The organism is Lacticaseibacillus huelsenbergensis (genome assembly GCF_029726355.1).
GTDB lineage: Bacteria > Bacillota > Bacilli > Lactobacillales > Lactobacillaceae > Lacticaseibacillus > Lacticaseibacillus casei.
The window spans coordinates 1,845,487-1,903,157 of the sequence record NZ_CP120687.1; the positions used below are offsets into that span (position 1 = coordinate 1,845,487).

Annotated in this window: 46 protein-coding genes and 1 pseudogene (1 of these 47 running past the window's edge); 23 read left to right on the forward strand and 24 right to left on the reverse strand. The window is 48.7% G+C overall.

What is annotated here, in order from left to right:
- From LHUE1_RS08425 to metE, 6 genes are all read right to left on the reverse strand, one after another.
- Nucleotides 1-741: the 5' portion of a hypothetical protein gene (locus tag LHUE1_RS08425; RefSeq protein ID WP_049170882.1), read on the reverse strand. It extends 987 nt beyond the left edge of the window; the window shows 741 of its 1,728 coding nt (coding positions 1-741); its start codon is at nt 739-741; its stop codon lies beyond the left edge, outside the window.
- Nucleotides 728-1,522, reverse strand: a complete 795-nt coding sequence (locus LHUE1_RS08430) for an ABC transporter ATP-binding protein (protein WP_277848333.1) — start codon at nt 1,520-1,522, stop codon at nt 728-730. Before LHUE1_RS08430 ends, LHUE1_RS08425 begins: the two co-directional genes overlap by 14 nt.
- A gap of 211 nt (nt 1,523-1,733) precedes the next feature.
- Nucleotides 1,734-2,282 carry an ECF transporter S component gene (locus LHUE1_RS08435; protein ID WP_049170887.1) on the reverse strand — a complete coding sequence of 183 codons (549 nt, stop codon included), beginning with the start codon at nt 2,280-2,282 and terminating at the stop codon, nt 1,734-1,736.
- Between the two features lie 195 nt (nt 2,283-2,477).
- Complete coding sequence (locus LHUE1_RS08440) at nt 2,478-3,302, reverse strand: PfkB family carbohydrate kinase (RefSeq protein ID WP_049170890.1); 825 nt, start codon at nt 3,300-3,302, stop codon at nt 2,478-2,480.
- Between the two features lie 166 nt (nt 3,303-3,468).
- Complete coding sequence (metF, locus tag LHUE1_RS08445; RefSeq protein WP_010491119.1) at nt 3,469-4,341, reverse strand: methylenetetrahydrofolate reductase [NAD(P)H]; 873 nt, start codon at nt 4,339-4,341, stop codon at nt 3,469-3,471.
- Nucleotides 4,319-6,604: a 5-methyltetrahydropteroyltriglutamate--homocysteine S-methyltransferase gene (metE, locus tag LHUE1_RS08450; RefSeq protein WP_049170895.1), complete on the reverse strand. Its 2,286-nt coding sequence runs from the start codon at nt 6,602-6,604 to the stop codon at nt 4,319-4,321. The genes metF and metE overlap by 23 nt, the downstream gene beginning before the upstream one ends.
- A 691-nt stretch (nt 6,605-7,295) precedes the next feature.
- On the opposite strand from metE, the gene LHUE1_RS08455 reads away from it, so the two are divergent.
- The 9 genes from LHUE1_RS08455 to rsgA all read left to right on the forward strand — a co-directional run bounded on the left by LHUE1_RS08455 (nt 7,296) and on the right by rsgA (nt 21,780).
- Complete coding sequence (locus LHUE1_RS08455) at nt 7,296-9,014, forward strand: ABC transporter ATP-binding protein (RefSeq protein WP_049170898.1); 1,719 nt, start codon at nt 7,296-7,298, stop codon at nt 9,012-9,014.
- Nucleotides 9,015-9,017: 3 nt separating this feature from the next.
- On the forward strand, nt 9,018-10,799 hold the full coding sequence (locus LHUE1_RS08460; protein ID WP_277848332.1) for an ABC transporter ATP-binding protein: 1,782 nt from the start codon (nt 9,018-9,020) through the stop codon (nt 10,797-10,799).
- Between the two features lie 160 nt (nt 10,800-10,959).
- On the forward strand, nt 10,960-12,189 hold the full coding sequence (locus tag LHUE1_RS08465) for an L-lactate MFS transporter (protein WP_049170905.1): 1,230 nt from the start codon (nt 10,960-10,962) through the stop codon (nt 12,187-12,189).
- Between the two features lie 285 nt (nt 12,190-12,474).
- Nucleotides 12,475-13,191, forward strand: coding sequence for a trehalose operon repressor (gene treR / locus LHUE1_RS08470; protein ID WP_049170908.1), 717 nt, complete (start codon nt 12,475-12,477; stop codon nt 13,189-13,191).
- A gap of 50 nt (nt 13,192-13,241) precedes the next feature.
- A complete protein-coding gene (treC, locus tag LHUE1_RS08475) occupies nt 13,242-14,894 on the forward strand; it encodes an alpha,alpha-phosphotrehalase (protein ID WP_049170911.1) in 1,653 nt (550 codons plus the stop codon).
- A 13-nt stretch (nt 14,895-14,907) separates the two neighbouring features.
- The gene (locus tag LHUE1_RS08480) at nt 14,908-16,920 is read left to right on the forward strand and encodes a glucose PTS transporter subunit IIA (RefSeq protein ID WP_277848331.1); all 2,013 of its coding nucleotides are present in this window, start codon (nt 14,908-14,910) and stop codon (nt 16,918-16,920) included.
- Between the two features lie 269 nt (nt 16,921-17,189).
- Complete coding sequence (sstT, locus tag LHUE1_RS08485) at nt 17,190-18,482, forward strand: serine/threonine transporter SstT (RefSeq protein ID WP_049170913.1); 1,293 nt, start codon at nt 17,190-17,192, stop codon at nt 18,480-18,482.
- A gap of 323 nt (nt 18,483-18,805) precedes the next feature.
- Nucleotides 18,806-20,284 (forward strand): APC family permease, encoded by a 1,479-nt coding sequence (locus LHUE1_RS08490; protein WP_025012772.1) that lies wholly within the window; start codon nt 18,806-18,808, stop codon nt 20,282-20,284.
- 443 nt (nt 20,285-20,727) lie between these two features.
- Entirely contained in the window at nt 20,728-21,780 is a 1,053-nt protein-coding gene (gene rsgA / locus LHUE1_RS08495) for a ribosome small subunit-dependent GTPase A (RefSeq protein WP_049170916.1), read from the forward strand.
- 179 nt (nt 21,781-21,959) lie between these two features.
- On the opposite strand, the gene LHUE1_RS08500 is transcribed toward rsgA, so the two are convergent.
- Nucleotides 21,960-22,898, reverse strand: coding sequence for an L-lactate dehydrogenase (locus LHUE1_RS08500; protein ID WP_049170919.1), 939 nt, complete (start codon nt 22,896-22,898; stop codon nt 21,960-21,962).
- A gap of 385 nt (nt 22,899-23,283) precedes the next feature.
- Between LHUE1_RS08500 and gdhA the strand changes: the two genes are divergently transcribed.
- A complete protein-coding gene (gene gdhA / locus LHUE1_RS08505) occupies nt 23,284-24,627 on the forward strand; it encodes an NADP-specific glutamate dehydrogenase (RefSeq protein WP_277848330.1) in 1,344 nt (447 codons plus the stop codon).
- A 219-nt stretch (nt 24,628-24,846) separates the two neighbouring features.
- Here the strand turns inward: gdhA and LHUE1_RS08510 are convergent, their stop codons facing one another.
- The 3 genes from LHUE1_RS08510 to lacA all read right to left on the reverse strand — a co-directional run bounded on the left by LHUE1_RS08510 (nt 24,847) and on the right by lacA (nt 26,425).
- Nucleotides 24,847-25,146 carry a helix-turn-helix domain-containing protein gene (locus LHUE1_RS08510; protein ID WP_049170925.1) on the reverse strand — a complete coding sequence of 100 codons (300 nt, stop codon included), beginning with the start codon at nt 25,144-25,146 and terminating at the stop codon, nt 24,847-24,849.
- Nucleotides 25,147-25,451: 305 nt separating this feature from the next.
- Nucleotides 25,452-25,970 (reverse strand): galactose-6-phosphate isomerase subunit LacB, encoded by a 519-nt coding sequence (gene lacB, locus LHUE1_RS08515; protein ID WP_049170929.1) that lies wholly within the window; start codon nt 25,968-25,970, stop codon nt 25,452-25,454.
- Nucleotides 25,971-25,996: 26 nt separating this feature from the next.
- Entirely contained in the window at nt 25,997-26,425 is a 429-nt protein-coding gene (gene lacA, locus LHUE1_RS08520; RefSeq protein WP_049170931.1) for a galactose-6-phosphate isomerase subunit LacA, read from the reverse strand.
- Nucleotides 26,426-27,035: 610 nt separating this feature from the next.
- Here lacA and LHUE1_RS08525 point away from each other — a divergent pair.
- Complete coding sequence (locus LHUE1_RS08525) at nt 27,036-27,236, forward strand: cold-shock protein (protein WP_003563620.1); 201 nt, start codon at nt 27,036-27,038, stop codon at nt 27,234-27,236.
- 253 nt (nt 27,237-27,489) lie between these two features.
- Here the strand turns inward: LHUE1_RS08525 and LHUE1_RS08530 are convergent, their stop codons facing one another.
- The 6 genes from LHUE1_RS08530 to LHUE1_RS08555 form a co-directional block, all read right to left on the reverse strand.
- Nucleotides 27,490-27,921 (reverse strand): hypothetical protein, encoded by a 432-nt coding sequence (locus LHUE1_RS08530; protein WP_049170934.1) that lies wholly within the window; start codon nt 27,919-27,921, stop codon nt 27,490-27,492.
- Between the two features lie 166 nt (nt 27,922-28,087).
- The gene (locus LHUE1_RS08535; protein ID WP_025012766.1) at nt 28,088-28,528 is read right to left on the reverse strand and encodes an OsmC family protein; all 441 of its coding nucleotides are present in this window, start codon (nt 28,526-28,528) and stop codon (nt 28,088-28,090) included.
- 108 nt (nt 28,529-28,636) lie between these two features.
- Nucleotides 28,637-30,124, reverse strand: coding sequence for a ribosomal protection-like ABC-F family protein (abc-f, locus tag LHUE1_RS08540; protein WP_049170937.1), 1,488 nt, complete (start codon nt 30,122-30,124; stop codon nt 28,637-28,639).
- A 442-nt stretch (nt 30,125-30,566) separates the two neighbouring features.
- Entirely contained in the window at nt 30,567-31,190 is a 624-nt protein-coding gene (locus LHUE1_RS08545; protein ID WP_049170939.1) for an SDR family oxidoreductase, read from the reverse strand.
- Between the two features lie 118 nt (nt 31,191-31,308).
- Nucleotides 31,309-32,154, reverse strand: a complete 846-nt coding sequence (locus LHUE1_RS08550) for an aldo/keto reductase (RefSeq protein ID WP_049170941.1) — start codon at nt 32,152-32,154, stop codon at nt 31,309-31,311.
- Nucleotides 32,155-32,305: 151 nt separating this feature from the next.
- Nucleotides 32,306-33,697: an amino acid permease gene (locus LHUE1_RS08555; RefSeq protein WP_049170944.1), complete on the reverse strand. Its 1,392-nt coding sequence runs from the start codon at nt 33,695-33,697 to the stop codon at nt 32,306-32,308.
- 222 nt (nt 33,698-33,919) lie between these two features.
- Between LHUE1_RS08555 and LHUE1_RS08560 the strand changes: the two genes are divergently transcribed.
- A complete protein-coding gene (locus LHUE1_RS08560; protein WP_390882696.1) occupies nt 33,920-36,124 on the forward strand; it encodes a DUF3800 domain-containing protein in 2,205 nt (734 codons plus the stop codon).
- A gap of 337 nt (nt 36,125-36,461) precedes the next feature.
- Here the strand turns inward: LHUE1_RS08560 and LHUE1_RS08565 are convergent, their stop codons facing one another.
- The 5 genes from LHUE1_RS08565 to LHUE1_RS08585 form a co-directional block, all read right to left on the reverse strand.
- The gene (locus LHUE1_RS08565) at nt 36,462-37,709 is read right to left on the reverse strand and encodes an IS110 family RNA-guided transposase (RefSeq protein WP_049170424.1); all 1,248 of its coding nucleotides are present in this window, start codon (nt 37,707-37,709) and stop codon (nt 36,462-36,464) included.
- Nucleotides 37,710-38,146: 437 nt separating this feature from the next.
- Complete coding sequence (locus LHUE1_RS08570) at nt 38,147-40,129, reverse strand: cation:proton antiporter (RefSeq protein WP_049169046.1); 1,983 nt, start codon at nt 40,127-40,129, stop codon at nt 38,147-38,149.
- Nucleotides 40,130-40,260: 131 nt separating this feature from the next.
- On the reverse strand, nt 40,261-41,046 hold the full coding sequence (locus tag LHUE1_RS08575; protein ID WP_049169045.1) for an alpha/beta fold hydrolase: 786 nt from the start codon (nt 41,044-41,046) through the stop codon (nt 40,261-40,263).
- A gap of 86 nt (nt 41,047-41,132) precedes the next feature.
- Entirely contained in the window at nt 41,133-41,774 is a 642-nt protein-coding gene (locus LHUE1_RS08580) for a carbonic anhydrase family protein (protein WP_049169044.1), read from the reverse strand.
- 120 nt (nt 41,775-41,894) lie between these two features.
- Nucleotides 41,895-42,221 carry a heavy metal-binding domain-containing protein gene (locus LHUE1_RS08585; protein ID WP_277848322.1) on the reverse strand — a complete coding sequence of 109 codons (327 nt, stop codon included), beginning with the start codon at nt 42,219-42,221 and terminating at the stop codon, nt 41,895-41,897.
- A gap of 443 nt (nt 42,222-42,664) precedes the next feature.
- On the opposite strand from LHUE1_RS08585, the gene LHUE1_RS08590 reads away from it, so the two are divergent.
- A complete protein-coding gene (locus LHUE1_RS08590; protein ID WP_049169043.1) occupies nt 42,665-42,997 on the forward strand; it encodes a hypothetical protein in 333 nt (110 codons plus the stop codon).
- A gap of 135 nt (nt 42,998-43,132) precedes the next feature.
- Here the strand turns inward: LHUE1_RS08590 and LHUE1_RS08595 are convergent, their stop codons facing one another.
- Together LHUE1_RS08595 and LHUE1_RS08600 are read right to left on the reverse strand one after the other, a co-directional pair.
- On the reverse strand, nt 43,133-44,044 hold the full coding sequence (locus tag LHUE1_RS08595; protein ID WP_049169042.1) for a quinone oxidoreductase family protein: 912 nt from the start codon (nt 44,042-44,044) through the stop codon (nt 43,133-43,135).
- Nucleotides 44,045-44,317: 273 nt separating this feature from the next.
- Nucleotides 44,318-45,634, reverse strand: coding sequence for an ammonium transporter (locus tag LHUE1_RS08600; protein WP_049171507.1), 1,317 nt, complete (start codon nt 45,632-45,634; stop codon nt 44,318-44,320).
- Between the two features lie 371 nt (nt 45,635-46,005).
- Between LHUE1_RS08600 and LHUE1_RS14370 the strand changes: the two are divergent.
- A pseudogene (locus LHUE1_RS14370) lies at nt 46,006-46,215 on the forward strand (hypothetical protein).
- On the opposite strand, the gene LHUE1_RS08605 reads toward LHUE1_RS14370, so the two are convergent.
- Nucleotides 46,212-47,153, reverse strand: coding sequence for a Dyp-type peroxidase (locus tag LHUE1_RS08605; RefSeq protein WP_049171012.1), 942 nt, complete (start codon nt 47,151-47,153; stop codon nt 46,212-46,214). The pseudogene LHUE1_RS14370 and the gene LHUE1_RS08605 overlap by 4 nt on opposite strands.
- 251 nt (nt 47,154-47,404) lie before the next feature.
- Between LHUE1_RS08605 and LHUE1_RS08610 the strand changes: the two genes are divergently transcribed.
- From LHUE1_RS08610 to LHUE1_RS08650, 9 genes are all read left to right on the forward strand, one after another.
- The gene (locus LHUE1_RS08610; RefSeq protein WP_032958545.1) at nt 47,405-48,070 is read left to right on the forward strand and encodes an MgtC/SapB family protein; all 666 of its coding nucleotides are present in this window, start codon (nt 47,405-47,407) and stop codon (nt 48,068-48,070) included.
- 100 nt (nt 48,071-48,170) lie between these two features.
- Nucleotides 48,171-49,814, forward strand: a complete 1,644-nt coding sequence (locus LHUE1_RS08615) for an ABC-F family ATP-binding cassette domain-containing protein (protein ID WP_049171015.1) — start codon at nt 48,171-48,173, stop codon at nt 49,812-49,814.
- Between the two features lie 399 nt (nt 49,815-50,213).
- A complete protein-coding gene (locus LHUE1_RS08620; RefSeq protein ID WP_049171018.1) occupies nt 50,214-51,890 on the forward strand; it encodes a MutS-related protein in 1,677 nt (558 codons plus the stop codon).
- The gene (locus LHUE1_RS08625; protein WP_010493443.1) at nt 51,887-52,468 is read left to right on the forward strand and encodes a uracil-DNA glycosylase family protein; all 582 of its coding nucleotides are present in this window, start codon (nt 51,887-51,889) and stop codon (nt 52,466-52,468) included. Before LHUE1_RS08620 ends, LHUE1_RS08625 begins: the two co-directional genes overlap by 4 nt.
- A gap of 424 nt (nt 52,469-52,892) precedes the next feature.
- On the forward strand, nt 52,893-54,326 hold the full coding sequence (locus tag LHUE1_RS08630) for a 6-phospho-beta-glucosidase (protein WP_049171020.1): 1,434 nt from the start codon (nt 52,893-52,895) through the stop codon (nt 54,324-54,326).
- Between the two features lie 58 nt (nt 54,327-54,384).
- Nucleotides 54,385-54,699 carry a PTS cellobiose transporter subunit IIB gene (locus LHUE1_RS08635; protein WP_010493446.1) on the forward strand — a complete coding sequence of 105 codons (315 nt, stop codon included), beginning with the start codon at nt 54,385-54,387 and terminating at the stop codon, nt 54,697-54,699.
- Nucleotides 54,700-54,782: 83 nt separating this feature from the next.
- Entirely contained in the window at nt 54,783-56,771 is a 1,989-nt protein-coding gene (locus LHUE1_RS08640; RefSeq protein ID WP_049171021.1) for a BglG family transcription antiterminator, read from the forward strand.
- 6 nt (nt 56,772-56,777) lie between these two features.
- Nucleotides 56,778-57,137, forward strand: a complete 360-nt coding sequence (locus LHUE1_RS08645) for a PTS cellobiose transporter subunit IIA (RefSeq protein WP_049171062.1) — start codon at nt 56,778-56,780, stop codon at nt 57,135-57,137.
- Nucleotides 57,112-57,639: a hypothetical protein gene (locus tag LHUE1_RS08650; protein ID WP_080978127.1), complete on the forward strand. Its 528-nt coding sequence runs from the start codon at nt 57,112-57,114 to the stop codon at nt 57,637-57,639. The genes LHUE1_RS08645 and LHUE1_RS08650 overlap by 26 nt, the downstream gene beginning before the upstream one ends.
- Nucleotides 57,640-57,671 lie beyond the last annotated feature (32 nt).

Here is a 57,671-nt window from a genome sequence, read left to right on the forward strand (position 1 = left end):
CGAGCGCGGCAGTATATTAGGTAATTGGCTGCCAACATAGATCCCGATCATTAGCAAAATCTGTACCAGGTTTAACATGTTTCGCAAACGCTCGCCATCAAAGAATCGCAAAACTAGCAGGTAAACAAACAATGCCATCATCAGACTCAACACGCCGCTAAACACCAGCGCAATTAAGCCGCCAAGCGCTACCACTGGCCCATAATGCAAGCCGCTGATGATGATTCCCGGGCCACCCACGGCGAGCAGCGTCATCCCCAGATAGTAGCAAATGTTTAGAAGACGGGCAAAACTAAGCGTACGGTCATTGACGCCGCGTGCAGCAAAGACCGTGCGATCACGCGGATCCAGGATCAGGCTGGAGTAAGTGGTTAAAATGACTAGGAAACTGTTTAGAAGCTGGATCGTCATGAACATGGTAAAAGTTGTCAGGATGGAGGTAGGGATAAGCAGCACCAAACCTAAAATGGCGCCAACCAAAGCATTCCACAAGAAAGCATTTTTGAGGCGTGTTTCCTTCCGGCGTCTGTTGCTCCTAAACATGCTGCCTAAGCCGTTTGTTTCACGGGCGGCTAGCAAGCCTTTACTAGCAAGAATCAGCCGTAGTTGGTCAAACTGAATGCCGCGTTTTTCCAACGTCGGGCGGAGACGCGTCAACCATCCGAACGCTTTTGGTAACGGCAGAGCGGCTGAATCAGTTGTTTCAGAAACATCAGGAGTTGGTTTTTTAAGCATCTTCATGCGAGTCACCGCCTGTCACGATATCCACGAAGCTTTGGGCTTTTTGACCATGTTCCGCAAAACCGGTCAGATCATTGAAGAGCTGTTGCAAATTGGTGTCGGCTTCCTTGGCAATGGCTTTGAACGGCCCATCTGCCACCACTGTCCCGGCGTTTAAAACGATGATCCGGTCCGACAGTTTTTGGACAACATCAAGAATGTGACTGGAATAGAAGATCGTTTTGCCTTGATCGCGCAAGTCCTGAAGCACTTCTTCAATGACCAGCACAGTGTTAGCGTCAAGCCCGTTCAATGGTTCATCCCAGAATAAAATGTCCGGATTGTGCAGCAAACTGGCAATAATCAGAATCAGTTGCCGCATCCCTTTTGAATAGGATGAAATTCGCCGATCAAAAGCATCGCGCAAGTTAACCAGTTCCGCCAGCGCGAAGGCCTTTTGCTCGGCATCGGTGGCGCTCAAGCCGTAAAGCTGGCCAATGAGGCTCAGATATTCCCGAGCTGTTAACGCATCGAAAACATCGGCACTTTCCGGCACATAGCCGATTCGCCGTTTGTAACTGGGATCTTTAGGGCTAATCGGTTGGCCAAATAATTCGAGTGTGCCGTCATCTGGCTCAAGTAGGCCGAGCATCATCTTAACCGTTGTACTTTTGCCAGCACCGTTGGGACCGATGTAACCAACAATGCTGCCAGGGGTGATCGAGAAGTTAAGATCTTTCAATACTTCTTTGGGTCCGAAACTTTTTCGAATGTGACTGAGGGTCACGATGGGTTCTGTCATAAAAATGGCCTCCTCTTGACCGAGTTATCAACATACTGCGTTGGGCCGATTATGACAGAAAATATTATTGTTGTATAGGGAAATGCTTGTTGTATAACGCCGCTAAAAAAGCCCATAAAAAAACACCAAGCGTTCTGCTTAGTGTTAAACTAGTCTGCTGTTCGCCGGACTAGTCCAAAAGAAATTGCAATAAAAAAACGAAAGAAATTGTTCAGCTCGTGAACCGCTTGAAGAGCGGACGAAGGATAAAATACAATATCGGCACGATAAAGGCAGTTGCAATTGAGTTGATGACAGTTGCCGGAAGACTCAAAAAGGCGCCGACAATCGCGGTTTTAAAGATTGTCCCGACCATGAGTGCTTCAACGATGCCAGTGAGATAAGAGGTAACGATTTTCGTTAACCCGGCAACGATGCCAATGATAATGATGTTACGCGGCTGATCATCATGTTTAAACGCCTTGACAAGCGCACTGACAACGATTGCCATCACGATCGCTTCCAAGACTGTCAGCCAAGAGGTGGCGGCATAGCCATTTAGCAAGTCGAATCCACCCAAGCCAATCGCTGCTGCTAAGCCGCCTAGCCGTCCGCCTAAAAAGAGAATTGCCAGCACCATCAAGGGATTGCCAAAGTGAATAAACGGCCGACCAACCATCGCCGGAATCGGAATGCGCAATAGTGAAATCCCAATGTAAATAATTGCGGCGAATAAGCCGGTGAAAATGATGTTTTTCAAAGTGTTATGTGATGTTTGCATGTTTTAACCTCCAAAAATGAGCGTGAGCCCGCGCGGTCAGAAGCCGGAGTGTAAGTGGGCTTGGGCGGGATGGCCCGGGCTTAGGCCATTGCGACCAAGGTCCTTACATGCAGGCTTCTGCGCGGGGGAACGCGTTAAGATGAGCGTGAGTCCGCGCGGTCAGAAGCCGGCAGCACGCTAGCGTATTTGTATGATCTAAGGCAGTTGCTTACTCAATGCCGGAATCACCCCAGCGAGATTTAACCCGTATTTCGGATCAGCATCAGCAGCCAACGTGGCTTTAATTGCCAAGCGCGCGGCTACCATGGCAGTTGCCGCTGCTTGCCGCAAGCGCTGGCCTTTCAGCAAGCCAGTTGCCAAGGCCGCAGCGAAAAGATCGCCAGTGCCAAAATAATGCCCGGGTTCTTTTGGCTGGGCCAGTGCCAGCGTTTCTCCAGACGCATCTATCCCGACAACGGCAATCTGCTTATGGAACGGGACACCAGTGATTAAAACCGCATTGTGGAACTGGGCATGCAGCCGCTTGGCCAACGCCATCACGGCTGACGGTTCCGTCAGTGCCACCAATGGTTCGTCTAAAAGCAGTTGTGCTTCGGTGACGTTCGGCGTCAAGACCGTTGCGCGGTAGGCTAACTGCTGCAACGTTTCGACGTAGGCGGCATCAAAACCTTTATAAAGCTTGCCGTCATCTGCCATAACCGGATCGATCAGGACCAGCGGCGCGGAAAATTTTGGCAGCCAGCGTTGCCATTGAAGCGCGGCATTTTGGCCAAGATAGCCGAGATAAATGCCGTCGGGTTGCAGTTGCAGTCGTTGCCAATGGGTCAGAATTCCTGACATCTCGGAACTCAGGTCAAGATAAGTATTAGCGCCCAGACCGCCAGTGTGACTTGACAGTAAGGCGGTCGGCAACACATACGGCGTCAACCCCAGACCGGCCGCTAACGGCAAAGCCACGCCCATGGAAACCTGGCCGACACCGCACAAATCCTGACTAATGATCAGACTTTTCGTGTTCAAAGTATGAATCCTTTCTAAAAGTATAGGTGCTTAACAAAGAGCATGCGCAATTTTTAACGAACTGTCAATGAGCTTTTTTATATATTGGCACAAACTGCCTTCTGTGCAAACTAAAATGGCCCTGGCACCGCGCCGGGACCATTCATATTGAAGGTATCAAAATCAGTTAAGCATTCCGAATTGTCTTTGTCGCTGTGGCAATTCGTTTAACAACCGTGGGATTGTCCATGGTATAAATGTGGATGCCATCGACACCATGCACTAATAAATCAATAATTTGATCAATGGCATAAGCAATCCCCGCATCGCGCATGGCTTCTTTGTTGCCGGAAAAATGCTGCATCATGGCGACAAATTTTGGCGGTAAATTGACGCCAGCCATTGTCGCCATGCGTTCGATTTGATGCTCGTTGATCACTGGCATGATCCCGGCTTCGATGGGCACATGAATCCCCGCAAGCTCGGTCCGTTCGCGGAAGCGGTAGAAAACCTGATTGTCAAAGAAAAGTTGGCTAATCAACTGACTGGCTCCGGCATCGACTTTTTCCTTAAGGTGGCGGATGTCGCTGACCACATCTGGTGATTCGGGATGTTTTTCCGGGTAACAGGCTGCCACGACGTTGAAATCGCCGCGTTGGTGAATGTGCTCGATTAAATCGCAGGCATAAGGGAAGTCGTTGCTGACGCGGCCGCTTTTGGGAATATCACCGCGCAAGGCGAGAATGTTATCAATGCCGGCTTCTTGAAAACCGCGCAATTCTGCATCGACCTGCGCGCGGGTGAGCTGGGCAGCCGGTAAGTGGGCGACCGGTTCCAGATCAAACTCGTCTTTGATCAGCTTGGCAACCTCCAGCGTGCCCATGTGTGGCTTATTGCCATTCGCGCCGAATGTGACGGAGACAAAATCGGGATCGGCTTCTTTTACTGCATCAAGGGTGTTGAGAATTGGTGTCAGCGCAACGTTGCTGGCATTTTTGCGCGGGGGAAAGACTTCAAATGAAATGACTTGATGATCTTTAAAGCACTGGTTGATTTTCATGAGTGAGTTCCTTACGTACTTGTTTAGCCGCTGCAACCATGTTGATCAAGCTGGCCTTGGTTTCCGGGACGTCGCGCGTTTTAAGTCCGCAATCAGGGTTGATCCAAACATGATCAGCCGGCAACCGTTTCAGAATTTCGTGGATGATGTGAACGATTTCGTCTTTGGAAGGGATGCGCGGCGAGTGAATATCATAAACGCCGGGGCCAACATGGGTTTGGAAATGAGTGGCTTTGAGAATGTCCAAGAGGCTAAAATCGGAGCGCGCAGCTTCAAACGAAATCACATCGGCATCGAGGTTATCAATCGCCTTAATGATGTCGCCGAACTGCGAATAACACATATGCGTGTGGATCTGGGTCTCCGGTTTCACTTTGCTGGCAACGAGGCGGAAGGCCGGCACTGCCCAGTCTAGATACTTGGGATACCAGTCTTTCTTACGCAGCGGCAGATTTTCCCGTAACGCCGGCTCGTCGATTTGAATGATTTTGATGCCATGCTTTTCAAGATCCAGCACTTCATCTTCCAACGCCAGTGCAATCTGCTCAACGCTGGTTTTTTGGCTCAAATCTTCACGCGGGAACGACCAGTTGTAGATGGTGACCGGTCCGGTGAGCATGCCTTTGACGAGGTGATCGGTTTGACTTTGGGCAAAAACCGTTTCCGCCACTGTAATCGGCTTGGTGCGCACGACATCGCCCCAAATGATCGGAGGTTTCACACCGCGAGTCCCGTAACTTTGTACCCAGCCATTGTCGGTGAAGCGGAAGCCACCGAAGTTTTCGCCAAAATATTCAACCATGTCGTTGCGTTCAAATTCGCCGTGAACCAAAACATCCAAGCCGATTTTTTCCTGGAATCTGATCCAGTCGACTTCTTCTTGATGATTGAATGCCGTATATTCGGCTTCCGTAATTTCATGGCGGCGGAACTTAGCCCGATTGCGCCGAACTTCTGCGGTTTGCGGGAACGAGCCGATGGTGGTTGTCGGCAGTAGTGGCAGGTTGAATTCCTTAGCCTGAATCGCCAGCCGGGTTTTGCGATCAGGCGTCCGCTTATAGTCTTCCGGCGTTAGGGCAGCAATTTTGGCGTTTAAGGCTTTATTTTCCTCGTAACGTGGCTTGCTGAATAAGGCGACGTTGGCCTGATAAGCTTCATGATCGGCACCGGTATGAAAAATAGCGTCCAGTTCGTGCAACTCATTTAGTTTTTCTTCAGCGAAAGCCAAATATTGCTTTTCTTCCGGCTTGAGATGCGTTTCGTTGCGTAGGGTATAAGGGACGTGCAATAGCGATGTGGAGGTGCTCAACACAAGCTTGTCCGTGATGGTTGACAGCTGCTTAATCGTTGCCAAAGCATCAGCATAGTGCGTCCGCCAGATATTCTTGCCGTTGACAATACCGGCAAACAAGGTGACGTGCGCCGGGAAGCCGTGCTTTTTCAGCAGATCGAGGTTCGCATAGCCTTCCACAAAATCCAGGCCGAAGCCATCAAATGGCAGTTCGGAAATTTGTTCAAACGAATCGGTTAAATCACCGAAATAAGTCTGCACCAGAATTTTGGCGGTGTTCTTTTGCGCGAGAATCGGCGTATAAAGCCGTTCAAACAATGCCAAGTCAGCATCGGTCTGGTCATAAACCAGTGCCGGTTCATCAAGCTGAATCCATTCGGCACCGGCTGCGTGTAGCCGCTGAATGACCGTGCTATAAGCAGCGATTAAGTCGGCCACGAAGTCATCCGGAGTGACATCAATGAAGCGCGACAGTTTCAACAATGTGTACGGGCCGATTAAAGTCGGCCGCGCCGCGATGCCCAAATCCTTGGCTTCTTGATATTGTTCAAAAAGTTGCCAGTCCGTCACTTGAATGTGCGTGTCGTGGTCAAATTCGGGCACCAGATAGTGGTAATTGGTGTTGAACCATTTCTTCATGGCAAGTGCCTTAACATCACCGGCATCGCCTTGATAACCCCGCGCCTGGGCAAAATAGGTATCGAGAGGCGACAGGTTCAAGTCCAAATACCGCTTTGGCACAATATTCAAAAGGTTGGCAACATCCAAGGTGTTATCGAAGAAAGAAAAATCGCCGGTAGGAATTTGATCAATGCCCGCCGCCTGAATGGTTTCCCAGTGCTGCTGACGTAATGCTTTGGCTTTTTCCTGCAGCTCCTGTGCCGTAATCTGGTGCTTGAAATACTTCTGAGTGGCAAACTTTAATTCGCGATGTTCGCCAATTCGTGGATAGCCGATGATGGTTGTTGTCATAATAAAACCTCCTGTTTTAGGCATAATGTCAATCAGTCCAATGATGAATTGAAGAACACTTGCTAATGATCGAAATGAACTGTCGAAAGACGTGGCTTGTATTTGCACGCGGAGATGGAAACCAAAAAAGCCGTCCTTGACCCAGACAAAAAATGTCTAGGCCAAGGACGGCTTACCGTGGTACCACCTTGGTTTAAAAGTCGCTCACACGACTTTCCTCAATCAGTCCGACAGCCATGCTGTGAGACCTAACGCAATAATGGGCGTCCCCATGTGTGCTTTGCTCGCGCTCGACACACCTGCATCACCAAGACCATATTCGTCGTCGTTTCCAGATGCCCTTGCACCAAAATGGACACTCTCTAGGCAGGAAATCGCCAACTACTCATCTTTCCGCATTTCAATGTTGCGACTAGCATACTGACAATTATGGCAGCTGTCAAGATATTTATTAAATTAAGATGAAGCCTTCTGTGGCTGTTAACTCTTAGCCTGTTGCGAAAACACCTGTTTTATTCTCATTATTTCGTAAATAATGGCGCAGGTTTGTTAAGATGACAATACCAGCGTCATGCTTACCCTTAAGATTGCGCAGCCGCGGCATGAACAAGAAAAGTCAAAGAGCGTTAACACTGACTTGTTTCAAATTTTAGGGTAAGCTATTAGCACAAGTCATCGGAGGAAGAATGCTATGAAAGTTTTGGTTCCATACATTAAGAAATATCGCTGGGACGTGATCTGGTCAATCCTGGCTATTTTTGTGGTAGCGTTCGCGACACTTTGGCAGCCGCATCTGCTTCAGGTGATCATGAATGCCATTATGAAAAATGACAAACAGACCGTCTGGACCAATGGGCTGTATTTGATTGGCCTCGCGGTGATCGGGATTGTTGGCGGGATTATCAATACCATCTATTCGGCGCGGGTCGCATTAGGTGTGGCCACGGATTTGCGAGCTGATGAATATGCCAAAATTCAAAGTCTGGCTTATGCCGACATCGAAAAATTCTCGCCATCAAATCTGGTTGTGCGCATGACCAATGATATTAATCAGGTGCAACAGATTGTCATGGGCTTTTTTCAGCAAGTCACGCGTATCCCGATTCTGTTTGTCGGCGCCGTGATTCTTGCGATCGTGACCTTGCCTGAGTTGTGGTGGGTGATTGCGGTCATGATGGTGCTGCTGCTGGGGGTCAGTCTTTTTTCGTTTAGTCGCATGGGCAAATATTTTGGCCGGATGCAACAGCTGATTGAAAAAGTGAACACCTTGGCGCGTGAGAATTTAATGGGCATGCGGGTGGTAAAGTCGTTTGTTCAAGGCGCCAATCAGACAAAAAACTTTGCAGAATCAAGCGACGAGATGCGGGATGTCAGTGTCAAAATCGGTAATTTGTTTGCCTTGTTGATGCCGGCGTTTTTCCTGATTGCCAATTTAGCGATTGCCTTAAGTATCTGGCTGATCGGCCAGAACATTACGAGCCATCCAAGTAACTTGGCGGCGATTACCAGTTTTATCAACTACTTGATGCAGATTCTGTTCGCGATTATTAACGGAAGCTTTATGCTGACATTCGCGTCGCGGGCGCTGGTTTCTTTACGGCGGATCCATGAAGTCATGGACACTAAGCCGAGCATGACCTTTGTGAGTGGCCCGCATCGGGATCTGGACGGTGGCGTTGAATTCAATGACGTGACATTCACCTATCCGGGGGATGAAAAGCCGACGATTCGCGATATCAGTTTTGCGGTTAAGCCAGGTGAAATGATTGGCATTGTCGGGGCGACCGGCAGTGGCAAGACCACATTGGCGCAACTGATTCCGCGGCTGTTTGACCCAGACACCGGGATCGTCAAGGTTGGTGGGCATGATGTCCGCGCTGTCACTGAAGCTGATTTGCGGCAGACGGTTGGTTTTGTCTTGCAACGATCCACGCTTTTTTCCGGCACTATTGCGGAAAACTTGCAGCAAGGCAATCCGGATGCTGATTTAGCTTCTATGAAGTGGGCAGCTCGGATCGCTCAGTCAGCTGAGTTTATTGAACGTTTGCCGCACACCTACCACGCAGAAGTAGAAGAACGATCGTCAAACTTTTCAGGCGGCCAAAAGCAGCGGCTTTCGATTACACGCGGGGTCATCGGGCAGCCGAAGATCCTGATTCTCGATGATGCCACCTCGGCGTTGGATGCCCGTTCGGAAAAATTGGTTCAAGAAGCTTTAGCGCATGAATTGAAAAACACGACGACCATTATCATCGCCGAAAAAATCAGTTCGATTATCAAGGCCGATCGCATTCTAGTACTTGATGAAGGTCGGTTGGTCGGTAGCGGCACACATCATGAATTGGCGCAACATAATGATGTTTATCGCGAAATTTATGCAACCCAAAAAGCATTGGAAGAGGGGGTGTAGCTCATGAAAGACTTAAAAAATGCGGGTAAATTTTATGCCCATTATTTACGGCCTTATTGGCTAGAGTTTTTGATCACGACCATTTTGATCGCGATTTCCACATGGGCGATTGTTGTTGCACCGACGTATATGGGCCGCGCCATTGAGGAACTGACTGTCTACGTTCAGCAATGGGCGAACCCGGCAACGCGTGGGCAAGCCTCTTTTACGGCGTTTAACCACACCCTAGCCATTTTTGTCCTGCTGTATTTGATCGATGCCTCCAGTATTTTGATCTCGAGCCTGCTGCTGTCAAAAGTCAGCGGTTATTCGACTGGCACCATGCGGGTGGGTTTGTTTCGGAAAATGCAGCGCATGAAAGTGCAGTATTTTGACAGTCATAGTGACGGCGATATTCTGTCGCGGTTTACCAGCGATTTGGATAACATTTTTAATGCCATGAACCAGGCGCTGATCGAAATATTCTTAAGCGGTGCCCAGTTTATTGGGATTATCTGGATGATGTTCACCCAGAATGCCACGTTGGCGTGGATCACCATGGCCTCGACCCCGGTGGCGATTGGCTTGGCCGCGTTTGTGATGCACCAGGCAAGTGTGTCGGTTGATCGCCAGCAGGACGACATCGGCCGACTTAATGGTTACATCAACGAGCAAATTACCGGCCAGAAGATGTTGATTACCAATGGCTTGCAGCAGGAAAGTGTTGCCGGCTTCCAACCGTATAACAATGCGGTACGCAAATCTAACCTGCGTGGGCAGATTTGGAGTGGCATTTTAAATCCGTTACTCATGGGGCTGTCGTTGCTGAATACGGCGATTGTGATCTTTGCCGGTTCCTGGCTGGCGCTAAACGGCTCACTGAGTCAAGGCGCGGCTTTGGCTTTGGTGGTTGTGTTCGTTAACTATGCGCAGCAGTACTATCAGCCAATTGTGCAGCTGACCAGCCTGTTTAACATGATTCAGCTAGCCATTACCGGTGCTCGCCGAATTACCGAAGTGCGAGAACAGCCGGATGAAGTCGATCCGAAAAATGGTCGCACCCTCGATGGTCTGAAACACGAGCTCGTGATTGATAACGTACATTTTAGCTATATTCCGGGTAAGGAGATTCTACACGGCGTTACGATCCATGTTGAAAAAGGCGAAATGGTGGCGCTGGTTGGCCCGACTGGCAGCGGGAAAACCACGGTTATGAACCTGATGAATCGTTTCTACGATGTTGATTCCGGCTCGATTACCTTTGACGGTGTTGATGTGCGTGAATTTAAACTCGCATCGCTACGGCAAAATGTCGGCATTGTTCTGCAGGATCCGCAACTATTTTCCGGTACAATCCGTGATAACATTCGCTTCGGTGATCCGGAAGCCGATCAAGCGCGGGTTGAAGCCGCCGCCAAACAGGCCAACATTCATGACTTTATTGTGAGTCTGCCGGATGGGTATGATACGTTGGTTTCGGATGAGCAAAGCGTCTTTTCAGCCGGCCAAAAACAGCTCATGTCGATTGCCCGGACCATTTTGACCGATCCGCGGTTGCTGATTCTTGATGAGGCGACCAGTAACGTGGATACGGTCACTGAAGCCAAGATTCAAGCAGCAATGGATAACGTGATTCAGGGACGGACGAGTTTTGTCATTGCCCACCGGTTGAAGACGATTTTGAATGCCGATAAAATTGTCGTCCTCCGCGATGGCAGAATTATTGAAGAAGGCAATCACGAACAGTTACTGGCGCAAAATGGCTTTTATGCCGAGCTATACCATAACCAAATGGTGTTTGAATAGCGGTCCAATAGATTACGAACTATTTCGGGACATTTTTTAATATAATTCGTATATAAAGCGATTTAGAGGCCTTTCTAAAGCTTAAAACTTGTGATAGTCTTTCTATATCAGAACAATGCTGATCATTGTTTTGATCAATAAAGACTTCGTGGAGGTAGCGATGAGCAAACGTAGGTATTTGGTCGCTTTAGGCGGTATTTTGCTGCATTTGATGATTGGTTCTGTTTATGCATGGAGCGTGTTTACCGGTCCGATTGCCAAACAGACAGGATGGGCGTTGTCCTCGGTCACAGTCGCGTTTAGTATTGCCATTTTCTTTCTGGGCATGAGTGCTGCCTTCATGGGGCGGGTGGTTGAGCGCTTTGGCCCGCGGTTGACCGGGACAGTTGCCGCGATTTTATACGGCTCAGGTATTTTATTAACCGGCTTGGCGGTTCAAATCGATTCGTTGCCGTTGCTATATCTGGGTTACGGCGTGATCGGCGGGTTAGGTTTGGGTGCTGGCTATGTGACGCCGGTTTCAACGATTATTGCGTGGTTCCCGGATAATCGCGGACTCGCGACCGGAATGGCGATCATGGGCTTTGGCTTTGCCGCCATGTTGACTGGCCCGGTTGCCCAGCAATTGATCGCCGCTATCGGTTTGGTCGCCACCATGTATGTGTTGGGTGCGGTTTATATGGTGATCATGTTGGGAGCCGCCCAAGTGATCCGCAAGCCGCGTCCGGATGAAGTGCCGGCTGCCGATCTTGCCAAAAGCGTGAGTTTGACCGGTAAGGCGATGACCGCCAGTGAAGCAGTTAAAACGCCAGCATTCCGCTACTTATGGCTGATGTTCTTTATCAACATCACCTGTGGTATCGGGCTTGTGGCGGTTGCGTCGCCGATGGCCCAGCAGCAAACCGGTATGTCCGCCGCGACCGCCGCTATGATGGTTGGGGTTGTGGGTTTGTTTAATGGTTTTGGCCGCTTGGCTTGGGCAACGTTGTCTGATTTGATTGGCCGGCCGCTCACCTATACGTTGATTTTTGTGGTCGACGTCATCATGCTGGTCGGCATTTTGACCGTGGGCTCCCCGTTACTCTTTGGCATTGCGTTATGCCTGATTATGTCTTGCTATGGCGCCGGGTTCTCGGTCATTCCTGCTTATCTTGGGGATGTCTTTGGCACCAAACAGCTTGGGGCGATTCATGGTTATGTGCTGACGGCCTGGGCCGCTGCGGGAATCGTTGGCCCGACGCTGCTGAGTTTTAGCGAAGAATATTTTCACAATTATACTGTTAGCTTGATCCTCTTTGTTCTTCTCGAATTGCTGGCTCTAGGGCTGTCGATTCGCATTCGGCGGGAATTCAAAGCAACTGCGCAGGATGCGAAGCATGTGACCGACTAACGGTTTTGTCTGCGAAAAGATCGACAGAGAGACTTTAGGATGAATGAAAAACATTTTGACGTTGATGTTTTGCTGGTGATATAAACGCCGTCTAATGTGGATATTAATATATCAGAACCCCGTATTTAGGTACGGGATTTTTTTATGTCTCAAAATGCTGATATGACAACATTTTTAGTTTATGTCACATATTATTGACCAAATCCAAGCTTCTTTTGTTGACAAACCTGTACGTACAGGTAAAATAAGCTCTGTAAGTGAAATCGCTTTCTGGAGGGGGAAGAAATGCGTAAGTACGATGTCATTTATCAGGATCTGAAGGACAAGATTGAAGCAGAGATTTATGTAACGGGATCGTTGCTACCAAGTGAACGGACGTTGCAGGAAATGTACCAGGCGTCGCGCGACACGGTACGAAAAGCATTGCAGCTGCTCAAAGACGACGGGTTTATCCAGTCGCAAAAAGGTAAAGGTTCAACGGTGATTAATCGGCAGGAATACGTTTTTCCCGTTTCAGGAGTTGTGAGTTATGCCGAACTGGCCAAACAATTTCACTTACAGACGCGAACCGTCATTTTGGCCAATCATTTTGCAACGTTACCAGCCAAGTCGTTTAAGGACGTGGATCCACATGTGACGACTAAACAGATGCGGTTTTTGAAGCGGGTGCGGTATTTGAAAGGCGAGCCGGACATCATCGATATCGATTACCTTGATCCTAAGGTGGTGCCGCCGATTCCGGAGTCGGCAGCCAAGGATTCGTTGTATGCCTATCTTGAAGGTCAGGTGGGATTGACCATTGCCTATGCGACCAAGGAAATCACGGTGGAAACAGCAACCGAAGAAGATCGGCGGTACCTGAAGTTACCCCAAGCCGCAGTGGTCGTCGTGGTTCGCAGTTGCAGCAGTCTGGTGGATACGACAAAGTTTCAATACACGGAGTCGCGGCACCGGGCGGATCGGTTTAAGTTTCATGATTTTGCGCGGCGAATGCGGCCGTGAATGGTGGCAGGTCGAGCTTCAGTTAAAGGTGAAGATTAAGGAGGTGCATGATGGGATTTCATAAGAAAGTCATTTATCAGCTGTATCCCAAGTCATTTTATGACAGCAATGGCGACGGGGTCGGCGATTTGCGTGGCATTATTGACAAGATTGATTATCTTAAGTCATTGCACGTCGACATGATCTGGTTCAATCCATTTTTCGTGTCACCACAATACGATAACGGTTATGATGTTGCCGATTATCGCAACATTGATCCGCGGTTCGGTACGATGGCGGATTTTGACGAATTGGCTAAGAAACTCAAAGAAGCTGGTATCGATATCATGTTGGACATGGTGTTGAATCATACCAGCACGGAACATGAATGGTTCCAGAAGGCATTGGCTGGCGACAAGCATTATCAGGCCTATTATTATATTCGCCCGCCAAAGCCGGATGGCAGCTTGCCGACTAACTGGGAAAGCAAATTCGGCGGGCCGGCGTGGGCACCGTTTGGCGACACCGGCAATTATTATCTGCATTTATATGAACGCCGCCAAGCTGATTTGGATTGGCACAATCCAGCGGTTCGGCAAGAAGCCGCAGCGATTATTAACTTTTGGCGTGCCAAGGGTGTCCACGGGTTCCGGTTCGACGTGTTGAACGTGATCGGCAAGGCAGAAAAACTGGTCGATGCACCGCCAGAGGTTGCCAGCAAAACGCTGTACACGGATACGCCGATCGTTCAGGACTATTTGAAGGAATTGGCTGCTAACAGCTTCCGCCAAGACCCTAACAGCGTCACGGTGGGCGAAATGAGTTCGACAACTGTTAAGAACTCAATCGCCTACACGAAGCCGGAAAATCATGAGTTATCCATGGTCTTTCAGTTCCACCACTTGAAGACGGATTACAAGAACGGTGAAAAGTGGACGAAAGAACCGTATGACTTCAATGCATTGCGGGACATTTTGCATACCTGGGGTCAACAGTTGGATCAAGGTGGCGGCTGGCAGGCGCTGTTCTGGAATAACCACGATCAGCCACGAGCACTCAATCGTTTTGGCAACGTTGACAAGTATCGGGTTAAAAGTGCCGAAATGCTTGCTGCGGCGATTCATCTCAGTCGCGGCACTCCATATATCTATATGGGTGAGGAAATCGGCATGACCGATCCGCACTACCATTCAATGGCTGATTATGTGGATATCGAAGCCAAGAATGCTTACAAGGCATTGCTCAAGGAAGGTAAGTCGGAAAAAGAGGCGTTTGCCATCATTTTGGCGAAGGCCCGCGATAACAGTCGGACGCCGATGCAGTGGGATGATTCGGCGAATGCCGGTTTTACCACCGGCACGCCTTGGTTGCGGCCGACGAATCAAAAAGACATCAACGTCAAAGATGAGTTGGCGCACGGTGAAATTTTCGAATTTTATCAAAAGCTGATTGCGTTGCGGAAAGAATACGACGTGATTAGTGACGGCAGTTATGAACCGTTTGGAACCGACATTGATCGCTTGTATGCCTATGAACGGGTTGCTGGTGCGGATCACCTGCTGGTCCTGAATAACTTCAGTGACAAGGCGATCACAGTACCGCTGCCAAATCGATTCCAATCCGCAAAAGTGCTTATTACCAACGAATCAGGATTAATACCAACTGCAACGATGACATTGCCGCCGTACGCGACGATTGCATTGTTGACATCGGAAGAGAATTAAGGAGGAACCAAAAATGGCTGATGAAAAGAAGCTACACATTTTGGCGCCTGTTTCAGGGCTTGCCATGGCGATTACAGACGTCTCCGATCCGGTCTTTTCACAGAAAATGATGGGTGATGGCTTTGGCATTGAACCATCGGATGGTCAGATTGCTGCGCCGGTTGACGGACGCATCATGATGATTGCCGATACCAAGCATGCAATCGGGATTAAAGCCGATGACGGCGCCGAGTTGTTGATTCACTTGGGCATTGATACGGTTGAGTTGAAAGGTGCACCGTTTGAAATCGATACGGCAATGGATGCCAAAGTCAAAGCCGGCGACGTGATTGGCTCCATGGATTTGGATGCAATCAAGAAAGCCGGCAAAAAGACCACGGTCATTGTTGCGATTACCAATACCAATGACGTGGTTGATCATCTTGATGTCACCCCGGGCGAAGTTAAGGTTGGTGAAGAAGTTGCCGTGATGACACCTAAGGCAGCGGCGGCTACATCAACAACCGCGGCCACGCCAAATAAGAAGGAAAGCAAGTATGCGGCGACTGCCCGCCAGATTATTGCCGATGTCGGCGGGGCGCAGAACGTCAATAGTTTGATTCACTGTATCACCCGGTTGCGGTTTTATCTGAAAGATGAACAAAAGCCGGACGATGACACAGTACGCAACATTCCGGGCGTCATTGATGTTGCCCGAGCAAACGGCCAGTATCAAGTGGTCATTGGGCAAGCCGTCACTGACGTTTATGATGAAGTCATTAAACAGTTAGGCCCCGGCTACTCTAATGCTGAAGGTACTGCGGAAGCCATTAAAAAAACCCAAGCAGAGGCTAAAGATACCAGCTTCTGGGGCACAATCAAACGTTGGACCCAGGCGTTGATCGGGACGATAACCGGATCCATGATTCCGGTTATCGGACTGTTGGCCGCCAGTGGGATGCTCAAAGGTGTTCTCAACATTATGACTACCTGGTTCCATCTTTCAACAACGGATCCGACATACGTGATTATTAATGCGATGGGCGATGCAGCCTTTTACTTCCTGCCTGTGATCGTCGGTTTCACGGCCGCGCAAAAACTCGGTTCGGATCCGGTTATCGTTGGCATTATCGGTGCGTTCCTGATTTATCCATCAATTGCTAAGATTGCAACGGCCGGTAAAGTTAGTGGTACGTTACTGGGCATGGGGGTCAATGCCAGTTTCTTCGGCTTACCTGTCCACATTGCGAATTACACGTATTCGATTTTCCCGATGATTTTTGCGGCATGGATGGCAGCCAAGCTTGAACCGTGGATCAAGAGCTGGATGCCGCTGGTTCTGCGGATGATTTTCACGCCGCTGGTTGAAATCTTCTTAGTCGGCATGACGGTTGTCTTGGTTGTCGGTCCACTGATCACGGTGCTGTCTGGTGCGATCACATCCGGGATTCAGGCATTACTCAGCTTGACGCCAATGATTTCCGACGCCATTATTGCCGGTCTGTATCAGGTTCTGGTTATCTTCGGATTGCACTGGGCGGTTATCCCGGTTATTACCGCACAATTGTCTTCGGCACACCCAGAGTCCGTGCTTAACGGCATCGTCTCCATTTCTATGATTGCCCAAGGTGCCGGCGCGTTGGCTGTCTGGGTTAAGACCAAGCACAACCCAGCACTGAAAGGTTTGTCTATTTCCGCGTTCATCAGCGCATGCTGCGGCATCACCGAACCTGCGATGTATGGTGTTAACTTGAAGTATGGCCGGGTCTTCGTCTTTGCTAGTATCGGTGCCGCAATCGGTGGCGTTGTCAATGGCCTGTTAGGTGTTTCGATGTACGGATTCACTGGCAGCTTCATTGGTTTTCCATCATTTGCTGCTCCGGGTTGGGCACACAATCCAGGCAACTTTGCCGGATTCTGGATTGCTTCGGTTGTGACCTTGGTTGCCGCCTTTCTCTTGGTTTACTTCTTCGGTTATAAAGATGCCGATGCCAATGCGGCTAAGGCAGCACCTAAGAAGAAGCGCTTAGGAAAGACAGTTGAATAATGAGTTAAGGCTTCACTGAAAAGTGGTTCAAAATGATAATCGTGTCATTTTGGCGAAGAATCAAAGTCTAGAAGTCTAGTAGTTAAAACACCGATGTCGTTGGGCATCGGTGTTTTTGCTTGGCAAAAAAGCGAGGCCGATCATGATTGGAGAAACGCCACAAAAATTTGTGCCAATTTCGATAAAAATAACTTGCAGTTGCGGCAGAATTAGGGCACACTAAAAAGTGTTCTCATTAAACACTAATTTTTCATGGAGGAGGGCCAGATATGTATAAACGGTACAAAGATGTGTCGCTGATTCTGAAAATTGTCATCGGAATCGTTGTTGGGGCAGTGTTAGGGGTATTGGTACCCTCCTGGTCCTTTATCGATATTTTAGGGAAGTTATTTGTTGGGGCGTTAAAAGCAATCGCGCCATTACTGGTATTTCTGCTGATTATGTCGGCAATTTCAAAATACCGATCCGGCTCGAAGAACCACTTTGGCACCGTGATTGTGCTTTACTTAAGTGCCACGTTGCTTTCGTCCATTGCGGCGGTCGCGGTTTCTTATCTTTTCCCGATCAAGCTTGTGTTGCCGGGTGCGATGAAAATTGCCGAAAGTGCACCGAAGGACTTAGGCACGGTTGTTTCCGACTTGCTGACCAATGCAGTGGCTAATCCGATTTCTGCGCTGGTTGAAGGCAATTACCTGGCGATTCTGTTTTGGTCATTGCTGATTGGGGCGGGGTTGCGTTTGGCGAGTGGCACAACCAAAAAAGCGGTGACCGAGTTTGCAGAAACCGTCAGCAGCGTGGCCCAAACGGTGATCCAGTTTGCACCGTTCGGGATTGTCGGTTTGCTGCATGAATCACTGAGTAAGACAGGTGTTAAAGGCGTCATGGCGTATGGGCAGTTGCTCATCTTGTTGGTCGCAACGATGGTATTTGTCTATCTGATCGTGTATCCATTTATGGTATGGCTGCTAACTCATCAGAACCCTTATCCGTTGACGTTTTGGACGTTAAAAGTCAGCGGCATTCCGGCGTTCTTTACGCGTAGTGGCGCGGTGAATATTCCGATCAATTTACAAGCTTGCGAAGACTTAGGCTTGAACAAAGAAAGCTATGCGATTTCGATTCCGCTAGGCGGTTCGGCTAACTCCGGTGGTGCTGCGATCACGGTGTCGATTATGACGCTGGCAACTGCCAACACTATGGGCGTGCACGTCAGCATTTTCCTAGCGTTGCTACTGTGCTTCCTGTCAGCCATTTCGGCAACCGGGGTGTCGGGAATTGCCGGTGGGTCGCTGTTATTAATTCCAATGGCGGCATCGCTGTTTGGCATCTCCAATGACATCGCGATGCAGGTGGTCGGTATCGGCTTCATCATCGGGGTTGTTCAGGACTCTGTGGAAACGGCGGTTAATTCGGCTTCTGATCTGTTGTTTACCGCCACTGCCGAGTATGCCGATGATCGCCGTGACGGCCACCCGATCGATATGCGCGCGGCGGTTAGAGCCGCGGGTAAAGTGAAAGCTAAAGCTGCTAAGCCAGTTGAAGAAGAGGGCGAACAGATTTAATTTGCTTCTGTACTTCCGGTTTGATGCACGGTGCCACGTATCAACTTAGTCACTTAATAAACTAATGAAAACTGCCCAAGAGACGAAAGAAGTCGCTTGGGCAGTTTTTGCCTTTTAAAGTTGGTGCATTTTTTAGCTGTGAAATGTTGATTTAACAAGCAAATTGTCTAGCTTAAAAAATTGTAAGGTTATTTTTCCTATGATAACTGATGTCATTAAAAACACAGCGCTTTCCAGCTTTGCTAAAATGTGCTAACCTAGTTTTCATGGATTTTTTATTAACACATTGAAAAGACAGCATTAACTGTTTAATGGAGGTACCGATGGGCAAAGTGTGGCAACGACTGTTTCGAAAAGAGGATCCAAGTGTTTACGAAGATAAAGATTCGCATCTGCCGCGGGTGTTGCGGGTACGTGACTTTCTCGCTTTAGGGGTCGGGACCATTGTGTCGGCGTCTATTTTCACGTTACCAGGGGTGGTTGCAGCCAAACATGCTGGTCCCGCAGTCTCGATTTCCTTTTTAGTCGCTGCGATTGTAGCAGGGTTGGTGGCGTTTGCGTACGCGGAAATGTCGGCCGCGATGCCGTTTGCTGGCTCGGCTTATTCGTGGATTAATGTGGTGTTCGGCGAGTTCTTCGGCTGGATTGCCGGCTGGGCTTTGTTGGCCGAGTACTTTATTGCCGTTGCGTTCGTTGCTTCAGGGTTATCCGCCAATTTTCGCGGCTTGCTGGCGACGATCGGCCTGAATTTTCCGGCGGCGTTGGCCAATCCGTTTGGCACTGACGGCGGGGTTGTCGATCTGGTCGCCGTGGTGGTGATGTTGATGGTTGGCGTTTTGCTGTCACGCGGCGTTTCAAGTGCTGCGCGGGTCGAAAACATTTTAGTGGTCATGAAGGTTTTGGCAATTTTGCTGTTCCTTGTAGTCGGCTTGACCGCGATTCATCCGGAAAACTTTCATCCATTCTTCCCGAAGTATCACCTGAATGCTGATGGAACACCTTTTGGGGGCTGGCAAGGCATTTACGCCGGCGTTTCCATGATTTTCCTGGCCTATATCGGGTTTGATTCGATTGCCGCGAATTCGGCTGAAGCGATCGATCCGGAGAAAACGATGCCGCGGGGGATTCTTGGCTCGCTGTTAATTGCGGTTTTCCTGTTTGTCTCGGTCGGCCTCGTTTTGTTGGGTATGTTCCCGTATCAGGATTACGCCAACAACGCCGAACCGGTTGGCTGGGCGCTTCGGCACTCCGGTCATGCGGTGGTCGCGACGGTGGTCGAAAGCATTGCGGTGTTGGGGATGTTCACGGCCTTAATCGGCATGGCCATGGCGGGATCCCGGTTACTTTACAGCTTTGGCCGCGACGGCATGTTGCCGCACGGTTTGGGCAAGTTGAACAGCCGCAAGTTGCCGAACATTGCCTTGGCAGTCTTAATCACGATCGGTGTCATTATCGGGGCATTCTTCCCATTTGCGTTCCTGGCACAACTGATTTCCGCCGGCACGCTGATTGCCTTCATGTTCGTCACGCTTGGCATTTATCGCCTCCGTCCGCGTGAAGGCAAGGACATCGCCAAGCCACGCTTCCAAATGCCGTTGTATCCGGTATTGCCAGCCGTAGCTTTCCTCGGCTCGCTGGTGGTTTTCCTGGGTCTGGACATTCAAGCCAAAATGTACTCTGGCGTCTGGTTCCTGATCGGATGCGCCATCTACTTCTTGTATGGCATGCGGCATTCAGCACTGACAAAAGGGTCGGTTGTTGAGCAGGAAACCGAAGCATTGGAGCAGTCAAAAGAAGACTGAGTGGTTTAAAGACACGGTCTAAATTAACAAGAAGCTTCGGAAATGACTTTCTCCGAAGCTTTTTTGATATCATCCCAGGCATTTCAATTTTTGAGTTTTTAGATCACTGAAAATTATAGTATCGGAGTGGATCAAAGGGAGATTTTCGCAGGAGCAAAGACCTGGTTTTTCATTGCTGCTATCTGTGCTCACAAGCTAGTACTGATCAATAAGCTAGCTTAGATTTGACATCCCATCCGCTTAATTTCAACGATAATTTTTCCCCCGTGTAGTCTTTAATGGCAGTTGAGTCTGGGAAGCAATTTTGTTAAGCTGTCAGAGAATTGGCAAGTAAATTGCCACACAGAAAGGACAAATTTTATGATGGATATTGTCATCAGCGTTGCTACGTCACAGGAGGACTACGCACGCTAGTTCTCCGCGTTTTTAGGAGGACATTTAATTTGACACTTAGCAGTTATGGTTCACAACAAACCACCCAACCTGAACGCGGCTTGACCTTAGCCCGTGTGATAACCACAAGTCATTTAAGATACACAATCGTCACCGATAGTGGGAGATATAGCGCTCAAGTTGCCGGACGGCTTGCCAACATGGCCATCGCACCGGAAGATTTTCCAACAGTTGGTGATTGGGTCCAAGTCAGACTCCCTGATAATAGTGAAGATGTGGCGATTATTGAGCGTTTGAACGAGAGAAAGACCGTCTTTTTAAGAAAATCAGCCGGAAGAAAATCAGACGCTCAGCTGGTCGCAGCTAATGTTGACTGGTTATTTTTATGTATGGCGTTAGACGGTAACTTCAACGTTCGCAGAATGGAGCGGTATCTAGCCGTTGCCGCGGCATCAGGCGCTCATTTTGCAATTGTTTTGACGAAAGCCGACAAGTCAATTGGGTTTGAAGACCAATTAACGGCGATATCGGAAATTAGTGGGGCTCACCGGATCATTGTCTGTGATGCAACCACCCCTGATGGTCTATCTGAGCTGAGAGCGTTTATGGAACCAAGGGAAACCTATGCTTTTCTCGGATCGTCAGGTGTTGGGAAGACAACGCTGATCAATCACTTACTTGGTAGTCAGAAATTAGAAACTAACGCAGTGCGCCAAAGTGACGCTCACGGGAGACACACGACAACTTCTCGGCAATTAATGTTGCTGCCAAACGGGAGTATCGTGATCGATACTCCAGGAATGCGAGAACTCGGGCTACTGGACGCCGATGTTGAATCAGCATTTGCCGATATTCAGGAGTTATCTAAGCACTGCCGGTTTAACGACTGTTCTCATCAAAAGGAGCCTGGATGTGCGGTCCAACAAGCAGTTGCAGAAGGCAAGCTATCGGCAATCAGAGTAGCTAGTTATCTTTCGCTTCAACAAGAGAAATCTGAGCATAATGACTTACGTGGCAGAGAAAGAGAAAATGCAAAAGTTAAGCGAATGTTTGGTAGCAAAAATCAATTGAAAAAATTCAGAAGAAGTGTCAAGAAACGCTAACGTTGTGCTTGATTTAGTTCATTGAGCAGATCGGTGGTTGACACCTATCGGACAACTTGGAAACAGGCTGTGATGGGAGTTCAAAGTAACGCCAAAAGCTTCGGAAGTTTCATTAAAAACGCCCGCAAAGATTTTGTCTTTGTGAGCGTTTTTAATTTGCGTTGATTTATGAGTGGTTACTAAGCTTCCTGAGCCTTCTGGAGATTCTCTTTTAAAATCGCCGCAGAATCTGCTAGGCGCTTATGATCTTCGGCATTCAGATCAAGTTCGATAATGCGCTCCAAACCGTTGGCGCCAAGAATGACAGGAACACCGATCGAAACGCCGCTTAAGCCATACTCACCTTCGAGATGAACGGACATAGCAAATGCTGCGCGGTCGTCATTTAAGAAGGCACTGGTTAACCGGGTCAGCGAAGCAGCAATGCCGTAGAAGGTGGCGCCTTTCTTTTCGATGATCCCGTAAGCCGCAGTTTTCACGCGCTCACTGATTTCGGCAAGGTCGCTTTCCTGACGATTCTTAGGAATCCAGTCAAGAATTGGCTTGCCACCAATATTGGTGTAATCCCAAACCGGAAATTCAGAATCACCGTGTTCGCCCATGATATAGCCGTGAACGATGCGGGCATCGATGTTGTAGCGCAAGCCGATTTCTGCTCGTAGTCGCGCCGAATCCAACGCGGTGCCGGAGCCGAGTACTTGATTGCGCGGTAAACCGGATTCCTGCAAAACCAATTCTGCCAGCACATCAACCGGGTTGGAAGCCACCAAAATGAAACCATTGAAGCCGCTTGCCATGATATTGTGGGTGATTTCTTTCATAATCTTGGCGTTAATCGCTAGCAACTCAAGTCGTGTCTGTCCCGGCTTTTGCGCGATCCCCGCAGTAATCACAATAATGTCGGCATATTTGCAGTCTTCATAACTAGCCGCATAAATATTCTTTTGCGATGTGTAAGGCAGTGCGTCCGAAAGATCTTCGACGTCGCCTTGTACCCGTTTTTCATTAACATCGATGATGCCCAGACTCTGGCCGACACCGGTTGTGAGACAGTTAAACGCGTAACTTGACCCAATGGCGCCGTCACCAATCAAAATAATATTGCCGCGATTTTGCATTCCAAAATTCCTCCTCATAATGATATTGACACCAACGTAGCTATCCGAAGCTGAACAATGACCGTCACCCAACAATGGTCATGGTCAGCTGTTTTTCATGTATCCGATTTCATTGTAACAGATGACAGTTGCGATAACTTGATAAACGTGATTGATGAGTTGAAAATTAGTTCGCGCTCGCGCGGTAACACGTTCGCCAGCCCAGAAACCTGCACATAAGGACCTCAAGTAGGAATGACCAAAGCCCAGCCATTCCTACTTGAGGCCACTTATGCTCCGGTTTCTAACCGGGCTGGCTCACGCTCAAAAAATTCTTATCATTTTGCCATTTTTCTGTTAACCTTAAAACAACGTCCGTTACGTTTTTTGAGAAAGGTGGTTTCCCATGTCAGCAGCATCTTATGTGCAGTCAGTGCTTGCAACGCTTAAGCAACGTGATCCTAACCAACCGGAATTTTTTGAGGCGGCCTCAACGCTTTTAAACACGATTACGCCGGTGTTTGAGAAGCATCCGGAGTATGTGAAGGCCAATATTCTTGGACAATTGGTTGAACCGGAGCGGGCGATTCAATTTGCCGTTCCGTGGCAGGATGACCAAGGAAATATTCAAGTCAATCGCGGATTTCGCGTTCAGTTTAATTCAGCGATTGGTCCTTACAAAGGCGGCCTGCGACTACATCCTTCCGTCAATCTTAGTATTGTGAAGTTTTTAGGCTTTGAACAGATCTTCAAAAACAGTCTGACCACTTTGCCGATCGGGGGAGCCAAAGGTGGTTCCGATTTTGATCCGAAAGGGAAGTCGGATGCCGAAGTAATGCGTTTTTGTCAAAGTTTCATGACCGAACTGAGTAAGTATATCGGGCCGGATTTGGATGTGCCGGCTGGGGACATTGGTGTCGGTGCCCGCGAGATTGGGTATCTATACGGTCAATACAAACGGTTAAAAGGGGCGCAACGTGGCGTTTTAACCGGTAAAGGGCTCAGTTATGGTGGTTCGTTGGCGCGTACGGAAGCGACTGGCTATGGTTTGATTTACTACACCGATGAATTATTGAAAGCCAACGGGGAAACGCTAACTGGCAAGCGTGCGGTCATTTCCGGTGCCGGCAACGTCGCGGTTCATGCTGCTGAGAAAGCTGAAGCACTGGGTGTCAAGGTGCTTACCGTTTCCGATTCGAATGGTTATGTGGTTGATGAAAACGGGATTGATGTTGCGGTGGTCAAGCAGATCAAGGAAGTCGAACGCGGTCGTATTAAAGCTTATGCGGATCGAGTGGCTGGAGCCGAATATCATGAAGGTTCAGTCTGGGATGCCACCGATCTTAAGTTTGATCTGGCATTGCCTTGCGCCACGCAAAACGAAATTGATGGTCAACAGGCGGCGCGGTTTAAGGCAGCTGGCGTGATTGCGGTTGCTGAAGGCGCCAATATGCCGAGCAATCCGGACGCGATCGCTGCCTATGCAAACGCTGGAATTTTATACGGGCCGGCAAAAGCTGCCAATGCAGGGGGCGTCGCTGTTTCAGCGCTGGAAATGGGTCAAAACTCCCGCCGCGAAAGTGACAGTTTTGAAAAAGTCGATAGCCAACTGCATGAAATCATGCAACACATTTTTAAGGCGAGTGCCGATGCTGCTGACGAATACGGCATGCCCGGTAACTACGAAGCGGGAGCGAACATCGCCGGTTTCCTGAAAGTGGCAGATGCTATGTATGCGCAAGGGATGTAGGCAATTCGTTACGATGACAAGAGGTGAAATAGTGGATTTAAAGCGCTGAGTTTCCGCATGCCTCTCCATTGACGAGATCAAAAGCACGAAAACAACGGCGGTCGGATAATTATGAGGTTATCTGATCGCCGTTTGTTTTATATGTGAGCGTGAGTCAAAAAATTATCAACAGAGCAGCCGTCTATAAAACGGTACTTGGCATCAAACCCTGTTCTTTTTCTACATCAAAAGCCGCGCCACTGACGGATCAAGTTCAATCAGTTGCATGAGCCGACGAGCTGGCCCATTTGGTTTACTGCGGTTCGTTTCCCAAGCCTGAACGGTACGAGGAGAAGCCGCCATAATTTGGGCGAAGACGAGTTGCGTTGCCGGGATTTGCTGCCGAATTTTCTTGATTTCTTCGCCGGTAAACTCAGGCGGTGTTGGTAGATGTCGCTCATGCCGTTCAACGCCAGGATCATTTCCGTCTAATAGCTGATTGAGCTCTTCAACACTTTTTTCGAGTGTACTTTTAGTCATGTTATTCACCTTTTTTGAGACGTTGAACAACTTTTTTCAACGCTGCTGCTTGCAGAAATAAGGCGGATCATGAAATCAACGCCATTACTCTACGTTGCTACGTTTTTATAGTATACGATTTTATGGTATGTGTCGACTCATATTATCCATTTTGCGATGCTTAAGCACGACGCACGATGAAGCCACAATGACAAATTCCTAGAAAGAGATGACGGCATCAAAAAAAGGCTCGGAATTTCGAGCCTTTTTGCTACGGTGACAACTAAACCACCATATTGGTTAATTCGATGGCAACCTAGACGCGACTAATCGTGATAGACGCCCTCGGCCCATTTTTCGTTTTCTTCATCAAAAAAGTGCGGATTATCTTTTTGATCAGGGTTTGGTTTGGCAATGTGGTCAATTTCTTTGATCAGTTCCGCATTTTCCGGCGTTTCTCTGTAGGTGGCATCCAGATAGGCCTTGATGATATCGTATGCCAGATGTTCACCAATGCTGGCACCGCCGAAGCCCAATACGTTCGCATTTAATTGTTCGCGAGCATATTTGGCTGCTGCGGCGTCGTTCACCATGGCAGCGCGAATACCTTCGTTTTTATTGGCGGCCATGGTAATGCCGCTGCCATCGCCACACAGAACGATCCCTAGATCAGCACGACCATCGGCGACATCTTCAGCAACCTTCTTGCCATAAATTGGATAGTGCGTCCGGACGGTGTCGTAGGTGCCTTCATCAATAACTTGATAGCCAGCATGCTTTAAAAAATTCGAGATCTTAATCTTCATGTAAGTCACAATATGATCATTACCTAAAGAAATAATCATGGGGTCAGACTTCCTTTCTTCCAGAGTTAGATCATTTTCGCGAGCATATCGAGCCGAACTTGGTGGCGGCCGTCAACGTATTCCGCGTCCAGGTAACGTTGAATCAGGCCAAGCGCCCGATCTAGGCCGATAAGTCCAGTACCGATCGCAATGGCTTTGGCACCATTATGTTCAGCAGTTTGATGCGCAGCGGTTTCGTCACCGACATTGGTTGCGACCATACCCTTGACTTTGGTAGAAGCCATTGTTGAGCCAACGCCGTAACGGTCAAACATCAAGCCTTTATGCGCCTTACCTGCCATCACTTCTTTGGTCACAGCCAAAGCAGACTCGACAAAGTTCTTCGCTGGTTGCGGCGTTACATCAATGACATGGTAGTCGCGCTGCTTGAGATAGTCCTTGACCTGTTCCTTCATGGCAAAACCGTCTTGATCAGCACCAATCACAACATCCAAAATTGTCACTCCTTTGTTTTAATGAATAGCATTTGTGACTCAGATACTGGCGGGGCAAGCTGATCGTTTTGAAGAAAGTCAGTGGGGGAGAGCACCCGAAGAAAAAAGTTACAAGCAATTTTTTGCGGAATGTTTATATTTGTTTCTGTGTGTTCACTTATGTTTCATTCGTCAACCACAATGTAGCATCGAATCTTTTTAGTGTAAAGGCCTAAAATACAGTTTCTAGTTAGAAGAGGAAGTTTTAGCACGTCTTAAGTTGATGGAAAAATTGAATTGGGCTACACGTAAAAGTGTGATGTGGTTTGATTCGTTTACTGGGTAAAACATTGTCATCAGAGTGATCGGTAATTTGCCAACTAATAAAATCAAGTTGCTATGCGCATTGGTCTAGGCTAATCGCTGTGCTGACAAGCCTAATTTTCTTGTAAGTGAGCGCTTTCAGCAAATTAATTGCGGTTAATTTGCAAAAAAAATTAGTTTTTTTTTGCCGGACGTGTTATAGTCTATTCATGGTAATACTTGAACGGGAAACATCATGTAACATGAATTTCCTTTTTAGGATTACGGTTGTCTGTTGTTGTTAGTTTTGAAAAGGAGATTCACTTTCATGCAAAAAGGTACAGTTAAATGGTTCAACGCTGATAAGGGTTACGGCTTCATCACTGGTGAAGACGGCCAAGACGTCTTTGTACATTTCAGCGCCATCAACGGCGAAGGCTACAAGAGTCTTGACGAAGGTCAGGCTGTTTCCTACGATGTAGAACAATCTGATCGTGGCCCTCAGGCTGCTAACGTTACCAAGCTTTAATTCTTCTTGGTTCGTTAAAAAAGAGATCCGCTCGGGAAACTGGGTGGGTCTTTTTTTGTGAGCGTGAACCAGCGCGGTTAGAAGCCGGAGTGTAAGTGGTCTTGGGCGTGATGGCGGTCTTTGCCATTGCGACCAAGGTCCTTACACGTAGGCTTCTGCGCTGGTGAACGCGTTATAGAACGCAACAGTCAATAAAATGCCATTGCCACCAATAGAAAACCCTGCGCCTTACTCAAAGCTCCATGACACAAACTCACCGCTCCAACGTCAACCGCCACACACTCGTCAAAACCCAGCAAGCAAAAGGCATTGCCGCAAAAAACAAACCAATGAAAATAATCCCTGGAGCATCGCCACTTTTCGCCCACGCATAAGAAAGCGACAGACTGATGACGGCCACAATAATCGTGATCACGCCGAGAAGCCACTGCAACCGCCGGACCAAATGACGAGCCGCTTGCGGTGCCCGGACTAATTGCCATAGGGTGACAACGCAGGCGAAGATACCGGCAAGCGTCACCCACCCGCCGATCAAGGTGATGATGAGTGCAGCCGTGATTCGGGACGTGAGCACTAATAAAATGGTGGCCCAGACGCCAGTCGCCAGAAAAGCGATGCTGCCTAACCACATACAAAGCACCAATCCTAAATGATGCGTTGTTTGTCCGTTGCCTTGCTTGATCATCCTTACCATCTCCACTTATGGTCAAGTGTAACGCGCACGGTGGATTAAGGTTTTGAGATACAGGATTCTTGACGGAAAAATAAAAAAAGTACGCCAGAAGTCTCGGAAGATTCGGCGTACTTTTTTGCTTAAGCGAATGTAGACGAGGAACAACCGTTACCGCTCATTATTCACCTAACGTCGGCTCATCGGTGAACTCGTCAACAATTCGGAAGCTGACATTTTCGTTTTCTTTTAACAGTTTAGCGACTGGGCACTCATCTAATGCCTGGGTCACAATTTTTTGCGCTTCTTCGCGTGTGTGACTTGGCATGAGAATTTGCGCGTCGACAATGAACTTGTAGCCGATTTTGTCGCGCTCAATGTCCACCCGGGTGCGTAGTTGCGAATCTTCTGCAGTACCTTCACGATGCTGGACGATGCGAATCGTTGCGTTGAAACAAGTGGACAGGGCAAATGCAATAAATTGCTCTGGATTGGTACCAGGAGCGTCCAGAAGCGAACTGGAAACACCAAGAGCTAACCCTTGATTGCCTTCGACATAACTTTCACCGACTAAACCATTTTCGTTGCGGACATAGGTATGATACAAAGATCGTTCTGCCATGCTATCCATCCTTTCTTGTTTTGAAGCTTTCACCGTGAGTATACCATGGAACCGCTTAATTTGCGGGCAATGTGTCTCGGATATCATGCCGGGCGGCTCCGTTTCTGATTAGGTTAGTGGCGTCAGGCGGACAACTTTCGTGGCAATTTTATTGATAAAATGCTCATCGTGTTCCACAAACAGCATCGTTGGTTGATAACGGGTGATCGCGGCCATGATCTGGTCTTGATTATAAGTGTCCAGATAATTGAGCGGCTCGTCCCAAATATACAAGGAGGCTGGTGTTGCAAGCGAACGCGCAACTTCGACTTTCTTTTGCTGGCCCATACTAAGGTGTTCGATCGGCGTGGCAAAATCGGCGCGCGGCATCCCGAGCTTACGCAAGTTGTTAAGCAAAATTTCGAGGTTGAGGTGCCGCTTTTCGGCAAAGTCCGGCAGTAACCCGCGATTGTCAGGGTATTGCTGGCGTACCAGACTCAAAGCAACCGGCGCCAAGGTCAGAAGCCCGGTTTGATTGCCGGTAAAATGGCCCAGCAAAGCACGGATCAACATTGATTTACCGCTGCCGTTTTCACCGACGATCGCCACTCGGTCGCCGGGTTGCAACGTAAATGAAATTGGTTGGAAAAGCGGCTGATCATAACCGACCTGAACATTTTCGGCCACAATCAAATGGTGATGATGGGTTGGTTGTGGCGCCATGGTGAGTGGATCGACTTTCTCCAAATTTTTAAGCAACTGTTCTTTTGCCGCAATTTCCTTATCCATGCGGTGTTCCAGGTTTTTGCTTTTTTTCATGGTTCTTGCTGCCCGGGCGCTGATGAAGCCGCGGGTATTATTGTGCCCGCTATCTTTCTCGTGGCGATTGCCGTAAACGCTGCGTTCTTTGTTTTCCGCCCAAACTTTTTTGTCATGGGCGGTTTGTTTCAATCGATTAATTTCATTTTTTAGCTGAGCATTTTGCGCGAGTTCGGTTTGATCCTGCCGCTGCTTTTCCGTGGTAAAGGTGGTGTAGTTACCTTGGTAAAGCGTGATTTTCTGGCGTTCGATAGCCAGTGTGTGGTCGGTGACGGCGTCAAGAAAATCTCGGTCGTGACTGACCACGATGAAGCCGGATTTTTGTTTTAGGTAGGCAGCGACTTGGCGACGACTGCGCAAGTCGAGGTGATTCGTCGGCTCGTCAATGAGTGCAAAGCCATCGTCTTGGATGAAGAGCAAGGCGAGGCGGACCTTGGTTTGCTCACCGCCAGATAGATCTCGAAACGGCCGCCACAAGATATCAGGGTCGGCATGCAGCAAATTAAGTTCGCGTTCCAGTTGCCATTGCGCCACGTCTTGAAAGGCTTGTGCTGCGTGAAGTGTCAGTTGGCTCTCGTCCAGCGCTTGCGGAAAATAGCGCAAAGGCACGGGAACCGTAATCGTTCCGCGGTAATCCAGTTGCTGCTGCAATAACCGCAGCAACGTGGTTTTACCGCGTCCATTACGGCCAACCAAGCCAAGGTGCCAGCCAGTATCGAGGTTAAACCCGGCATCGCTGAAAAGTGGCGCCTGGCCGTCATAGGCAAAATAAAGGTGTTTGATTTGAATCGTTGACATACAGCCACGTCCTTTCGCGGATATGCCTGTGCTATCAGAAGAAAGATCAGCTGACTTTTTGAGTTTTCGGGATTACAGCGGTGGGAAGCGACATCGTAACTGACAACGCTTGGCAATTCATTCCCAACTTTCCGTAACGCGTTCACCGGCGCAGAAGCTTGCGTGTAAGGAGCTTGGTCAGTGCATCACGCCCAAGGCCACTTACACTCCAGCTCCTGAGCGCGCCGTTTCACGCTCATAAAAAAACAGCCCCAAAAGAATCTAGGGCTGACCAAAATAAGCGGAGAATCCACCATTGATCAAGCCCAATTGTCAAAAAGTCCGCACTGACCCCGTTGCTGAGAACAGGACTTGGACATTTTCAACAATTGGCTTACTTCAATGGACAGACCTCACTTTCGGTTTAACGTTGCTTTTAAATTAGCACGGCTGATTCGGTTCGTCAACTTTTAACGGCTTCAGCGATTGGCGTGTTGCCACTGGCGATTTTGATCGTTTCGCGATGGCGGTTGCTGTCTAAAGCAGCGACGAGGACATCAGCGACATCGGCTCGCGGAATGGTCGATGGCCGTTGCGGTTGCAGCGTGATGGTGCCTTGCGCCGGATCGTTGGTGAGAGCGGTTGGCTGGACAATGACATAGTCCAGATCAGTGTTATGAATCAGCCACTCATCAGCGTAATACTTGGCGATGTAATAATCGTGCAGCTCTTCCGGCCATCTTGCGGGATCCTCGGCGTCTAACGCGCTTAACATGATGAAGCGGCCAACATCATCGGCTTCGGCCGCTTTCATGGTTTTAATTGCACCGTCGAGATCCACGCCGAGCAAATCCTTTCCCCGTGACCCGGCAGCAAAGATAACGGCATCGTGGCCGGCAAAAAGTTCAGTCAAACGTGAGACCGGCCATGCAAGATTAAGTTCGACTGCCCGAAAATTTTTCTGCGGATCAGGCGTCTGGGTGAGCGGATCGCGATAACCGCCAGTTACGGTATCGCCGCGATCCAATAGTTTGTGCACCAAAAGCTGGCCAATCTGACCATGGGCACCGACAACAAAGATTTTCACAACAAAGGTCCTTTCCTGGAAAATAGTTGTTATCAGTATAACGTTTTTTATTGAGGCATGAAAGCGCTCGCCGAATTTTTTAGACTAAGCGACGCTCAAGACCGGCAGTGTGCTAGGTTTAAATTATTTCAAGCGGAATATGGTGACGCGGTGCCGGGAACGCTTGGTCAAACAGCGCTAGTTCATCCGGCGTAAATGTAACGTCGGCAGCTGCGATATTTTCGGCCATGTGGCTCGCTTCGCCGGTACGCGGGATCGACAGCACATCACCATTACGCAGTACCCACGCCAGCATAAGCTGATGGGTTGAAACGCCCTTGGCTTTGGCCAGATCCACGAGCTCCGGGGTCAACTTGATTGACTTACCACTGCCGGAACCATAAGGCGAGTAGCCAATCGTCGTGATGCCGGCTTGCTTTTGGCGTGGTAGGAGGTCATATTCAATGCCGCGTGATTGCAAATTGTATAACACTTCGTTAGCGACAACTTGATCGCCACCGGGTTCCATCGTGAGCTGATCCATGTCGTCAACATCAAAATTGGAAACACCGTATTGGCGAATCAGGCCTTCTTTTTTCAGTTCCTGCAGGCCTTCCAGGGTTTCTGCTAACGGGGTCGCCCCACGCCAATGCAGCAAGTAGAGATCGAGGTAATCGGTTTTAAGGCGGGACAGGCTATTGGTCAGCGCCGTCCGCATTTGCTTTTTGTCTGCATGGGACGGGTAGAACTTGGAAATCAAATAAATCTCACTCCGGTTGTAATCACCCAGAAAACCGCCGATCAGGGATTCCGCAGCGCCATTCCCGTACATTTCCGCAGTATCAATCACGTTCAAGCCGTGATCCAGCCCGTATTTTAAGGCTTCGGTTTCACGAGCACTCTGCGCAGCGTTGCCTTCGCCTAGATACCAAGTACCCATGCCCACAATTGGTACCGTGACGTCGCCAATATTGATCGTTTTCATAAAAGCAACCTTCCTTTCTTCCTACAAGTCCATTATACAAACTAGTGAAGAAATAAAAACATGATCGGAAAAATGGAACAAAAGATGAGAACGCGGCTTCTTTTAAAAGTGAAAAAATGCAAATTTTTCACTGCCTAAATCGCACTAATTCTTAGCGATGATCGTTATCATGCTCGGCTGGCGGAAGTTTTTTCGCCCCGGTGCGATAGTGGAAAAAGTAGTGCAGGCAGACGAGCGTCAAGAAGATGACACCGACTAACAACGAAATGCTGGTTTCGGGATTGAGCAACATGAAAAATAAAGCGAACGCGAGGAAAATAAGTGTGAGATAATTGCTGTAAGGTGCGAATGGCATTTTAAAAGGATGGTCAGGCATTTTATCGGCGTGAACCTTGCGGAAGCGCGTTTCGCTGACGAGAATGACGACCCACGGCACCATGCCTGGTAAAACGCTGGAGCTATAGACCAGCACGAAAACATTCTTGGCGGCAGGGGCCACACAAGGCAATAAGGCGTTTAAGATGACGCCAAGTAAAATGCCGGCGCCAACGGAAACGACCGGGTAAAACGGCACGCCATGACGATTCAGTTTGGTGAAAATTCGCGGCAATTGTTTGGCATCAGCCAAGGTATACAGCATCCGGCTGGCAGAATAGATGCCTGAATTCGAACCAGACAAGGCGGCCGTGATCACGACGAAATTAATGAGGGATGCCGCAAACGTAATGCCGATTTTGGCGAAGGTCTGCACAAACGGTGATCCTAGTGTATTGAGCTGATCCCACGGGTAAATGGCCACGATGACGAAAATCGCGCCCACGTAGAAGATGAGGATTCGGCCAATTGTATCTTTGACCGCCTTAACAATCGTCGGCTTGGGATTAGCCGCTTCGCCTGCCGTGATCCCAATGAGTTCCACGCCTTGGTAAGAACCGAGCACAATTGACAAGGCGAAGCAGAAACCCTTAAAGCCGCCGGTGAAGAAGCCGCCGTGGGTCCACAGATTACTGATACCCACGGGATGGCCGCCATTGCCAAGACCGAATAAAATGACGCCGAGTCCGGCAACGATCATCAAAATAATGGTAACAACTTTGATGAGTGCAAACCAAAACTCCAATTCACCAAACATTCGCACCGAAATCAGATTGGCTAAAACAAGGAAGGTGATCGCTACGAGCCCAGGAAGCCATCCCGGCAGCCCGGGCCACCAGAATTTAAAATATTCACCAATGGCAATCATTTCTGACATGCCCACGACCACAAATTGGAAAATATTACTCCAGGCGGTCAGATAGCCGAAAAGCGGGTGCATGTATTCGCTGGCAAACTTGGCAAACGAGCCGGTTGCCGGATCGACATACAGCATCTCACCCAAGGCCCGCATGATGAGATAGAGAAAAAGACCGGCAACAATATACGCAATCAGAACTGATGGCCCGGTCCATTTAATCGTTGCGCCGGCACCCATGAACAGGCCTACGCCGATGGTGCCGCCAAGCGCAATCATTTGCATATGGCGTCCGCTAAGTTTTCGTTGCATGTTGATCCCCATTTCTTTCATCTAGTGGCATACAGAAAAAGACTATACAAGAAAAGTCTAGTTTGCGCAAACAGGTGAACGCAAAATGCAGACATTTTTGAAACCGGCATGTACTACATTTGTAAGTATAACGCTTGCTGTTCCAAATCATGTTCGTTCGTCCTCGTTTGCGTTAAACTAGTACCGAATCATTTAAATTTAAGTAGGATATGAGGAAATATTTTGGATAAAGATAATAAGTTAAAAACATCATTAAATGCTTATATGGCAAAGCACCAACTGAACACCAACGCCACATCCGTTGCCATCGGCGTATCCGTGCCGACGTTACGCAAAGCCTTGCGTGGTGAAAAAGTCAGCCGCAAGACGACTGCTAAGATTGAGAGCATCATTGCATCAGGCAAAGTGCCAGCAGGTGCAGCTACTTCCAAAACGACAAAAAAAACTGTTGCCAAGAAACCAGCAGCTAAAGTAGCAACCCGTAAGACCGCTGCAAAGACGCCAGCTACGCCAAAAGCAGCAGCTAAGCGAACTTCAACCGGAACCGTTGGACGTCCGGCACACAGCCAAGCCAACTCAACAAGCGCATCGGCAACCAATCACAGCCAGTCAACGACCCAATCGGCTGCTAACGCGCAGGAAAATGCGGCAAGCGCCCAACCAAAGCGTCGGACGACAACGCGGGTCAATCGGGCAACTGTGACAGCGCGCCAAAATAACCGAACAAACAATCAGCATCAAAACCAGGCAACTAACTCAGAAGCATCAACCGAGCAGCCGACAACAAACAAACGGCCGTCAACCCGGAATCATCGTTTTACCATTCGTCAGCAGCCGGATGTGGCAACACAAGAGGCTCAGGCTGAAGCAAAGAAGCGTCAGACGCAAACGAACAGCCAGTCTGCTGCGGCTTCGGTGAAACCGGCCGAAAGCGATGAACGGCACGAAACAACGGCGCGGCATACTAAACAGCACACGCCAACCGGTAAAACTGAGACGTTCCGGCGTAATGGCAAGTCTGAACGTGAACCGGTTCGCAACGAACGGCGTAATGTGCGGACCGATCGTAACAAGCCAAATAGCACCCGACATCCGGGGCGGCCTAAGCAGAAGCGGTTTGCGGCTAATGCCGATCCGCAAAACTGGCAGCCAATGACGCAATCGGCTTCTACCAGTGCCTCGCAGTCAATGACCAGTCAAGACGCAACCAAGCAACATGTGCCGGCTGTGGTCAATAAAGTTGAAACCCATACGCCAAGTGTCATCCGCTCTTCGTCAAATGAGCGCAATGGTGTAAATGGTGCAACCGCAAGTAGTACGAGCAACAACACCTCTGCGACCAACGCCACCAGTCAGCGGAATCAGCGTGCCAGTTACGGCATGCACACTGAAGCACCATTGGTCACCGGGAAGCAGTTGCAGCTGTTCATCGATGAAAGTTTTGAAGAACGGCGGCCGGATCCACGGATGATGCATATGGGGATTGCAGCCGTTTTCCCGGAAGGTGACGATGAAAGTCTTGCCGGTTTTCGGGATGCGCTTTACCCGTATGGTTGGGAACCCGGCGATGAAGTCAAGGCACGCGGCAAACAAGTCGATGCACTGACGCAGTTAATTAAAGCAGCGCAACATGAGCATATGGGGATGTACACGGTCTTTTCACGCAAAACGACTTATCCTGATTTTGCGCCGTCAATGGAATATCTCTATCCGTATATCGGGGCAACGATTCATGTGCTGCGGGATGTGGATACCACTTTTGACAGTATCGTGATTATGATTGATCATCGTAACGAGCTGGAAGGCAATCAGCTCGTGATGGGGGCCGATATTGTCAGCCGCTATCTGACGTTGTCACTGGAGCGGCCGATCAAAGTGCGCTTCGAGTTTGCTGATTCGCGTGAACATCTTGGCTTGCAGTTGTCTGATTTTGTTGCCAATGCAGCTTTGCGCTTGAGTCACGATGAACTTAGCCTGATTGGAATTAATCCGATGCCTGAGCTTGGTGTTTCGCAGCATGATCAACTTGTGCGCCTGACATTGCTTGGATTGCAGCAAGTCGTCATGGGCGTTCGCGCAGAGCGGGCCGCAACCCCGTCGAAGCACTCACAGCCTGATCGATTTATGCAACTGATTTTCGATGCCACGTATGCGGACTCGGATCGGGTTCGTGGGGCGTTGCCGGTGGTAAAAAATGCTTTGGAACAGTTGATCGATGTTTTGCCTAATGCTCGTGTCGGTCAGATTTCCGGCATGCCGAATCAGAGTTGGTACGACATGACGGCACGAATGGCTGGCCTGTTGCGGTATATCAATAAGGATCCGAAGCCGTATGGTAAAGTTTTGGCGAAAATTGAAAGTGTTGCCAAGACCGCTGCGGATGAACTCGAAATGGCGTTGGATTCTGACTCAAAAGCTAAGCGTTAAAGTTAGGCTAGGAGTTTTATGCCGTGCCAAACTACGCAATCTCCGGCCAGCTGGGGTGGCGACGCGAAGCTAGAGGAGTGGGCACGACTTAGAGCCTCTGCAAAAGCGGCAGAGTCTCTAAGCTCGGCCTTGTTGTAGGCGGGGCAAAAGGCGCCCCACCAACAACAATTTTCTACCAGAAGTCAAGTCTCATTCATTAGGTTTTTCAGTGTTCTTGCGGTTTTCTTGTGGCGTATCGATAACGCCATGATCTAAAAATTTGAGTACACTAAACTAAGCCTTCGGTATTTCATTTTTTGACGGAGGTTGTTAGAATAAGTGTTGAATCAGATGTTGCCTATCGGCCTTTAGTTGCGATGCGATAGACATAGGTCTGATTGTTAATAACTAAACTGTAGAGTGTCCTGATGAGACGTGAAACAGATGCAATGGCAATCTTCTTGGTTCCGACCGCCGAAGAAGATTGCTTTTTCTTTTTGTAATAATCAACGATATGGTTGGGTTTGTTGGATCTGGCCGCAGAGGAAACCATGCAATTGATCACGCGATAGAGAATCTTACGAGCGTATGGATTACCGCGCTTTGAGATATGATCGCTTGCCGTATAGTCACCTGATTCATAATGACGAAGATCAATGCCTACGTAAGCATTAACCTGATTGCTTTTCTTGAAACGGGTTAAATCGCCAAGTTCTGCTAACAAAGTTACGGCGGAGGTTACCCCAATGCCAGGTAAGGATTCAAAGATTTTTAGCTCGGGTAGCGGAATAGCTAGAGAGCACATTTCCTTAATCAAATGTTTACGCCGTGCTGAGAGCCTGATTAGCTCACCCGCAATGTATTGAACCTGTTCTAACTCAACTGGTACTGCCGAGACGGCTGGAGCGGCCGTCAGTGCTACTTTGCCAAGCTTGTCCGCAATTGATTTCGCCCGTTGTTCGGATGTCGGGTACGGCGTTAGATGCCGCAGTGTTTCCACAAAAGCATCGAAGTTCTGACGAGACTTTAACAATATCTGTGGATGTGGGAATGTTTGGACAAGCCGCCAATAGAAAATACCATCAGTCGTTCCTGTAACGTGTTCCAACTCGGGAAAAGTTAACTGCAGGTATCGATGTAGGCGATTTTTGTTCGTCACTAAATCCTGAACTGCCTCTTGATAAGTGCGATCTAAGTCTTTCAAGGCCATGTACACTGGATCCTCGACAAACGATTTACTACGATTCAAGATCAACTGACTTTGTGAGAGGCCGAGTGCATCCATGCGATCAGTCTTTCTCCCGTGAAGTCCCTTGATCATTGATAAATCATGCTTGGCTTGAAGCGGATTAAGCTGCATGTAGGGAACTGCATGTATCTCCAGAAAATGCTTGAGTCGCCGCGAGTAGACACCGGTCGCTTCAAAGACCACTTCAGGGATCTGTTCAGTATCCTGATCTGAGTATTGATGGATTAACTTAAGCAACTTGTCAAAACCCAGTAAATCATTAGTAATGGTGCAAGAATCGACTTCTCGTTGTGGTTCCGCCACAACCGAAACAGAAGTCTGTTTAGAACTCACATCCAGACCAATTGCAATACGCATGTAATTACCACCCTTCAAATTTTTGGATCCTGGTCATCTACTTTTCAATACACGGCGTCAAAGCGCCCATTAGACTGCGACCAGACTCTCAGGATCAATGAAGCCCGCCAATTTCACCCACGGCATTAAATGCCAAGTTGTAATCTACGGCGTTGGCTTCACGCTCACTCTAACAAAAAAAGTGATAGATATTGATCTGGCCTGATCAATATCTATCAACTAAGTTAGTCTATTTCACTCCTGAGCCCCATCTGGCCTACGATTGCTCCGCTTTGGCACTACAAAAGTGTTCAGTCGCCTTTATATTTCGATTGTGAATATAGACCTTGAATCATTTCGTAGTTACGATAACAATTCACAGTCACCACAACAGCAAAACGGTTTCGGAAAGATGATGATAACCTCATCTTTCCGGAACCGTTTTTGTGTACGCGCAGTCACACGATGAAACTATCCTGATTTTTCAGATAGGTAATTTCGTCAAATGTGATGCGGGTTTGCAGGCGTTGCATGATGTCGCGGCTTAGCTTGCCGTCTGCGAATGCTTGCTGGATGAATTCATATTCGGCGTGGAAGGCTTTGAGAAACATGGCATAGAGAATGTCGCCGTCGAAGGAGTCGGAGTGAACCCGACGGTGGCGATCGCGGTAGAAGCGGCGGATGGTATTGACGGCGCTGCGGTTTTGCGCGTTTTCGATATGCGTCAGATATTTCATCACCGCATCATACCCCGCCTGCTCAATTGGCAGAAGATCCTCACCATGCGCGGTAAATTGCCGCTTCCAAAAGATTGGCTCAAGGTTAAGCGGCGTGGTCAAAAAGGCGTTCTGGGCTTCATTAAACGCCTTGTACATGCGCCCCATGTTAAAGGAAAAGCGAATCCGCAAAAAGAGATTTTTCCATAGCCGCTGATCAGCCGTGAAATCATTGAGGTCGATAAATCGGTTATAATAATGTGCCTCGTCCTGCGTGATCGTTCCATTGGCACGTAAGGCTTCAATCGCCGTTTTTTCCGCCGTAATGGTGCCTTCAAAAATGCTTCGCTGCAGCCGGCGCGATGGGTTGTCGTTTAGAATCATTTCCTGCGACAAGGCATCAGCGACGATCTGGGCCTCACTGTGATGTTCGGTTTCGTCGCGCATGGCATCGATGCCAGCCGACAACATGCGGCGCAACCAGATATATTGGCGATTGCGCTTCGGCTGTTTTGGCACGCAGAACGGTAACACCACCACCGGCACGATCAGGCTCAGCAGGATAACCACCGCTGCAATCAGGATTAACCCCTGGCGCAACGCAAATTCGTGACCGTTAATCGTTCGTGGCATTGAAAAAGCCAATGATAACGTGATGGTTCCGTTTGCGCCGCCTAGCATCATGATCAAGGCATTGCGCCACCGATTTTTCTTGCCGATGCGTAACAGCGTGCGGCTCCAGAAGAAGCGAACCAGTGATTTTGCCGCGTAAATGAAAACACCGATTCCCACGAGCAAACTGAATAAGCCGGCTTGGCCGCGTAAGGCTTCGATGACAACATTCGGTAACGATAAGCCTAACAGGACAAACACCAACCCGGACAAAACCGCCGCAATCATTTCCCAGACATTGGCGCTGATGATCTGCATGCGGGCGCTGGTCAGCCGTAATCGGTCACGCTCAACACCTTGCGCAATTCCGGCCGCCACCACTGCCAAAATGCCGGAAAGTGCCAGCTCTTCAGCCAAAAAATAAACCAATAACGGGGTCAGCAACTGAATGCCGACCATAATGAGCGGTTCGTCGTCACCGATCCGGATTAACCACGCCCGGAGATTGACGATCAGGGTGCCAATAATCGCGCCAACTAAAATACCGCCAAAAAAGACAAACAGAAAATCCAATAACGCATCGGTTGCCGAGAACCTGCCGGAAACATAGGCGGAAAGGGCCAGGTCAAAGGCAACAATGCCCGCTGCATCGTTGAACAGACTTTCATTATTTAACAGCTGCATCTGGCTGTCACTCAAAGGATTCGTCTGCGCAACGGCACTGACTGCCGATGCGTCGGTAGGCGTGACAATGGCGATCAAGGCAAATGCCAGGCTGAGTGGAATAACCGGGAAAAGGGCGTGGACGCTAAAGCCTAAAATGATGACCGAAAACAACACCAAACCAACCGCTAGCGACACAATGTTTGTTAAAGACCGGCCAATCTGGAGCCGTGATGCGTTTTGACCTTCGTTAAACAGCAATGGGGCAATGATGGCGAAGGAGAAAACCGATGGATCAATGGCAAAGTTCCGCAACGACGGCATGACGGCCAACGCTGCACCAAGGCCAATCAGGAAGAAGGGTAGAGGGATCTTAGGGATATGGCGGGCAAGCAGATTGCCAACAATCACGGTAGCCAACATAATGCCGAAAATAACAACCTGACTCAAAGCAATCCCCCCTTAGAGCGTGAACTGGCGCAGCGAACGCGTTTCACCGGTTGACCCGATTCGATGCCTCAATTCTAACACCAAATTTATAAAAACACTGACTGCTAGCTCGTTGCAGTGGATGTCGGATATCAGGTAAACAAAAACTGCAGTATCTTAGCGTCAATATAAGGATTTTGGTGCAAACTACTGTGGTAAGCTCCGATCGGCGTTCCGCGGTAAATGTAAAGTGATGTGGGAACGCCGGCTGCTTTAAGCTCCTGTTCGTACCGCTTGACACCGGCAAGGCTTACCGCCCAGTCGCCTTTTGCCCCGAAAATCTGGCTGCCAATGACGAGGGTTTGAACGGATTTAGGAAAATGTGCCAGTTGCGACGTGGGATCACGATAAAATTCGCTGGCAAACGAGATATATTTGACCACTTGCGGTTGGACATCGGTGTGTTGCGTCGTCAGATACCGAAAGCTGAGGTTACTGCCCATGGAATGGCCGACGAGGTTAACTCGCTTAACCTGGTGTTTGGTACGCAGCCAATGTAGTAAGGCGGTGAGTTGCCGGGTTTCTTTGACCGGCGCCTTGGCATCTTCAAAGACAACGCTGATAAGCGGATTTTTTCCGTCATAGCGCTTGGCACCTGTCACCGTGCGTTTTCCGGTGGCACTAATTTTAATGGTCGTGACTTGATTAGTGGCGTGATCCTTCTGAAACCGGCTGACCATGGGCCCAAATGTCAGGCTATTACTCCCGTAGCCCGGTATGAAAACCGTGACGACGTTGGTATTGCGATAAGTTCGGGCGTGGATCGGTCGGCTGCCAATTTGCCACCAGAACCAATAACCGCCAGCGGCCAACAAGAATAAGACGAGCACAGTTTTTCCTAACCAATGATGACGTTTCTTCGATTGTTTGCGCTTCATGATGCACCAGCCTCCTGAGCGTTAGCATGGCGAGTGAACTTTAATAAAAAAGTTGAGTATCGCAATTTTACAATGACGGTACCAAGCTATTTCGATCCTTGCAAAAATGGACCATGTAAAACCGGACGATCGTTGCGGGCCTGAAGCTGTCGATGATTGTCCGGGAAAAGTTGCTGAAAACGTTGGCGTTGTTGAGGACTGATCGTGACGGCGGTTTGATCGATGACATACCAAGTGACGCCTTCAGTTAGCGGTGGTGTGGTCAGTGAACCGAGGTAACGAAAGACCGTCCCTTTTGGCGGCAATAAACTGTCGAGTTGCAGTGCCACTGGCTGCGAGCTTTGGGCCACAAAATGATCAAGTACACTGTCCATTACCGGCATGCCATCGCCCAACGGTAATAAAACCGCCACGACGCAAAGTGCGCCAATGGCCGACTGGTGTACAAAATGCCATTCTGCGGCACGTTGATTTGCGATTCGGTGTTCTGCCGGCACATGCAGATGCGCCTGAACAAAGCGCCACTGGGTCCGGTCGATCTGCGTAAGCCCATGTCCGGCTAAGCGGATGGTAACGTGGTCGTCAATTTCCTGATCCACCAGCCAAGGCTCCTCAATGGTTAACGTTGAAGGATCCGCAGCGGTTGCGTCACGCAGGTCAATCGGGGACTGTTGCTGGCCAAAACCATTCGGCCAAGTATCCTGATGGTGATAGTCTAACGGTGGCATTTCGCGATAATTCCTTTCGTCGCATCGAATAGATGAATGGTTTCAAAAACAGGCCCTGCCAAAGCAAAACCTGTTTTTCCTCGTGAGCGAGGTGAGTTGGATTGTTAGTGAGAGGTCAGACTAGTCGAGCAGCTTAACCGCCGTACCATACGCCACAACGCTTTGCATGTCGCCGCCGATTGACCCGGAGTCAAACCGCATCATGACAACGGCATCACCGCCAACTTTGCGGACTTCATCGCGCAACCGCTCGATCGACTTTTCCCGTGACTCATGCAGCATGTTGCTATAAGCTTTGATTTCACCGCCGACAATATTCTTTAGCCCTGCGCCGATGTTGCTAATCACGTTTTTAGACTGGGTGGTTAAGCCGAAAACCTCGCCAATAATTTCGTAATGCTTACCGGGAATGTTCTCGGTCGTTGTAATCAGAATATCTTGTGCCACAATAAAACCCGCTTTCCTTATTGAAATGAATGTCAGAAGATTCGTTTTAGACAGTTACGATTTAAGTACATCGTTATGCTGTCGAGTGTCCATAACCAGCATCAGATTACCACCCGTGTATGGAGATCACAAGTAAAATAGCCGTTTAAGCAGCGTAGCAGACATTATGGTAAAGAACGATGCTTAGATGCTAATTAACAAGGTCACTATCGTTTAATGCTAAAAATACATTATTTAGTGAGAAACAAGTTTTAAAAAAATGAAAAGTTTAAATGTTAATCAAGGAAAATGGCGTTGTATCGAACCTTAAAAGCACCTTTATATAGTAAATAGTAATGATTACTAGTTCGCAAAAGGGCTTTTTAATTGACTTTAGAAAAACGATAATGATATAAAATGAGTGTCGATGAAAATACTAAGGTAATGAAAGAGGAGGACTTTTAATGGCACATACGATTGCAGAAGTAGATGCTCAACATCATCACAGCCTTGCTTGTGGCCACACCAAACTATTGCACGGTGATCACGTTGATTATCTCGAAAATGGCCATCTTCATCACCCCCATGAAGACCATTTTGATGAGGCTGTGATTCCCGTATCCGCCACTAATCCTGATGGTGAAAGTCCGATTGTTGAAGGCGAGTTGCATGATCAATATTGCGGCCATGAACAAGTACCGCATGGCGATCACATTGATTATTTGGTGAATGGTCGATTGCAACATGTTCACGGCGACCATGTTGACGATCATGGGCCGGTGGATGTTGTCAATTGATATCAGGTTCAAACAAGTTGCATACTAAAAACCGCGGTTTGTGTGACCGCGGTTTTTTTAATATTCGCTCGTCTGGATGATCTAAGCACCACTTCTAAGTTAACGGTTTGATCATCAGGACAAAACCGAGCTGGATTATTTAGAAACCTTAATGACAATTCGACCCTCATGGCGCGGATCATCTAGCAGTTGATGGCCTTTGATAAAACCTTCGCGGGTAAATGGTAACACGTAGCCGACTTGGACGGTCAATTTGTCTTGCGCCATTAAATCAACGAGCGTTTGCAGCGCCCGACCAACTTCGGAGCCGCCAAGTGGTCGCGTGTGTACGAACCGAACGCCGCGACTTAACAAGGGTTCAGTGTGGCTAACCGAAACGATCAGCCCACCATCCTTGGCCATTTCAACATCATCATCACCGCCAAGACCGTTCATCGCCGCATTGATGACGACATCAGCTGTTTTGCGCAGCTCATCGACGGGGTTGCCGCGATCATATGCGACAAAATGTTCGACCCCGAGGCGGTTGACCTCGGCTTCATGCCGACTGGCGGCGATGCCGATCACGGAGGCACCACGCGCAACCGCCAGTTGAATCGCGGCTGAGCCGACGCCGCCGGAAGCACCCTTCACAATTACCGTATCGCCCGCCTTGATTTTACCGAGTTCGACCATGCGATAACCAGTGACGCCAGGAGTAATCAACGCAACACCGGTTTCCGGAGTGATGGTAGCTGGTAACAAGACACTCATGTCAGCTGCTGCCGTCACGATTTCTGCATACGCGCTGGTGGTTCGGGCAATGACGCGATCGCCTTGGCTAAATTGCGTAACCCGACTGCCAATTGCGCTTACGACGCCAGCAACATCATAGCCCGGCACAGTCAAGCCGCTGCCGCCCATTTGCCGTGCGATCCGATCACGGTTGTTAAGGCCGATTGCTTCGGTTTTGATTTGAATTTCCCGCGGACCCGGTTGCGGTGTCGGCAATTCAATCGCATCAATGACTTCCGGACCGCCTGCCTCGCTAAATCCATATCCGATCATATTTTTCCCTCCATCATGTTGGTGAGCGTGAGCCGGCGCGGTTAGAAGTCGGAGTGTAAGTGGCCTTGGGCGTGATGGCCCGGGCTTAGGCCATTGCGACCAAGGTCCTTACACGCAGACTTCTGCGCCGGTAAGCGCGTTATGCCAATGTTAAACTAGCGGCATTTTAACCATGATTAGGGAAAAAGACAATTAAAGTGCCTTGAAGTCGTGGAGGAAAAGTGAACGGTTACAGCTGGTGTCCTCTTAGTCAACCTTTTAATCGTAATTCAATTAGCGATCATCTTGATGCGGCCGCGGATCAAAGCCATGGAGTTGTCCCTTAAACTCATCCGGAAATGAACTAACCGGCGTGTGGTGTTCCCAGCTAGCCGCAACTTCTTCATCAACTGGCTCGGCGTGCTCACTGTAGTCCAAGCCCATTTTTTCGGCGGCAGGGGATACGCGGATACTGACAAATCGGGATAATATAACAGTAATGATGGTGACCATTGCCCCGACCAGGACGATGACAATCAACGTGCCGGCTAACTGGATCAGCAGCAGATGCCAGCCACCGTTATAGGCCAGACCGGCGTGGGAGATGTTCGGCGCGACCTGCTTACTTGCAAAAACACCGGTCAGGATGCTGCCGACAATGCCTGCCACACCATGACAGCCGAATGCATCCAAGGTGTCATCGATCCCGAGGCGGGGCTTGATTTTGCTAATAAACCAGTAGCTAGCTAACGTTGCCAAAACCCCGATGCAAGCAGCGCCAAAACTCGTGACATAGCCAGTTGCCGGCGTGATGCCGACCAATCCGCACAAAGCGCCCGTACACGTGCCAATCAAGGTTGGATGCCCAGTTTGCCAGATGTCGAGACACATCCAAGTGACCAGTGCAGCCGCCGCGCCGACCGAGGTGGTCAAGGCAGCGGTCATGGCAGCTTGATTGACGCCCAGCGCAGACCCGGCATTAAAGCCATACCAGCCAATCCATAAAATCGCGGTTCCCAGCAACACCCATGGTCGATTATAAGGAACCGTGTGCTCGTCAGTCCGGCGCCCGAGAAACGCGGAGAGGGTCAGTGCGGTGATCCCCGCATTGATATGGATCACCGTCCCGCCGGCAAAATCGAGAACGCCGAGACCCGCCAGCAAACCATCAGGACTCCAAATCAAATGCACCAGCGGATAATAAACCAGCAATGACCACAAAACGATGAAGCAAGTCAGAAATTTAAAATGCATCCGCCCGACCACCGCACCGACAAACAAAGCCGGCGTGATGATCGCAAACATCATCTGGAAAAGAATATAAACTCCGGTCGGAATCCGCGCAGCCGTGACCGCGCCAAGCGAAATATCACTCAGGAAAAAATGGTGCACCTGACCGATGACGCCAAATAGATTACCGTTAAAACTCAGTTCGTAACCAACGGCGACCCACAATAAAATGGCAATGCCGGTGATATAAAAAACCGAAAGCATGGTATTAATCACGTTGCGTTTAGAAACAAGCCCACCATAAAAGAAGGCTAGGCCTGGCGTCATAAACCAAACCAGCACACTTGCAATGATCACAAACCCTGTATCGGCTAAATTCATCTGTGCCACCCCGTTCATCTTGAATGGTGGTATTGTAGCACGGGTTTTTACCGAAGCAGGGTTTCACCGGCTAGTATTTATCTAGACCAATGTTCGATTAAATTATATGTTTGCCGATGTTAAAGGTTTTTTCGGGTTGCAAAAAATTATTTTCTGCGTTAGGTTATGTGACACCAGAACTTGACGGTTGATGGGGACAATTGATTTTCGACACATTGGTCTATATAAATTTGAGGTAAAAGAACGAAATTGCTAGGAAAGTGGCTGGGACATAATTTAAAATGGCAATATAAAACGAACATACTCCATTGGTGAGCTGTGAGTATGTTCGTTATTTGTTTCACTAAGAGTAATTCGTTAGGGACATCGCTATGTCAGCGCCAAAGCGGAGCAATCGTAGGCCAGAGGGGGCTCAGCTGTGAAATTGGCCTTAAACGGGTGGTTTTCCCGTTTTAGGCCAAGGCCGAGCTTTGAAACCGCGGTTTTTGCGGGTTCAAAGTCGTGCCCACAGCGTTCCAGCCCCCTCTGGCCGGAGATTGCGGAGTTTGGCACGGCAAGAATTAAAAAATTCAGATTTTTAAAGCTCACCATCCGCAATCTGCCCAAGCACGGACTTAGACGGAATAAAGAACAGTTCACCGGTCAATGGCGTCGAGAAGTCGAGCAGGCGGTCGGAGTTGTCGAACATCCCTTGCAACATCCGCTTGGTGACGGCCCAGTGACGGGCATAGCCGATGAAATAAGTACCGTTGATTTTTTCGGCAGGATTGCTGAAGGGGACGTTCATGCGTACGATCTTATGCTCCACGCCGCCTTCGTTGTCTTGAGACACAACGTTGTGCGAGTTGACCAGTTTCTCTTCATCGGCTAACTCAAAATCATTGAACTTCTTACGACCGATGGCTTTTTCCTGGTCTTCGGTTTTGAGTTTGTTCCAGGCATCCAGTTTATGGTGGTATTTCTGGGCGAAGGCATACGAACCATTTTCAAACGCCGGATCTTCATCGCCGATCACCGCGTATTCCGGTGTGTCCAGTGCGCTGGGATTTTCCGTGCCGTCAACAAAGCCGATGATGGCGCGGCCTTCAAAGTAGCGGAAGCCATGCGTTTCATCGAGCGTGACGGTGTTGTTGCCGATGATTTCCATGATTTCGGACATCAATTCAAATGGCACGGCGGAGTTTTGTGACCGGATATGGAAGAATAGATCCGCCGGGGTGGCAACAGCGGTGTATTTAGGTCCCACGATTGGCTGGAATGCTTCTAACTCTTTTGGTCGTTCGGCATCGGGAAAAAGATAATCCCACGCCTTCCGCGAAAAGCCGAAAGCCGTTGCCAGTTTTGCATCAGGGTAACGAATATTCAGACTATTAATGAACGCAGGCAGATGGTCCGCTAAATCGGCAATCATTTCTTTGTCGCTTGCAACGTCCTGCCGTTTAAGATCAAACGTTGCAAAAATAATGTCTGACCCTGCATCTTTATACACATCCTGTACATCCCGTAAATCAATTGCCATTCTTTCTCCTCCAAACTAGAATCATTTTAATCTGGTTTTAGTTTAGCATAGCAGGTAGGGATTGCAACGATTTTCACCTGGACAGGATGATTTAGTTAAGAAGCTGTATTGGCAGGCGTGAAGACTGTCAGCAGCCGCTATCGTTGGATTTTTTTCGTTAACCGTTCACGCATAGTCGGGGTTCTCATTAGTGCGTTTTAAACCGTTGCCATGGGTGGTAAAGTAAGAACAAAGGTTGTGATGTTTTGACAATGACAATAATGGATCAAGTCGAACTCGTCATTCGACTGCTGGTCGCAGCGTTTTGCGGGTTTGCCATTGGGTTTGAACGCAAAAATCGCTTTAAAAATGCCGGTATCCGAACGCACATGATTGTCGCGCTGGGGTCGGCACTGATTATGATTGTTTCTAAGTATGGTTTCTTTGATATTTTGAATTTGAAAAATATTGCGTTGGATCCGTCTCGTGTCGCGGCGCAGATCGTGAGTGGGGTCAGTTTTCTTGGCGCCGGTGCGATTTTGGTGCGGCACAACAACGTTAATGGCTTGACGACAGCAGCCGGTGTCTGGACCACGGCTGCTGTCGGGATGGCGATTGGTGCCAAACTGTATATTCTGGGTTTGTCGGCGACGGCGCTCGTCTTGGGCATTCAGGTAGTCCTGCATCACCATTATCGTTGGCTGCCAAGTGGCGACAATGGCGTTTTGACGATTCGAATTCGCAATGAAGGCTTTGATATGGAACACATGCGCCAAACGCTTGGCAAGTATCATATCAAAGTCTTGAATGTCTCCATCAAGCACGAAGGCGATGAAGTGAAAATGAGTTTACATGTCGAAAGCAGGGCCAACGAAGATATGCGGCGACTGCTGATGTTCTATGCTGACAACCCTAATATTATTTCCATCGAGTTTTAGCCAGTTGGCCGAACTGATAACGTTTGGCGAAACAGCGTTATTTGTGAAACCCGCGATAATCTGATAATATATGTAGAAATCTTTTAAGCGAGGTATGAAATTGCTCACAGTAAACAATGTTTCGATGACGTTCTCGGATCGGAAGCTGTACGAAGACGTTAACCTGAAATTCACGCCCGGTAATTGTTATGGCATTATTGGTGCCAACGGGGCGGGAAAATCGACTTTTCTCAAAATTCTTGAAGGCGAGCTGACGCCGACGACTGGATCTGTCAGTCTATCACCTAACGAGCGCATGAGCAGCCTGAAACAGGATCACTTTGCGTTCGATGATCAGACCGTCATGAACACGGTTTTACAGGGATGGGAACGTCTGTATCAAGTGATGACGGAAAAAGACGCGCTATACGCTAAGGCGGACTTCAGTGAAGCAGACGGGAACAAGGCTGCCGAACTTGAAGGCGAGTTCGCGGAAATGGACGGCTGGAACGCGGAAAGTGATGCGTCACAGCTGTTGCAGTCGCTGGGCATTCGGGAAAGCGAACATCAAAAACTCATGGCCGATCTGCCTGAAGGGGAGAAGGTCAAGGTGCTTTTGGCGCAAGCGCTGTTCGGTAAGCCGGACGTGCTGTTGCTGGACGAGCCGACAAATGGTCTTGATCCACAGGCGATTAGCTGGCTGGAAGACTTTTTGGCGGACTATGAGCATACCGTGTTGGTCGTTTCACATGACCGGCATTTTCTGAATGCGGTTTGTACCATGATGTGTGATGTCGATTTTGGTAAGATCGAACTTTACGTCGGCAACTATGACTTTTGGAAGCAGAGTTCCGAGTTGGCATTGCAGCTGCAGAGTCAGGCCAACGCCAAAAAAGAAGAACAGATCAAACAGCTGCAGGAATTCGTGGCCCGTTTTTCGGCCAATGCATCCAAGTCGAAGCAGGCCACTTCGCGTAAGAAGCAGCTTGAAAAGATTACCTTGGACGATATTCGGCCGAGCTCCCGTAAGTACCCGTATATCAAGTTTGAACCTGAGCGGGCGATCGGGAACGACTTGTTGCGGGTGGAGAATGTTTCCAAGACGATTGACGGCCAGCAGGTGCTGAAAGATGTCAGTTTCATTTTGCGGCCGGGCGATAAAACCGGCATTATCAGCCGCAGCGATGTGACCGCGACGGTGTTGATGCAGTTGCTGGCAGGTGAATTGGAGCCGGATAGCGGCACCATTACCTGGGGGGTCACGACTAGCCGCGCGGCGATGCCTAAGGATTTAAACCCCGAATTTGATCACGCTGACCTCAACATTCTGGATTGGTTGCGCCAATTTGCGCCGCAAGATGAGCAGGATAATACGTTCTTGCGCGGGTTCCTCGGGCGGATGCTTTTCTCCGGCGATGAGGTGCTTAAGCAGTTGAACGTTCTGTCTGGTGGCGAAAAGGTGCGGTCGTATCTGGCGAAGATGATGCTGAGTAAAGCCAATGTGTTGATCATGGACGATCCGACCAACCATCTTGACTTGGAAAGTATTACTAGCCTGAATGATGCGTTGATTGATTTTAAGGGTTCCGTGATTTTTACCAGTCATGATCATCAGTTCATCCAGACCATTGCGGATCATATCATCGAAGTCGGGCCATTGGGTGTTGTTGATCGGGCTGACACGAGCTATGACGAGTTTATGCAGCATGAAACTGCGCAGAAGCAAGTGGAAGCCATTTATCCGGAGTCGTTGCGGCAGGCTTAGGCAATTTGTTCCGGGACGTGCCAAACTCCGCAATCTCCGGCCAGCTGAGCCTGGAACGTGGTGGGCACGACTTTAAGCCTCAGCAAAAAACGCTGAGTCTTAAAGCTCGGCCTTGTTGTAGGCGGGGCAAAGAGCGCCCCACCAACAACAATGTCACCACTGAGGCTCATCTGGCCTCCGATTGCTCCGCTTTGGCACTGGGTTTTCCAAGAACACAACGAAATGTTCCCCCGACTCTTCTTTAGAAACAGACGAATTAATCTTCCACATAATATCGCTGGAAGTTGATTCGTCTATTTTTTTGTCTTTTATCTTTGCACGCGAGATAATGTCATTAGATTTGTGTGATAAATGGCCAGCATTAACCCGTGACCTGGTGCATAAGAAGGGATGATCGATATGACCCAACCCGTGATAATTTTGCTTGGTGTTGGCGGCTTTGCTGTTGCCGTCGTTGTGCTTAATCTGCTGTTGGCGTGGCGGCGTCAGGCGAAGTTGAAGCAGCAGCTGCTTGCTGACTGGGGGACGTTGCCGGTTAAGCGTGGTGGTAGCGAGCGTTATTTGAAGGCGGCGTATCTCGATCATGAGGCGCAGGTTGATCATGATTGTCTCATTGACGACTTGACATGGCGGGATTTGGACATGTTTGAGGTGTTCAAACAACTCAACGCCACGCAGAGCAGCGTTGGTGCGGAGCGCGTGTACGCTCAGTTGCGGGCTTACGACTTGGGCAAGCCTGATGTTAACGAAACGTTGATTGACTTTTTTCGCACGCACGCCGAGGAGCGGCTTAAAGTTCAGCTTGCGTTTGCCGGTTTGGGCACGGAAGCGGCGAATAATAGTCAGCATTATCTCCGCACCACGACACAAGCGGCCCTGCCTCATGCTTGGCGCTTTAAGGTTTTAGGCGGGTTGCCGGTTGTGGGCTTGCTCCTGATTTCGTTGTTGCCAGCAATTGGGGTGGCACTGGCGACGTTGAGCCTCATGGTGAATCTTTTTTATTACGTTTTGAAAAGAGAGGCACTGGACGCCGAAGTGATGGCGATGGGGTATCTGGTGCGCACGATTGTGACGGCCGAGCATCTCGTTAAAATTGCCCAACCAACGCAGGCGGCTTTGCGCACCGCGTTGAAGCCGATGCGCGGAATCACGCGGCTTGCCTTTGTTTTCCGCACGCGCGATAACAGCAGTGCTGATATGATGACCGAATATTTTAGTAGCATGTTTATGCTGGGGTTTATCGCCTATAACAACGTGCTGACGCGCTTGCACAATCGGCATGCCGAGGCGTTAACTTTGTGGCAGGCGTTAGGCGACTTGGAGCTGGCGATTGCGATTGCTAATTTTCGCGAGGCGCATGCTAACAGCAGTCAACCGGTTTTTGCGGATGGCGGGCTGACGGCGAAGGAGCTGGTTCATCCGTTGCTCAAGCATCCGGTAGCTAATCCTGTCGACTGGCAGAAGAACGCCTTGATTACCGGTGCCAACGCGTCTGGTAAATCAACGTATGTCAAAAGCATCGCCGTCAATGCAATTCTGGCGCAAACAATCAACACGGTTTTGGCGAAGGACATGTCGATTCAACCAGGGCTAGTGATTACGGCCATGGCGATCCGGGATGATTTAAGCGAAGGCGACAGTTATTTTGTGGCCGAAATTAAGGCGATTCATCGGCTCTTAGATGCGGTTGCCACTAACAAGCGAATTTACGGCTTCATTGATGAAATTCTGAAGGGCACCAATACGGTCGAACGAATTGCTGCATCGGCCAGTGTCATCAACTGGTTGAGCCACTATCCCAGTCTGGTGGTGGTTGCGACGCATGATAACGAGCTGACCGATATCATGGGCGAACAATGCGTCAACTGGCATTTTCAGGAAAAGGTGACCAAAAAAGATGGCGTTGTCTTTGACTACTTGCTGCATCAAGGCCCGGCGACGTCGCATAATGCAATCACCTTGTTGGCCACAATGGCGTATCCGGAGACGTTGATCAAAGACGCGCGGACGCTTGCGGCTGATTTTGAACGGACTAAGGCATGGCCAAGGTATCGACAAGGAGGCATTAAGGCGTGACAACAGCCAATCAGATTTTTGAAGCAATCCGGCGTGATCCGGCCAACGCAGACTTCACTGCGCAAGGGTGGGATCCGCTTTACCACATCGAGCCAGATGCGACCATCCTGATTGCAAGTCAGGCGCCAGGACGGAAAGCGCAAACCACGAAAACTTATTGGAATGATCCAAGCGGTGATCGTTTGCGCACTTGGATGGGTGTGACGAACGACCAGTTTTATCACAGCGGCAAAATCGCCGTCCTGCCGCTGGACTTTTATTATCCGGGAAAAGGCAAGTCAGGAGATTTACCGCCACGTAAAGATTTTGCGGCTAAGTGGCATCCCCCTTTGTTGGCACTGATGCCACACATCCAGTTGACCATTGTGATCGGTGCCTATGCGCAGAAGTACTACCTAGGCAAACGCCGGGAAAAGACGCTGACGGCAACGGTCAAAAATTTCCGGGCATATTTGCCGACCTACTTTCCCATTGTTCATCCTTCGCCGTTGAACTACGGCTGGGTGAATCGCAATCCGTGGTTCATGGATGAGGTCGTGCCGGCGCTGCAGGAGCGGGTGGCGCGGTTGATGAAGTGATTCGGAACTCAAAAAATGACAGCAAGTACCGAAAAGGATAATGTGTTTTTAGAGTAAAGTATAAGTGCCATTTGAAGATCACCGCGGCTTAGTCACCCGCAATGTTGACAAGATCGTTCGAACGGTTGGCGGCTCCCTTCTAGGAAGCCGTTTTTTAGTGCCAAAAACAAGATTGTAATGTGGTCAGACTAGTTGCCTAATATTATTTTTCGCCATTGAGGAACATAGCTAAATGCCTAGAACCGATTTTTAGTGGCCGTAACACGCTTCATTCACAGATGTGGGGCAGAAGAATCGTTTAAAAATACGGCAGTTTCATTTTCAATCGGCTTTTTCCTCATCAATGCGGAAAAAGCTGATATGGTCGTGTAACCGGTTACATATTATGCTGGTTCATGTAAGAACAAGAGGAGGAGGTTCAAACATGACAACAGGATTACCTAAAAACTTTTTATGGGGCGGTGCAGTTGCTGCCCATCAATTGGAAGGTGCCTGGCAGGAAGACGGCAAAGGTGTCAGTGTTGCCGACGTTATGACGGTAGGCGGTCCGGAAAAAGCGCGAACGATCACAGACGGCGTGGTTCCGGGAGAATACTATCCAAACCATGATGGGATCGATTTCTATCATCGCTACAAGGAAGACATCGCTTTGTTCAAGGAAATGGGCTTCAACAGTTTTCGAACCTCGATTGCGTGGACGCGAATTTATCCAAATGGAGACGAGACTCAGCCAAACGAAGCGGGCTTACAGTTTTACGATGATCTCTTTGATGAACTACTGAGGAACGGCATTGAACCGGTTGTCACCTTGTCACATTTTGAATTACCGTACCACCTTGTGACTGAATATGGCGGATTCAGAAACCGTAAGTTGATTGAATTTTTTGTTCGATTCGCTACTACCTGTTTCGAACGGTATAAGAACAAGGTTAAGTACTGGATGACATTTAACGAAATCAATAACCAAGCAAATTTTATCGATGATTTTGCACCATTCACCAACTCGGGTTTACGTTATCAACCTGGTGATGATCGGGAGGCCATCATGTATCAGGCGGCCCACAATGAATTGGTTGCCAGTGCAGAGGCCGTTCAAATCGGTCACGCGATCAATCCAACGATGCAAATCGGCTGCATGATCGCGATGGGTCCGATTTATCCATACAGCATGAATCCTGAAGACGTGTTGTTGGCGCAAAAAGCAATGGAACACAATTACTTTTTTGCTGACGTACACGTGCATGGTGACTATCCGGCAACGTTGCTCAAGTATTGGGAGCGCAAAGGCATTACGCCTGAGATCAGTGCTGAAGACCGCCAGATTCTGAAAAATGGCACAGTCGACTATATTGGGCTTAGTTATTACATGTCGCACGCTGTTAAAAAGGATCCTGCTAGATCTTTTGATGATCTCGATTTAAAGCAAGTGGTCAAAAATAATTACCTGAAGGCTAGTGATTGGGGTTGGCAAATTGATCCGCGCGGGTTGCGTTACGCGCTGAATTGGCTGACAGATCGGTATCGCAAACCGCTGTTCATTGTTGAGAATGGCTTCGGCGCGTATGACAAAGTTGAAGCGAATGGTCAGATTCACGATTCATATCGCATCAATTATTTACGCGCACATATTGAACAAATGAAACTGGCAGTGACGGAAGATGGCGTCGATTTAATCGGTTACTTACCGTGGGGCCCGATTGACCTAGTTTCTGCCGGAACCGGCGAAATGGACAAACGTTATGGCTTCATTTACGTTGATAAGGACAACCAAGGCGAAGGAACGCTTGCTCGTAGCCGTAAAGATTCATTTTTCTGGTACAAACAGGTTATCGCGTCAAACGGTGAGAATCTGAATTAAGGTAATGGCGGTCGGCAGTGTGATCGCTGGCCGTCAAGTAGGAAAGGAAGGCTGTATCGTGAAAAAAGCATTGATCATCTGTGCAGCAGGAATGTCGTCATCCATGATGGCAAAGAAAACCACAGATTACTTTAAGGCACACAGCAAAGACATTCAGTTAGATGCTGTCACAGCGACTGAAGGTGAAGATGAAATCCGCAACGGCGACTTCGATCTTTTCCTAATTTCACCGCAGACTAACATGTATCTGGACAACTTCCAGAAAGTCGGTAAAGAGGTAGGCAAGCCGGTCGTTAGCATTCCATTTGATGCTTACATTCCAATTCCGATGGGGATCGAGAAAATGGCCAAATTGGTCGAAAAAAATCTCTAAAGTTATCTTTCCTTCAGGTCGGCAACGACAACATGCTTATGTAAAAAGCCGCGAAGCAAAGACTGGATTGAGGAGGCGTCAGTATGAAACAGAAAGAGCGCGAGTTATTGCTTTATCTCGTTGAGAATCAGGATCAATATGTCACGAGTAAAGACTTGGCAAACACACTTTTGATGACGCCTAGGACGGTCCGAAGCTATGTTAAAAGTTTAAAAGCCATGATTGAGAAATATGGTGCGAGTCTTGAAGCGAAGCCGAGTTTCGGTTATCGCTTACATATTCTCCACCCGGTCGCGTTTGATCTGTTTTTAAATCAGCATAAGGTGTTAAGTCCAAAAGTCAATGATACTGTGACGGCCTCCGAGTCGATTGATCGCCAGAATTATATTCTCAATAAGCTGCTAATCGAAGACGAGGCATTACTCATGGATGATCTCGCTGAACGGCTATTCGTCAGTCGCTCGACGCTTTCAAAAGACATGATTTCTGTTCGTGAAAAGTTGGAGCCTTATGCGCTGCATCTTGAGAGTAGGGCGAACAAGGGCTTTTATGTTGTCGGAACGGAACGCAATCGCCGGCATTTCATTCTGGATTATTTCTTTAGCCATGGCCAGAATAACTTTCAACGGTTTATGGAAAATAAGTCTTTCTTTGCCGATGTCAGTTTTGAACAGCTGACGATCGTCGTGATCGATGAATGTCGCGAAGCCAGTCTACGGCTATCGGATTTCATCATTCAAAATATTGTTTTATACCTGGCACTCAGCATCGAGCGGGTCCGAAAAGGGAACAGTTTGCCTCCTGTAAAGGTTGAACAAGCGCCAGAACATCAACGGCATTATGCGGTGGCTGAGCGGATCATGGAACGGATCGCCAGAAGTACCGGGTTGCAGTTTTCAGAAAGTGAAGTTGCCTATTTAGCGATTCAGCTTGTTGCGATGGCAAAGGGAAGCCCGCAAGACTCGAACGACCAGGCTCTTTGGAAGGACATGGATCAAGTGCTCAGACGAATCGAAGCCGAGACAGGTTATCCGGTGAGCACGGATTATGCATTAAGAAAGAGTCTGGCCGAACACATCAAGCCGATGTTAGTACGACTGCAGCAAGGCATTCAGCTAAAAAATCCATTGTTAAAAGAAATCAAGACCCATTATCCGCAATATTTTGCTGACACCAAGCGCTTTCTAGGAATGTCAAAAATATTGTCTGCGTACACGATTAACGATGACGAAACGGCCTATATGGCAATGCATCTCATGGCAGCAGTCGAAAAGTATCATAATGCTCATAAACTACGGACCTTGATTATCTGTGCCACCGGTTATGGCAGTGCGGAGTTACTTAACAATCGCGTGCAAAAGGAGTTTGGCGAGACGCTGAATATTGTCGGGGTCAAAGGTTATTACGAAGTCGATGACGAAAGTTTGGCTGACGTTGATCTGATCATTTCAGCGATTGATCTGTCGACCCAGGTGCTGCGTGTCCCAGTCATTCAGGTCAGTGTCTTCTTGGGTGAAATGGATGTTCGGGCGATTCGTCAATTCTTGGAGACGCATAACCGCCCACATGGGAAAGCGGCTTCAAAAGTCGAGGCTATTGCTGCTGTCGATAAAAGCATTTTTGATCAGTTTACTGATTCTAGTCGATTTGTACGTTGGACAGAGCCAGTTAATCGAGAAACTGTTTTAAATCGACTCTGCGCCCAAGTAGCGCTTCTTGAGCCGGCTAATTTTGCAGACGAGTTAAAAGCTCAAGTACATCAACGCGAACAGATGAGCAGCATTACATTTAGTCAAAAAATCGTTGTTCCTCATCCGGCGATGCCAATCGGCCAATTTACCCAAATTGCCATTGGCGTCATTCCTGCGGGATTAAAATGGTCCGAAAGCTTCCCAGCTGTCCAGCTCGTGTTTCTTCTGTCACCTTCTTATTTGGGGAATCGAGGGCTGACCTCAATCACCCAGACAATTGTTGCGTTGACTGACCATGCGGATTGGCAAGCGTCATTAGTGGCAGCCTCAGATTTCAAAAGTTTTCGTCACCGCTTTTTACAAATGATGGAGGAGGAATAAGTGCCGATGAATTCAGACGATATTCAATTAATTGCATTTGAAATTATTTTGCATAGCGGTAATTCACGGACCATGATTCATGAGGCGTTCGCGGCTATGCGTGTTGGTAATTTTGACAAAGCCGATGAACGATTGAAGGCTTCAAATGACGAATTATTACTAGCACACCAATCACAAAGCGATCTCTTAAAGAAATATGCCGGTGGCACAAAGATCGAGATGGAGATCATTTTAGTTCATGCCCAGGATCACTTGATGACCACGATGACATTACGCGAAGTTGCGTTGGAAATGGAGCATCTTTATCGCAATCAGGCTGCTGCAGGGGAGTTGAAAAGCAATGAACCGGAAGATAAAGGCAAGTGAGAACGTACAAACACAAACAACAACGACTATTGATAAAAATCGCCAAGCACTTAGTTTGCAAAGTATGCGGTTCAATCGATTTTTGGGTATTCGCTATCTAACCGCTGTGTTCTTCTTTGCTAATCTTTGGTGGGCAATCATTGCTAACAATCTTTGGAGCAAGTGGCTGCCAGTGGGGTTGATAATTCTTGCAATTCCGGTGATTTATGAACAAATTAAACTCTTTGGAACCCCTACGCATCACTTGCCATACACCACGCTTTATTTCTGGTGCCAAACATGGGTGAACATTGGCCTCAGTATTTTGATCGTGACGCCACTATTTAATGCGTTATACCCCTTCATTCGCGATACGAATAATAATCGCGGTGTTGTTCTTTTGATTTTGATGATCGGTATTGGCCTTGGTGTCTGGTCTTTACGCCGACTGCATTTGATTAGACAGGACAAGGATCGATTTTATAGTCGATTGCTGGCTTATCAAGCAACACTTCACAAGTAACAAACTTTGCGGCGCAGAAGCTTTTCAACACA

What these genes read in the sequence shown, in the direction of transcription:
- LHUE1_RS08530 (WP_049170934.1), bottom strand. Translation starts at nt 27,921, where the DNA reads ATGATCAAGCAAGGCAACGGACAAACAACGCATCATTTAGGATTGGTG.
- LHUE1_RS08510 (WP_049170925.1), bottom strand. Translation starts at nt 25,146, where the DNA reads ATGACTAAAAGTACACTCGAAAAAAGTGTTGAAGAGCTCAATCAGCTA.
- LHUE1_RS08600 (WP_049171507.1), bottom strand. Translation starts at nt 45,634, where the DNA reads ATGAATTTAGCCGATACAGGGTTTGTGATCATTGCAAGTGTGCTGGTT.
- treC (WP_049170911.1), top strand. Translation starts at nt 13,242, where the DNA reads ATGGGATTTCATAAGAAAGTCATTTATCAGCTGTATCCCAAGTCATTT.
- LHUE1_RS08565 (WP_049170424.1), bottom strand. Translation starts at nt 37,709, where the DNA reads ATGCGTATTGCAATTGGTCTGGATGTGAGTTCTAAACAGACTTCTGTT.
- treR (WP_049170908.1), top strand. Translation starts at nt 12,475, where the DNA reads ATGCGTAAGTACGATGTCATTTATCAGGATCTGAAGGACAAGATTGAA.
- LHUE1_RS08430 (WP_277848333.1), bottom strand. Translation starts at nt 1,522, where the DNA reads ATGACAGAACCCATCGTGACCCTCAGTCACATTCGAAAAAGTTTCGGA.
- LHUE1_RS08490 (WP_025012772.1), top strand. Translation starts at nt 18,806, where the DNA reads ATGGGCAAAGTGTGGCAACGACTGTTTCGAAAAGAGGATCCAAGTGTT.
- LHUE1_RS08575 (WP_049169045.1), bottom strand. Translation starts at nt 41,046, where the DNA reads ATGAAGCGCAAACAATCGAAGAAACGTCATCATTGGTTAGGAAAAACT.
- LHUE1_RS08535 (WP_025012766.1), bottom strand. Translation starts at nt 28,528, where the DNA reads ATGGCAGAACGATCTTTGTATCATACCTATGTCCGCAACGAAAATGGT.
- lacB (WP_049170929.1), bottom strand. Translation starts at nt 25,970, where the DNA reads ATGATTATTTCTTTAGGTAATGATCATATTGTGACTTACATGAAGATT.
- LHUE1_RS08500 (WP_049170919.1), bottom strand. Translation starts at nt 22,898, where the DNA reads ATGCAAAATCGCGGCAATATTATTTTGATTGGTGACGGCGCCATTGGG.
- LHUE1_RS08605 (WP_049171012.1), bottom strand. Translation starts at nt 47,153, where the DNA reads ATGGCAATTGATTTACGGGATGTACAGGATGTGTATAAAGATGCAGGG.
- metF (WP_010491119.1), bottom strand. Translation starts at nt 4,341, where the DNA reads ATGAAAATCAACCAGTGCTTTAAAGATCATCAAGTCATTTCATTTGAA.
- LHUE1_RS08640 (WP_049171021.1), top strand. Translation starts at nt 54,783, where the DNA reads ATGAAACAGAAAGAGCGCGAGTTATTGCTTTATCTCGTTGAGAATCAG.
- metE (WP_049170895.1), bottom strand. Translation starts at nt 6,604, where the DNA reads ATGACAACAACCATCATCGGCTATCCACGAATTGGCGAACATCGCGAA.
- LHUE1_RS08455 (WP_049170898.1), top strand. Translation starts at nt 7,296, where the DNA reads ATGAAAGTTTTGGTTCCATACATTAAGAAATATCGCTGGGACGTGATC.
- LHUE1_RS08435 (WP_049170887.1), bottom strand. Translation starts at nt 2,282, where the DNA reads ATGCAAACATCACATAACACTTTGAAAAACATCATTTTCACCGGCTTA.
- LHUE1_RS08480 (WP_277848331.1), top strand. Translation starts at nt 14,908, where the DNA reads ATGGCTGATGAAAAGAAGCTACACATTTTGGCGCCTGTTTCAGGGCTT.
- LHUE1_RS08650 (WP_080978127.1), top strand. Translation starts at nt 57,112, where the DNA reads ATGAACCGGAAGATAAAGGCAAGTGAGAACGTACAAACACAAACAACA.
- LHUE1_RS08525 (WP_003563620.1), top strand. Translation starts at nt 27,036, where the DNA reads ATGCAAAAAGGTACAGTTAAATGGTTCAACGCTGATAAGGGTTACGGC.
- LHUE1_RS08620 (WP_049171018.1), top strand. Translation starts at nt 50,214, where the DNA reads ATGACCCAACCCGTGATAATTTTGCTTGGTGTTGGCGGCTTTGCTGTT.
- LHUE1_RS08630 (WP_049171020.1), top strand. Translation starts at nt 52,893, where the DNA reads ATGACAACAGGATTACCTAAAAACTTTTTATGGGGCGGTGCAGTTGCT.
- LHUE1_RS08595 (WP_049169042.1), bottom strand. Translation starts at nt 44,044, where the DNA reads ATGATCGGATATGGATTTAGCGAGGCAGGCGGTCCGGAAGTCATTGAT.
- gdhA (WP_277848330.1), top strand. Translation starts at nt 23,284, where the DNA reads ATGTCAGCAGCATCTTATGTGCAGTCAGTGCTTGCAACGCTTAAGCAA.
- LHUE1_RS08460 (WP_277848332.1), top strand. Translation starts at nt 9,018, where the DNA reads ATGAAAGACTTAAAAAATGCGGGTAAATTTTATGCCCATTATTTACGG.
- abc-f (WP_049170937.1), bottom strand. Translation starts at nt 30,124, where the DNA reads ATGTCAACGATTCAAATCAAACACCTTTATTTTGCCTATGACGGCCAG.
- LHUE1_RS08550 (WP_049170941.1), bottom strand. Translation starts at nt 32,154, where the DNA reads ATGAAAACGATCAATATTGGCGACGTCACGGTACCAATTGTGGGCATG.
- LHUE1_RS08645 (WP_049171062.1), top strand. Translation starts at nt 56,778, where the DNA reads ATGAATTCAGACGATATTCAATTAATTGCATTTGAAATTATTTTGCAT.
- LHUE1_RS08465 (WP_049170905.1), top strand. Translation starts at nt 10,960, where the DNA reads ATGAGCAAACGTAGGTATTTGGTCGCTTTAGGCGGTATTTTGCTGCAT.
- LHUE1_RS08580 (WP_049169044.1), bottom strand. Translation starts at nt 41,774, where the DNA reads ATGCCACCGTTAGACTATCACCATCAGGATACTTGGCCGAATGGTTTT.
- LHUE1_RS08610 (WP_032958545.1), top strand. Translation starts at nt 47,405, where the DNA reads ATGACAATAATGGATCAAGTCGAACTCGTCATTCGACTGCTGGTCGCA.
- sstT (WP_049170913.1), top strand. Translation starts at nt 17,190, where the DNA reads ATGTATAAACGGTACAAAGATGTGTCGCTGATTCTGAAAATTGTCATC.
- LHUE1_RS08555 (WP_049170944.1), bottom strand. Translation starts at nt 33,697, where the DNA reads ATGCAACGAAAACTTAGCGGACGCCATATGCAAATGATTGCGCTTGGC.
- LHUE1_RS08590 (WP_049169043.1), top strand. Translation starts at nt 42,665, where the DNA reads ATGGCACATACGATTGCAGAAGTAGATGCTCAACATCATCACAGCCTT.